Here is a 56738-nt window from a genome sequence, read left to right as displayed (position 1 = left end):
GCGTTTTGCTTACTTTTGCGCTGTTAAGAAGTGAGCCGCTGTAAGAGCGGAACCATAAGCAGCCGTTACCGCAGCAACGGATATGCACCCCAACCGCCCAAATCCCTCCCAAGATGGCAAGTTGAACTCCACTCAGGTTTACTACTCCCTGAGTAACCGTTCCACCGGCCCCAAACGCCGGTCATCAAGGCCACCGAATGGACAAATACACCCCCCACACCTGGCAGCCCCACGAGCGCCCGAGCCTGCCGGGCTCGCCGTCGACGCCGCTGCATTCCACCCGCAAGCGCTGGGCCTACGCCCTCGTCGGCGTACTCGTGGCAATCACCGGTGGCCTCGGCAACTCGCTGGTGATCGCCAACCTTGTGTACCTCCAGGGCGCCCTGGGCGCGACGACGGCCGAGATGGCCTGGCTCCCCGCCGCCTACGTCATGACCAACGTCTCCATGAACCTGCTGCTGGTAAAATTCCGCCAGCAATTCGGCCTGCGTGCGTTCACCGAAGTGTTCCTGGTGCTCTACGCCCTGGTCACCTTCGGCCACCTGTTCGTCAACGACCTCAGCTCGGCCATCGCCGTACGCGCGGCCCACGGCATGGTCGGCGCCGCCCTCAGTTCCCTGGGCCTTTACTACATGATCCAGGCCTTTCCCGCAAAGTGGCGGATGAAAGCCCTGGTGCTCGGCCTGGGCACCGCGCAATTGGCGTTGCCCCTGGCCCGACTGTTCTCCGAAGACCTGCTGCAAATCGCCGAATGGCGCGGCCTGTACCTGTTCGAACTGGGCATGGCGCTGACCTGCCTGGGCTGTGTGTTCCTGCTCAAGCTGCCACCGGGCGACCGCTTCAAGACCTTCGAAAAACTCGACTTCCTGACCTTCGCCATCCTCGCCACCGGCGTCGCCTTGCTCTGCGCGGTGCTGTCCCTGGGCCGTATCGACTGGTGGCTGGAGGCCCCGTGGATTGGTATCGCCTCGGCCTGTTCACTGGTGCTGATCATGGCCGGCCTGGCCATCGAGCATAACCGCTCCAACCCGTTGCTGATGACCCGCTGGCTGGGCAGCGGGGCGATGATTCGCCTGGCGCTGGCGGTGGTGCTGATCCGCATGGTGCTCTCGGAGCAGTCCACCGGTGCCGTGGGCTTCATGCAGATGCTGAACATGAGCAACGAGCAGATGCGCACGCTGTATTGGGTGATGCTGGCGGGGGCGATTGCCGGCCTGGCCGTGAGCGCGCTGACCATCAACCCCGCGCATTTGCTGATGCCGCTGATCATCTCCCTGGCCTTCATGGCAGTGGGCTCGGTGATGGACAGTTTCTCCAGCAACCTCACGCGTCCGCAAAACATGTACATCAGCCAGTTCCTGCTAGGCTTTGGCGGCACGTTCTTCCTCGGGCCGACCATGGTCCTGGGCACGAAGAACGTACTGACCAACCCCAGGAACCTGGTGAGTTTCTCGGTGCTGTTCGGGATCTGCCAGAACCTCGGCGGCCTGATCGGTGCGGCATTGCTCGGTACGTTCCAGATCGTGCGGGAGAAATTCCATTCCAGCATGATCGTCGAACACCTGACCCTGCTCGACCCGCGTGTGGCCGCACGGGTGGCCAGCGGCGGCTCGGCCTATGGCGGGGTGATCGCCGACCCCGAGCTGCGCAACCTCATGGGCATTCGCAGCCTGGCCACGGCCGCCACCCGCGAGGCGAATGTGATGGCCTACAACGATGTGTTCATGCTGATCGCGATCATCGCCATACTCACCATGATCTGGATCTTTATCCGCAGCCTCTGGCTGATGAGTACCACTAAAGCTGCCGCCAGTGCAGCGCCTCCCGTTCAACCCAGCGGCGCACTTTCTTCATGACCGAACCGACGACGACCACCACCAACGCCATCGCTTCCACGCCGGAAGGCACCGCGCCGCCGAGCATGCCGGCCACCGAACCGCGCTCCTTGCGGGTGCGCATCATCTCTTCCATGGGCTTTGCCGCGATTGCGATTATCGGCGTGCTGATCGTGCTCTACGCCTGGCAGTTGCCGCCCTTCAGCAGCGCCGTGGAAACCACCGAAAACGCCCTGGTGCGCGGCCAGGTGACGATCATCGGGCCGCAGCTCAGCGGCTACGTGTATGAAGTGCCGGTGACGGACTTCCAGTACGTCAAGGCCGGGGATTTGCTGGTGCGCCTCGATGACCGTATCTACAAGCAGCGCCTTGATCAGGCCCAGGCGCAACTGGCGGTGCAGCAGGCGTCCCTGGCCAATGTGGTGCAGCAACGCAACAGCGCCGAGGCGACCATCAAGCTGCGTCAGGCGGCCTTGATGGACAGCCAGGCCCAGGCCCGCAAAAGCACCGCGGATTTGCGCCGCAATGAGGAGTTGATCAGCGATGGGTCGGTGTCCAAACGCGAGCTGGACGTGACCCGCGCCGCCAATGCGCAAACCATCGCGGCCGTGGCCCAGGCCCAGGCCAACCTGGAAATCGCCCGGCAGGATTTGCAGACAGTGATCGTCAATCGCGGTTCGCTGGAGGCGGCGGTGGCCAGTGCCGATGCGGCAGTGGAGCTGGCGCGTATCGACCTGTCGAACACCCGGATCATCGCCCCGCGTGACGGGCAACTGGGCCAGATTGGCGTGCGCCTCGGGGCCTACGTCAACAGCGGCGCGCAGTTGATGGCGCTGGTGCCGAACCAGCTGTGGGTGATCGCCAACATGAAAGAAACCCAGATGGACAACGTGCAGGTTGGCCAGCCGGTGACCTTTACCGTGGATGCCCTGGACCACCGCAAGTTTCACGGCACGGTGCAGCGCATTTCCCCGGCGACCGGGTCGGAGTTCAGCCTGTTGCAGGCGGACAATGCTACCGGCAACTTCGTCAAGATCGCCCAGCGGGTGCCGGTGCGGATTACCGTGGATCCGGGGCAGGAGCAGAGTGAACGGCTGCGACCGGGGTTATCGGTGGTGGTGAGTATCGACACGGCGGGGCGCCTGAAAAACACCCCTCCCTAAGACACAATGGAGATCAAAAATGTGGGAGCGGGCTTGCTCGCGAATGCGGAGTGTCAGTCGCAGATGTGTTGACTGATCCACCGCATTCGCGAGCAAGCCCGCTCCCACATGGGTTTTGTGTTGTTAGAGGGTTTTGTATTGCAGGCTGAAACTGAGTTCTGCCGACTGGCCTTGTTCCAACAGCTTCAATCCCGGCCTACCCGGCAGGTGATGGGCATTCACCGGATGACTCACCGGCTCGAAGCAGAAAAAATCCAGCCCCGGCGGGCAATACAGCAGGTAATAGTCGCTGCCGGTGGCCTGGCATTCCAGGGTGTAACCCAGGTCTGGCTGCTGGATGACGCAGCGCCCGTCCCACTGGCAAAAACCGTTGTCCACCAGTGTCTCGGGCAACGATTCTGGGTGTTGAAAATCCCACTCGGCGGGTACGGCAGCCAGGCCTGTCGGCAATTTCGCCGCATCACTCATCCATACCTGCGAAGCCTTTGCCTGCAATTGCGTGCCCGGCCTGCGGGGCAGATACGGATGCAATCCCAGCCCGTGCCACGTCGCCGTTTCCGCCAGGTGCGTGACGCGCAAGGTGATGCTCAACTTGCCGCCCTTCAACTGAACCCGCTGCTCGGCGCGATACGCAAAGGGTGTGCTGCTGTCCAGTTGCAACACCACTTCGTCTGACGTCTGGCTGACCACCTGCCACACCTGTTGCCAGGCACTGCCATGAATTGGCAGCGGGTCCAGCGGGCTGTTGGGCTCAAGTCCCAACCACCCTGATGGGTTATCAAAGCCACCTTCGGCAACCCGGTTCGACCAGGGCGCCAGCGGGAAGCACGCAAGCTTCCCCGGCAGGCCGCTGGCCAGCGACTGTTGATCGGTGTGGCGTAGCAACGGCTGGCCGCTGCTGCGTACTGTCCAGTTGACGATACTCCCGCCCAACGCTGGCGCCAGCGTCAGGTGGGTCAGGTTGTCTTCGAGTTCAAGCATCATGAGTGTCAGCAGACCTATTGAATGATGAATGCTTGTGTGGCGAGGGAGCTTGCTCCCGATGGGCTGCGGAGCGGCCCCAAAAAAAGCGGGAGCGCTTCGCACTCCAGCGGGAGCAAGCTCCCTCGCCACAGAAAGCTCCCTTGCCACAGCAGCTCCCTCTCCACAATAGCTCCCTCGCTACACGCAGTGTGGGGCTTATAACACCAACCCCGGCAACCACAACGACAACGCCGGAATGTAGGTCACGGCCATCAGCACCAAAAACAGCACGCCATAAAACGGCAGCAACGCCTTCACGGTCTTCTCGATGCTGACTTTGCCCACCGCCGCCCCCACAAACAACACCGCACCCACCGGCGGGGTGATCAGGCCGATCCCCAGGTTCACCAGCATGATCATGCCGAAGTGCACCGGGTCGACGCCAATCCCCAGGATCACCGGCAGCAAAATCGGCGTGAGGATCAAAATCAGCGGCGCCATGTCCATCACCGTACCCAGCAACAGCAGCATGGCGTTGATGCACATCAGGATCACGTAGCGGTTGTCCGACAGGGTCAGGAACATCGTGGTGATCTTCGCCGGGATCTGCATCAGGGTCATGATGTAGCCGAAGCTGGCGGCGAACGCGATCAGGATCATCACGATGGAGATCGTGCGCACCGTGCGGTGCATCAGCTTGGGCAGCTCGCTCCATTTGTAGTCGCGGTAGATGAACATGGTCACGAAGAACGCCCACAACACCGCAATCGCCGCCGACTCGGTGGCGGTGAAGATGCCCGACAGAATCCCGCCAAGAATGATCACCATGGCCATCAGGCCCCACAATGCGTCGGCGCAGATTTTCAGTGCCTGTTTCAGGGGGATCACTTCGCCTTTGGGGTAGTTGCGCTTTTTCGCGAAGATCAGGCACAGCACCATCAGGCAGGCGCTCATCAGCAGGCCCGGGACCACGCCGGCCATGAACAGCGAGGCGATGGACACGGTGCCGCCCGCCGCCAGGGAGTAGAGCACCGAGTTGTGGCTGGGAGGCGTCAGCAAGGCTTGTACCGAGCCGCTCACGGTGACGGCGGTGGCGAATTCACGGGGATAGCCCTGGCGTTCCATTTCCGGAATCAGCACCGAACCGACAGACGCCGTATCGGCCACCGACGAGCCGGAGATCGCGCCAAAAAACGTCGAGGCCATGATGTTCACCAGGGACAGGCCGCCGCGCACAAAGCCCACCAGCACCCCGGCAAACGCCACCAGGCGCCGGGACATGCCGCCCTCGGCCATGATCGCCCCGGCCAGCACGAAGAACGGAATCGCCATCAGCGAAAACTTGTTCACCCCGCCGGCCACCTGAATCATCAGGGCCTGGAACGGAATGTCGATCCACCACGCGCCGATCAGCGCAGAAAGCCCCAGGGCGTAGGCCACCGGCATGCCAATCAGGATCAGGGCGATAAAGCTGCCCAACAGAATCAATGCGTCCATTCAGGCAGCCCCTTCACTTTCTTCAACCAGGTCGAAGCGCACGACCCGACGGTTGCTCTGGTCACCCAGCAGGAGTTTTTCCAGCACAAAAACCAGGGTCAGCAAGCCACCGATCGGGATCGGCATATAGGTGATGCCCACCCGCAAGGTCGGCATGGCGCTCATGAACTGGTTCCAGGTCGACAGGCACAATTTGCTGCCCCAGATCGTCATGAACAGGCAGATGGTTGCCATCAGTAATTGTGAGACGATGCCGACGATTCGGCGTTGGCCGGGCGGCAGGCGGTCGGTGACCATGGCCACCGACATGTGCGCCCCGGCGCGGTAACTGGCGGCGGCGCCGACAAAGGTGAACACCAGCATCAGCAGGATGGCGGTGGGTTCCGGCCAACTGGAGCCGGTGCCGAGTACGTAGCGGGCGAAGATGCCCCAGGGAATGATCAGCGCGACGCCGAGAACGGCGAGGCCGGCGATCCAGATGCAGCTCATGTAAATGCGGTCGTTGATGCGCAGCAGTAAATTCTTCATGGCGTTCACCGTAACCGGGCGCGTCGGTACCGACCGCGCCGGGCCTTATCTATGAGAGGAAAAAGGGTTACTCGACGGCTTCGATGCGCTTGATCAGGTCGGCGTAGGGCGCGCCGTACTTGTCGCGAATCGAAGCGGTGGCCTCATAGAACGGTTTTTTGTCGATGTCGATGAACTCGACGCCAGCAGCCTTGAGCTTGGCTTCACTGCTGGCAGACTTGGCGTCCCACAGCTCGCGCTCCTGGATCTGCGCGGCTTTGGCGGTGTTCTTCACCAGCACCTGTTGCTCGGGGGTGAGCTTGTTCCAGGTGATTTTCGACATCACGATGGGCTCGGGCAGAATCAGGTGGCCGGTCAGGCTGTAGAACTTGGCGTTCTGGTAGTGGTTGTGTTCCAGCAGGGTGGGCGGGTTGTTTTCCGCGCCGTCAATCACGCCGGTCTGCAGGGCGCTGAAGATCTCGCCGGTGTCCATGGCAATGCCGTTGCCGCCCATGGCGTTGATGGTTTCGATGAAGATCGGGTTGCCCTGCACGCGGATCTTCATGCCCTTGAGGTCTTCGATCTTGCGCACCGGTTTCTTGGTGTAGAGGTTGCGCGTGCCGCCGTCCATCCAGGCGAGCGCCACCAGGTTGAATTCGGAGTCGGTGATCTTGGCGAGGATTTCATCGCCGATCTCGCCGTCGATGACCTTGCGCATATGCACCTGGTCGCGGAACACGAACGGCATGTTGAACACGTTCACGTCCGGCACCACCGGGCCGACGATGCCGAGGCTGACCCGGGCCATCTGGATCGCGCCGACCTGGGCCTGTTCCACCACTTCCTTTTCCGAGCCCAGCACGCCGCCGGGGAACATCTTGAAGGTCAGGCCGCCGTTGCTTTCGGCCACCAGGGTTTTACCCAGCTGTTCTTCGGCGACGACGGTGGGGTAGCCGGCGGGGTGGATGTCGGCGAATTTGATTTCCAGCGCGTGGGCGGCACCGGCGAAGACGAAGGTGAAGGGGAGTGCGGCGAGGAGCAAAGTGCGTTTGAAGTCCATGGGGTGTCTCTCCAGTCTTGTTATTGTTTTATTCAAGGCACAGCGATGCAGCTAGAGGATGAAGGTGGGCTCCGGCAATCCGGTGACCCCGGGGTTGAGGGCAAACACGCCGCCGGCCAGCGACTGGGCACTGTGGTCGTCGCGGATCGAGGTGACGAACAGGGTGTCCAGGCGGCTGCCACCGAAGGCGCACATGGTGGGTTTTTTCACCGGCACGGCCAGTGAGCGGTCGAGACGGCCGTCGGGGGTAAAGCGGTGGACCAGCCCGGCATCGTTGGCGCAGATCCAGTAGCAACCTTCGGCATCCACGGCGGCTCCGTCGGGGCGGCCGAGGAACTGGTGCATATCCACAAACAGCCGCCGATTGGACGGCGTGCCGCTGTCGATGTCGTAGTCGAAGGCCCAGACCTGCTGGACCAACGGGTGCGAATCCGAGAGGTACATCGTGCGCCCGTCCGGGCTGAAGGCCAGGCCGTTGGGGGTGATGAAACCGTTGAGTGCGGTGTGAACCGCCCGGCCTGTTTCGTAGCGGTACAGTGCACCGTCGGCCGCATTCTCGGCCATGTTCAGCACCATGCTGCCGGCCCAGAACCGGCCCTGGCGATCACAGCGGCCATCGTTCAGGCGCATGTCCGGGCGGGCGTGCTCGACGCTGGCCAGGGGCGCAGTGTCGAGCCTGCCATCGTTGTGGGGCGTCAGCCGGAAAAACCCGGTTTGCATGCCCGCAACCCAATCGCCCGCCGAGGTGCGGGCGATGCAGGCGAGCATCTGCGGAGCTTTCCAGGCCTGCGCCTGGCCGCTGGTGGCGTTCCAGCGTTGCAGTTCGCCTGTGGGAATATCCACCCAGTACAGGGCGTTTTCCCCGGGTACCCACACCGGGCATTCACCCACGGCGTTGCGGGCGTCGACAATCAGTTCTGCTTGCATGGCCACTCATTCCCTTGGGTTGGTCTGTGGTCAGTCACCGAACGGGCCGGCGGCGCAAAACGCGCCACCCTGGTACACCCGCGCCGGGTCGTCGGCAGCGGGCATCGGCTGGGCTTCCACCTGTTTGCGGAATACTTCGGAAGAGTCCCGCGGGGTGAAGCCCAGGTGCGCGGCGAAGCGGTTGTCCCACCACACATCGAGGTTATCCGACATGCCGTAGACCACGGTATGCCCGACATTCGGTGTGTACAGCGAGCGTTCGAGCAGTTGGGTGAGGTCGTCGAAGCTCAGCCAGGTGTGCATCATCCGGCGGTTCTGGGGTTCCGGGAACGAGGAGCCGATGCGGATGCTCACGGTCTCGATGCCGTAGCGATCGAAGTAGAAACTGGCCATGTCCTCGCCGTAGGATTTGGACAGCCCGTAGTAACTGTCGGGGCGGCGCGGGGAGTGGGCGTCGAGGGCTTCGTCCTGCTTGTAGAAGCCGATCACGTGGTTGGAGCTGGCGAAGATGACGCGCTTGACCCCATGGCGACGCGCCGCTTCATAGATGTGGAAGATCCCGCAGATGTTCGCGCCCAGCACTTCCTCGAACGAGCGTTCCACCGATACGCCGCCGAAATGCAGGATCGCATCGACGCCTTCCACCAGTTGGTGCACGGCTTGTTTGTCGGAAAGATCGCAAGGCAATACTTCTTCGCTGTCGTCAGCGGCCGGGGCCATGTCGGCGATATCCGACAGGCGCAGTACCTTGGCGTAAGGACGCAGGCGTTCGCGCAAGACTTTGCCCAGGCCACCGGCGGCACCGGTGAGCAGCAAGCGGTTGAACGGGGTAGGGGCGGTTGTGGTGGTCATGGTGATCCCGTTATTGTTGTAGGTTGTCGTATGACTGATCCGAAGTATCCATAGGGTTTCCTACACTTGTCAACGCACTATTGGTCGAAGTTGATAGAGGCTCATCGCTGTCCTGTGGCGAGGGAGCTTGCTCCCGCTGGAGTGCGAAGCGCTCCCAAGATTTTGGGGCCGCTGCGCAGCCCAGCGGGAGCAAGCTCCCTCGCCACAGCAATCTACCTCCCCACAGCAATCTCTCCCCACAGCAAGCTCCCCCGCCACAAAAGCCTTTCCGGTTGTTTGTAAACCGCTATAACAACGACAGCGGGTAACTGATGAATATCCGGTTTTCATCAAACTCGTTGGTACTGAAATCCCGGCGCATCGTTGCGTTGCGCCAGCGCACATTCAGGTCCCGCAGTGGACCGCTTTGTACCGTGTAGGCCAGTTCCGACTCACGGCCCCACTCCTTGCCATTGGTGATCGCCCCGGTGTGCACGTTATCGCCACTGATGTAGCGGTTCATCATGGTCAACCCGGGAATGCCCAGTACCACGAAGTTGAAGTCGTGCCGCACCTGCCAGGATTTTTCCTTGGCGTTGTCGTAGCTGGCGTTGTAGCTGTCGTTGGCCAGGGTGCCGCCGCTGGTGCCGTTGACCCGCATCCAGGCGCTGTCGCCGGTGAGTTTCTGCAGGCCGATATAGAAGCTGTTGCCTTTGTATTTGGCCGAGAGCAGGGCGAACGCGGTTTTGTTGTCGAGGTCGCCGGCCAGGGCCTTGCCGTCTTCCTTGCCGGTGAAGAACCCGAGGTTGGCGCCCAGGGTCCAGTCGCCCACGGGCTGGCTGTGGGTCAGGTTGAAATACTGTTGCTGGTAGATGTCACTGAGTTCGGCGTACCACACGCCAACCTGGGTGCGCTTGTCGTTGAAGGTGTATTCGCCGCCGCCGAAGTTGAAGCGGTCCGAGGTGAATGCGGCTTTGCCGTTGAGGAACATGTCATCCATGCTCGCGTCGTTGCGCGGGCTGTTGCCGCGGAACTGGCCGCCATACAAAGTCAGGCCGGCGATTTCCCTGGACGTTACCTGGCCGCCGCGGAACGTTTGCGGCAGTGAGCGGCCGTCATCCGAGCGCAGGATCGGCAGTACCGGCATCCATTCGCCGACTTTCAATTCGGTGTTCGACAGCTTGGTTTTCAGCGCCACGCCCAGGCGCCCGAAGTTATCGGCAGGGCGGCCATCGCTGCGGGTCGGCAGCAGTTGGGTGCCGGCGGTACCTTTGCCGCCGTCGAGTTTCTGCGAGTACAGGCCCAGCACGTCCAGGCCGAAACCGACGGTGCCTTGGGTGAAGCCGGACCTGGCATCGAGAATGAAGTTTTGCGTCCACTCCTCGGCCTTGCCCTGGGGGTAGGCGGGGTTGGTGAAGTTGCGGTTGAAGTAGGCGTTGCGCAGGTTGAGCGTGGCGGTGGCGTCATCGATGAAGCCTTCTGCCGAGGCGGTGGCGGGGAGGGTAAAGGCCAGGCTGCTCAAACCGATGGCGGCAAAACGGGTGGTGCCGGAGAAATGGCGGACGTGTTGGCTCACAGTGACGCTCCCTTGTCTTCTTGTTGTTTTTATTTTTTGTTATACGTTGTCGTACAACATTGGGAGCGATATTTGCGAGGTTTCAGGGGGTTGTCAATCGAAAGTTATACGATGACTCCCTGCGTGAAGGGAGTCAGTGGGGGAGGAGTTATCCCGCTGCAACCATGGGCGGCAAGGTGCCAAGCAGCGAAACGGTGGCTACCGCTGAAACACCTAGTAACCATTCAATCATCACGCTGGCCTTCAAGGCAGGCAGCCGCTGTTCACAGTTGTGAATCCGCAGGCGGTTCAGCAGCGCCAGGGCGAGCATGCCGAACACCAGCAGCACCTTGATCAACAGGATCAGGGCGAACCCTGTGAACAAGGGCGTCGGCCAGAACTGCCCGGTGAGCACCCGCACGTTGATCAATCCGGTCACCAGCAGTCCTGTCACCAGGCCATAACCGATGCCACTGAAGCGCTTGAGGATCGGTTCCAACGGATAGCGGGGCGATTGCCTGAGGATCAACACCAGCAGGAGCAGGCCGCCCAGCCAGGCACCGACACACACCAGGTGCACCACCTGATTGAGGATCAGCAACTGTCCGGCCATGCCATTGAGCATGGCGCCATGGCCCACCGGTGCCAGTGTCGCCAGCAGCAATGCACAGAGCGGCAGGCGCAACGCTTTCCACGGCGTCATCAGGCCCAGAACCAGCAGCACGTTCAGTAGCAAGTGCCAGGTCCAGACCTGGCCGAAGAAGGTTTTGCCCAGCACCAACTGCACGGTCGACCATTCCAGCGCGCCCAGCCCGACACCGGCCATGCTCGCGCTGATCAACAGCAGCCACGCCACCCCCGACACCAATGCCAGCCACGCCAACCCTTGGGTGATGCGCGACAGTTGGCGGTCCAGCACCGGTTGCGGTCCCGCGCCCAGCAGCCAGGGCCTGAACACACAGGCCCCGAACATCAACAGCACGACGATGAAATGCAGGAAACGGCACAGCACCAGCAGGGTGGCCATGGATTATTGGCCGACCTTGAAGCTGTATTCACCGTTGCTCTTGTGGGTATCCACCGAGACCGCGTTCCACACCACTTTGTAGGTGCCGGCGGCCAAGGGTGCGGCCGGTGTCACCACCAATACTTTCTTGTCGGCGTCCGGGGTTTCCAGGCCCTTGATCGCGACTTCGGTGCCGTCCTTGCTCAGGGATACCTTGGTGAAGGTCGCTTCAACGCCTTCGCTGAACGTCAGGCGCAGGTCCTTGGGCGCGGCGACGCTGCTGTCGGCGGCAGGCTCCGAGCTTTTCAGGTGGGCGTGGGCAAACGCGGCCGAGGCGCCCAGCAGGGAAGCGAGCAGGGCAACGGTGGTGAGGGTCTTCTTGATCAACATTGTTCAATACCTTCAGGTGAGAGTCAGTCGTTCGGTAGTGCCATGTGCAACAAGGGGAAGGGCTTGCCTTCGCCATCGACGGGCGAGCGGCCGGTCTGGATAAAACCATAGTGCAGGTAGAAACCCACGGCCTGTGGATTCTGCTCGTTCACGTCGACCCGCAGGGTGTCGTGGCGGGCGCGGACGAAGTCCAGCAACTGGCGACCGATGCCCTGGCCGCGTCGGTTCGGGTCGATAAACAGCATCTCGACATTATTGCCGCCGGTGCCGACGAAGCCGCCAATGCCTTGGGTATCTTCGTACACCCACACTTCAAGTGCGGGCATCGGCAGGTAGCAGTCGCGTACCAGGGGCAGCAGGCGCTGGATGTCGTCTTCGCTGAGAAAGTCATGGGTGGCGCGCACCGAGCGTTCCCACAGTGCACCCAGCACCGGGTCGTCGCACGCGCTTCGCTGTCGAATAGTCATGGGGGATGATCCTTCGAGGGGATGGCGATGCTAACCAATCCGCTATCGGCGGGGAAGGTTCTTGTACGAAGTTTCACAGTGGCGTGTCGCCGCGATCTAGAGCGGATGGTAGTCTTGAAGCCATGTTGTTGTCAGGGAGCCCTTATGGGCAATCACAAGATCGGTATTCGTCGGGTCAACGTCGAAAAGATTCTGCTGGCGGCTGAAAAGGTCTTTGCCGAGAAGGGCTATGGCAGCACCGCCATGGCCGACATCGCTGAAGAAGTGCAACTGCCGCGCTCCAACCTGCATTACTACTTCAGTACCAAGAGCGAGCTGTACAGCGCGGTGTTGTTCGACCTGCTGGAGGTGTGGAAGCAGGACGCCTTGTGCTTCGAGATGTTCGACGACCCGCGGGTGGTGCTCAGTAGCTACATCCGCGCCAAGATGCAACATTCCCGCAGCCGGCCTTATGGTTCGAAAGTCTGGGCGAATGAAATCATCCACGGCGCGCCAACCCTGGGGGAGGCGCTGGATGTGAGCCTGTATGACTGGGCCAAGATGAAGGAAGCGAAGATTCGCCAGTGGGTGGAGGACAAGCGGATTTTGCCGGTGGAGCCGTCGAGCCTGCTGTATATGATCTGGGCGTCGACCCAGCACTATGCCGACTTTGATCATCAGGTGAAGATCCTGAATGACCATCAGCCGTTGTCGGACATGCAGTTTGAGCGGGCGGTGCAGACGGTGACGAGTGTGATCCTGCGGGGGATCGGGTTGGAGCCCTAGATCGTTCCCACGCTCCGCGTGGGAATGCCGCCTGGACGCTCTGCGTCCGTTCTTAAGGTCGTGACGCGGAGCGTCAACGGATGCATTCCCACGCGGAGCGTGGGAACGATCATTCAGGCTATACCGCCTCGCGGTAGGGGTTCCTCGGGTCCTGCGTCCAGTTCAAAAACGGCTTTCCGGTATCCACCGGCACCATCTCGATACAGTCCGCCACCGGGCAGGTGATCTGGCACAGGTTGCACCCCACGCACTCATCATCGATCACCTCGTATTTATGTGTCCCATCCGCCTGCTTCAAGCTGGCAATCGCCTGGTGCGACGTGTCTTCACAGGCAATATGGCAACGCCCACAGCCAATACACGCCGCCTGGTCAATTTTGGCGATCACCTGGTAATTGATATCCAGGTACTTCCAATCCGTCGTATTGCCCACCGCCCGCCCGGAAAATTCCTGCAGGCTGCTGTAACCCTGGCTGTCCATCCACCGCGACAGCCCGTCCTTCATTTCTTCGACAATCCGAAACCCATGCAGCATCGCCGCCGTGCACACCTGCACCGCGCCGCAGCCCAGCGCGACGAATTCCGCTGCATCGCGCCAGTTGCCAATCCCGCCAATCCCGCAGATCGGCAAGCCTTGTGTCTGTGGGTCCCGGGCAATCTCCGCCACCATGTTCAGTGCGATGGGTTTCACCGCCGAGCCGCAGTAACCCCCGTGGGTGCTTTGGGTGCCGACCATCGGCAGGGCGACCATGCGCTCCAGGTCGACACTGGTGATGGAGTTGATGGTGTTGATCAGCGACACCGCATCCGCGCCCCCGCGATACGCTGCCCGCGCCGCCACGCGTATGTCGGTGATGTTCGGCGTGAGCTTGACGATCACCGGCAGCGAGCAATAGGTCTTGCACCAGCGCGTCACCTGTTCCACATACTCCGGCACCTGGCCCACCGCCGCGCCCATGCCGCGTTCCGGCATGCCGTGGGGGCAGCCGAAGTTCAGCTCGATGCCGTCGCAGCCTGTGGCTTCCACCAGCGGCAGGATGTGTTTCCAGGATTCTTCAACACACGGCACCATCAGCGACACGATCAGCGCGCGGTCCGGCCAGTCCTTTTTCACCTGGGTGATTTCCCGCAGGTTGATCTCCAGGGAGCGGTCGGTAATCAGCTCGATGTTATTGATGCCGAGCACTTCACGGTTGGCACCAAAGTGCGCCGAGTAGCGCGATGAGACGTTGACCGCTGCCGGGTCTTCGCCGAGGGTTTTCCAGACCACGCCGCCCCAGCCTGCTTCAAAGGCGCGGACCACGTTGTAGGCCTTGTCGGTAGGCGGTGCAGAGGCCAGCCAGAACGGATTGGGGGCTTTGATACCGGCGAATACAATCGAGAGATCGGCCATTACGCAGCCTCCACATTCAGCATGAGTTGGGCGTGCATGGCTTCAGCGGCCAGCTTGCCGTGTTGCACGGCCTGGACGGTGAGGTCCTGGCCGAGGCTGACGCAATCGCCGCCGGCGTACACACCGGGGATGCTGGTGCGCAGCTGTTCGTTGACGAAGATCCGATCGCCCTGGCGTTGCAGTTGGTGGGCCAGCGGGTCGTGCAGCGCCTCGTCGTCGAAGCCTTGGCCGATGGCCTTGAAGATCGCGTCGGCGGCCAGTTCGAAGGTCTCGCCGGTGGCTTGCAGGCGGCCATCGACCATGCGGGTGCGGGCGAAACGCATGCCGCGCACATGGCCCTGGTCGTCGAGCAACACTTCTTCGGGCTGGGCCCAGGTCAGCAGGCGTACCTGGTTGGCCTTGGCGATGTCCTGCTCATGGCCGGTGGCGCCCATTTCAGCCAGGCCACGGCGATACACCAGGTTGACGTCACGAGCACCGAGGCGGGCCATTTGCACCGCCATGTCGATGGCCGTGTTGCCGGCGCCGAGCACGATGCAACGGTCGGCCAGGGGCAGTTGACTGAGGTCGTCGGCCTGGCGCAGTTCACGGATGTAGTCGGTGGCGGCGAGCAGGCCGGGGGCGTCTTCGTGTGGCAGGCCGAGCTGTTTGCTGGCAGCCAGGCCAAGGCCGAGGAACACTGCATCGAACTGCTGGTGCAGTTCGCTCAAGGTCAGGTTGTCGCCCAGGCGCTGGCCGTGGCGGATCTCGATGCCGCCAATTTGCAGGAGGAAATCCAGTTCCTTTTGCGCGAAGTCATCCACCAGCTTGTACTTGGCGATCCCGTATTCATTCAGGCCACCGGCTTTTTCCCGGGCTTCGAAAATCACCACGTCATGGCCGTGCAGGGCGCTGCGATGGGCGCAGGACAAACCCGCAGGCCCGGCGCCGACCACCGCGATGCGCTTGCCGGTGGGCGCGGCGCGCTGGAACGGGTGTTCGCTGAAGTGCGCGTTGTCCACCGCGTAACGCTGCAACAGGCCGATCAGCACCGGGGCGCATTCCTCGGCATTGTTGCGCACGCAGGCTTGCTGGCAGAGGATTTCCGTCGGGCAGACCCGGGCGCAACTGCCGCCGAGGATATTCGCCGAGAGAATCTTCTGCGCGGCGCCCTGGACGTTCTCCGTGTGGATATTGCGGATGAACGACGGGATATCGATCTCGCTGGGGCACGCGTTGACGCACGGCGCGTCGTAGCAGTAGAGGCAGCGCGACGCTTCCAGTTGGGCTTGCCGGGCATTGAGCGGCGGCGCCAGGTCGGTGAAATGCGCGGCGAGGGCCGCCGCATCTTCATGGGGGTGGGGAAGATGGTTCAGGGTCTGGATCACGGTATTGGCCTCACGGTTTTTGAGGTGCTGCCTCTGGTGGGCAGTGGTTTTTTTGTTGCCGGTACCGGCCTCTTCGCGAGCAAGCCCGCTCCCACATTCGACTGCATTTATCCTGTTGGAATGGGGGCGAATGTGGGAGCGGGCTTGCTCGCGAATGGCGGCCTCAGCGTTTCACAGCAACCGGCCTGGAACGCTCCGCCCGCTTGCTCAACTGCTCAAACACCGGCGGATACGTCGGCCGTTCGATATACCGACCCGCACCCCGTTCGGCGCGCAAATCCCCATCCGCCCAGACCAGCTTGCCCTGGCTGATGGTATGGCTCGGCACGCCGCGCACGGTCTTGCCTTCGAAGATGTTGAAGTCGACTTTCTGGTGGTGAGTCTTCGCGGAAATGGTCCGTGTGCCTTGCGGGTCCCACAGCACCAGGTCAGCGTCGGCCGCTACGCGGATCGCACCTTTACGCGGGTACAGGTTGAAGATCTTCGCCGTGTTGGTAGACGTCAGCGCAACGAATTCCTGCATCGACAAGCGCCCAGTGTTCACGCCCTCATCCCACAACAGCGCCATGCGGTCTTCGATACCGGCAGTGCCATTGGGAATCTTGCTGAAGTCATCCCGCCCGGCGGCTTTTTGCTCGGCGCAGAAGCAGCAATGGTCGGTGGCGGTGGTGTGCAGGTTGCCCGATTGCAAGCCATGCCACAGTGCCTCCTGATGCCCGCGCGGGCGGAAGGGCGGGCTCATCACATAGCCGGCGGCGGTCTGCCAGTCGGAGTGTTGATACACGCTGTCGTCCAGCAGCAGATGCCCGGCCAATACTTCGCCGTACACCGGCTGGCCCTTGCTGCGGGCGTAGGTGATTTCATCCAGCGCTTCCTTGGTGGACACGTGCACCAGGTACAGCGGCGTGCCGATGGTTTCGGCAATCCTGATCGCCCGGCTGGCGGCTTCACCTTCCACCTGCGAAGGCCGCGACAACGGATGCGCTTCAGGCCCGGTAATGCCCTGGGCCATCAGCTTGCGTTGCAGGTGATACACCAGCTCGCCGTTTTCGGCATGCACCGTCGGTACCGCACCCAGTTCCAGGCAGCGTTCGAAGCTCGCCACCAAGGTGTCGTCGGCGGCCATGATCGCGTTCTTGTACGCCATGAAATGCTTGAAGCTGTTGATGCCGTGTTGGCTCACCAACTCGGCCATTTCCTCGCGGACCTGCTCGCTCCACCAGGTAATGGCGACGTGAAAGCCGTAGTCGGACGCCGACTTCTCGGCCCAGCCGCGCCACTGATGGAAGGCTTCCAGCAGGGATTGCTGCGGGTTGGGAATCACAAAGTCGATGATCGACGTGGTGCCGCCCGCCAACCCGGCGGCCGTGCCACTGAAAAAATCTTCACTGGCCACGGTGCCCATGAAGGGCAACTGCATATGGGTATGGGGGTCGATGCCGCCGGGCATCAGGTATTGACCGCTGCCGTCGAGTATCTCGGTGCCGGCGGGAATATCCAGATCAGTGCCAATGGCGCGGATTAGACCGTCTGCGCATAAAACATCGGCTCGGTAACTTTCATCATGGGTAATAACGGTAGCGCCACGGATCAACAGCGACATGTCGAGTTCCTCACAGGCTTGACCGGCTTGTGCCAGTTCTAAGTGTTGTCATGCATCGCGCCGCTGGAAAGTTAATTCCTGTCAGCGGTGACAGGAATAGAAACTAGCCCGAGTTTTTCGAATGAGCAAGAATATTTTTTATAAGCTTATGTCTGTAATAACTGATTGAATTTTAACGATAAAAAATCAAAATCACCAAAATGTAGCGGCCTCTCACCATTTTGACGCACTTGACAGGTTCCCAATATGAGCAACATTTCCTATTGCAAATCAGACGCTTGAGACATGCCTCTTGACGGGGCCGGTAAATAAAAATAATGGTGTTGCACCAGATTGAGTCCTGATGGTTCGGACAACTTCTGCGTTATTTGGCCTGAGTAACGCTGAAAGTAACGAGGGGCTCTTCGGTCGAGACAATAAAGCTGATAAACATCAGCAAGTTATATAAGCGGTGCGGGCAGGTTGACGGTTTACGGCACGGTTATTGAGTGCGGTGGCGGTTGGCCGGGTCCCGGATGTCATGTTGTCAACGAGGTACTCCGGCCATCCCGTGCACGTCACGGGATGAGCAAAAATAATTCGAAAAAACCGTGGAGCGGCCATGCAACAGAACAGATCGCAAGTCATTGAGCGCAACGGCCTGTACGAACTCGACGCCGGCCCCGACGTCCTCGACAGCCCCCGCTACAACCACGACATGGCACCGACCAAGGTGCGCGAACGCACCTGGAACAAGTGGCATATCACCGCGCTGTGGATCGGCATGTCGGTGTGTGTGCCGACCTACACCCTGGGCGGCGTGCTCACCGCGTACTTCGGGTTGTCGGTGGGCGAGGCGCTGATGGCGATCCTGCTGGCCAATATCGTGGTGCTGATCCCGCTGACCCTCAACGCCTTCCCCGGTACCAAGTACGGCATCCCGTTTCCGGTGTTGCTGCGCTCGTCCTTCGGCGTGCTCGGCTCCAACGTGCCGTGCCTGATCCGCGCGTTGGTGGCGTGTGGCTGGTTCGGTATCCAGACGATGTTTGGCGGCCTGGCGATCCACCTGTTCCTGGGGTCGATTTTCGAGGGTTGGAAATCCCTTGGCGGCACCGGTGAAGTGATCGGCTTCATGATCTTCTGGACCCTGAACCTGTGGGTGGTATTGCGTGGCGCCGAGTCGATCAAATGGCTGGAAACCCTGTCGGCACCGCTGCTGGTGGCGGTGGGAATCGGGCTGCTGGTGTGGGCGCTGCCGAATGTCTCGCTGACCGAGTTGATGGCGATCCCGCCCAAGCGTCCCGAAGGCGCGAGCCTCACCGGCTACTTCATGGCAGGCCTGACGGCGATGGTGGGTTTCTGGGCCACCTTGTCATTGAACATCCCCGACTTCAGCCGCTACGCCAAGAGTCAGAAAGACCAGATCCTCGGGCAGATTTTCGGCCTGCCGCTGACCATGTTCCTGTTCGCCGCCCTCGGCGTAATCATGACCGCCGCCTCGGTAAAACTGGTGGGCGTCAGCGTCTCCGATCCGGTGACCCTGATCGGCCATATCCAGAGCCCGGTGTGGGTAGCCGTGGCCATGGCGCTGATCATCATCGCCACCTTGTCCACCAACACCGCAGCGAACATCGTCTCACCCACCAACGACTTCCAGAACATCGCGCCCAAGCTGATCAACCGCACCACGGCGGTGGTGCTCACCGGCCTGGTGGGCCTGGCGCTGATGGCCCACGAACTGCTGAAAAAGCTCGGGCTGATCATTTCCGACGTGAGCCTGGAAACCGTCTATTCCAACTGGTTGCTGGGTTACTCAAGCCTCTTGGGGCCGATCGCCGGGATCATGGTGGTGGACTATTTCATCATCAAGAAACAGCAACTGGACCTCGCCGGTTTGTATCGCGATGACGTGTACCCGGCGTGGAACTGGCATGGCTTCCTGGCGTTTGGCGTGCCGGTGGTGTTGACGTTGCTGTCCCTGGGCAGCGATGCGTTCAGCTGGTTCTACAGCTATGGCTGGTTCACCGGCTCGGCGCTCGGTGGCTTGTTGTATTACGCCCTCTGCATGAAGCGCGGGGCTCGTGTGGTCGCCGTGAAAACACCGCTTTAATCGATGTGGAATGCAATCAAATGTGGGAGCGGGCTTGCTCGCGAATACGGTGTGCCAGTCGCCAGATGTGTTAGCTGAATCACCGCCTTCGCGAGCAAGCCCGCTCCCACATTTTTGATCGCAGTCCTCCAGTGAGAGTCTGGTCAAATTTATAAGAACTACTGCCTGAGGAGATCCCCATGAACGCTGCCATAGACGTTCTGCAATCCACCCATCAGCACATCAACCGCGATCGTCTGTGGCTGTCCCTGATGGAACTCGCCAAGCTCGGCGCCACCCCCAAGGGCGGTGTGTGCCGCCTGGCCCTGACCGACCTCGATCGCCAGGCCCGCGACCTGTTTGTGAAGTGGTGCGAAGAAGCGGGCTGTACCGTGACCATCGATGGCGTCGGCAATATCTTTGCCCGCCGGCCGGGGCGCAATCCCCAGTTGCCGCCGGTGATGACCGGCAGCCATATCGACACCCAGCCCACCGGCGGCAAGTTTGATGGCTGTTTTGGCGTGCTGGCGGGCGTTGAGGTATTGCGCACCCTCAATGACCTGAAGGTGGAAACCGAAGCGCCGCTGGAAGTGGTGGTGTGGACCAACGAAGAAGGCTCGCGCTTTCCTCCCTGCATGATGGGCTCCGGGGTGTTTGCCGAGAAATTCACCCTGGTCGACACGCTGGCCAAGACGGATGCCGATGGCGTGACCGTGGGCGATGCGCTGAATGCCATTGGGTATGCCGGATCACGCCCGGTGAGCGGGCACAAGGTGGGCGCATATTTCGAAGCACATATCGAGCAAGGTCCGATTCTTGAGGATGAAAAGAAAACCATCGGTGTGGTGCTGGGCGCCCTTGGCCAGAAATGGTTCGACCTGAAACTGCGGGGTGTCGAGGCGCATGCCGGGCCGACCCCGATGCACCTGCGCAAGGATGCCCTGGTCGGTGCCGCGGCCGTGGTGGCTGCAGTTAACGCGGCGGCGTTGGGTCATCAGCCTCACGCCTGCGGCACCGTCGGTTGCCTGCAGGCGTATCCGGGCTCACGCAACGTCATTCCTGGCGAAGTGCGCATGACCCTGGACTTCCGCCATCTGGAACCGGCGCGGCTGGATTCGATGATTGCCCAGGTGCGCAAGGTGATCGACGAGACCTGCGCCAAGCACGGCCTCACATTCGAGATGACACCCACCGCTGACTTCCCGCCGCTGTACTTCGACAAAGGCTGCGTGGATGCCGTGCGTGATGCGGCCAATGGGTTGGGGTTGTCCAACATGGATATCGTGAGCGGGGCAGGGCATGACGCGATTTTCGTCGCGGAACTGGGGCCCGCGGGGATGATCTTTGTGCCGTGTGAAGGTGGCATCAGCCATAACGAAATCGAGAACGCGGCGCCGGATGATTTGGCGGCGGGGTGTGCGGTGTTGCTGAGGGCGATGGTGGCAGCTTCGGTGGCAATCGCCAGCGGCAAACTGGCTGCCTGAGTCGACAGGCTTCACTCCTCTCAAATGTGGGAGCCGGGCTTGCCCGCAATAGCGGTGTTTCAGACACAGTTGCAGTGCCTGACACTCCGCTATCGCAGGCAAGCCAGCTCCCACATTTATGGGTCAGCTCACGGCTACCCTCGCATCCACCACCCGATCTACAAGCAACTGCACGCCCTCCAGCATCCGACACATCCCCAGCACCACACTGCGCTGTGAACCATCAACCTCAAAGGCCAAGTGCGCGGCGATGGCATTGATGGATTCCAGATCCTGAGAGGCATTAAGCAGCAGGGTTTCGGTATCGAGACCAGGGCGGAGGGTGAAGAGCAGGTTTGAATCGGAAGGAGGATTTGGACTGTCTTTGATCATGATGCAGTTCCTGGAGAGTTAGAGACTACCACCAGGTTTTTCTCACGAACGAAGGTGGCAGCTGTACGCGGAGTGAGAAAACCAAGACCCCAGGAGCTTGGCCACGCCGAAGCGTGCCCGCGCACAGCCGCCATAACAGCGAGCATAGAAAAAGCGCCTGCACTGTATACGGCGGGCGCTTTTGCGCCAATGGAGTCGTTCGGATTTCTCACGTCCGGTCGCTGAATTGGCAGCGACTGGCGAAGACTAGTGGTGCCCGTTCCGACCAGCAACCCGAAAGAAACGTAGGAAATATGTCGCTTCGAGGATGGTTGTAAGGCATGTCCTGCTCCTTTGTACGAGGTCTCTTTTGTTCTTCGTGCCGCTCATTATTTCGGGCTTCCAGTGTTAGGTTCCGACACGCAAAAACCTAATGCAGAGGAAGCATTTGATGGCGAACCCTATGCCACCACCCGGCGTATCGCTCGACGAAAATATGGCCACCGCGTTCCACAAAAAGAATGTGCTGAAGGCTGGTTCCGCGTTTATGTACTCTTGGTTTTATACTCAGGTCCGCAATCGCGGTCCTTGGGACTACAAGAAGATTTCCAAAGAATATGAAGCCTTTGGAAACTTTCATTATGGCGCCGTGGGGACAGCTGCTGGTTTCAGCGAAGAAGTGCTTTTGCGCGCAGCGGGGCTTGCTCAAAGCAGAGCGGGCACGGATAAATCCGAGTTCGGTCGTTGGTGGGGAGAGGCACCTTTCGGTGATGATCCGGTCGATCAATACTGGATCAAGGAAGGAATCAGGTATGCCAGGTTCAGGAACTACTAGAAAGCCGATTTACTCAGTTGTCACTACGATCCTATTGGCGTTTTGCTTGGTGTATATCGGTGGTAATTGGCTGCTATCGCCGGGGCACCCGCAATTGACAGAAGTTGTAATGAGAGTGCCACTTGGCACTGACGGGGCCGTCTATGGCGTCAAGGATGACCGTGGAGGGGCAACTGTTCCGTTCAGCTATCGATATTACGTTTACCGCGCCTTGGAGGACGACAGTGAAGTATTGGCTGCGTTGAGGGATGCCAGTCCATTTCTAATTACGCGTGACGCATCGGCAAAAGTTGATGTTCAGGGCCGTACGATCAATGTGTCGGTGGCGGGGGATGTATCCGACTATCACAGCAGTACGCTGTATCGACATGCCAATGGCAGCGATTACACAGCAGTGAGTGTTTTTCTGAATAGTCGGCCGGAAGATTGAAATTGGCGGTGGGTCAGTCTAGAGATGTTTGACGTGACCCACGTCGGTGGCGATTGCCAGCGGCAAACCGGCCGCCTGAGTCGACGACAGGCTTCACTCCTCTCAAATGTGGGAGCCGGGCTTGCCCGCGATAGCGGTGTTTCAGACACAGTTGCAGTGCCTGACACTCCGCTATCGCAGGCAAGCCAGCTCCCACATTTGATCCAGGGTGGGCTCGAGATTTGTATCAGGCGTCGGGCTTCCAACCGCCGCCCAGCGCCGTCACCAACCCCACACTCGCCTGCAACTGCTGCGTCTGCACCGCTTGCAATGTGCGCTGCGCCTGCAACGCCGCCGTCTGCGCCGTCACCACATCCAGATAACTCAGAGCCCCGCCAGATAACTGTTCATCCAGCGCTTTCTGCTGCAAATCCGGCAGTTGCCCCTAGTTATCTTTAACCTTGCGCACGGCGCGTAAAACCTGGCTGAGGTAGTGGGCCGAGGCCTCTTCAAACTCGGCCTTGGCTTGGCACTCAGGCGCCCGCCGTTGAAGATCGGCAGGTTTACCAAGGGCCCCAGAGCCCAGTGGATACTAGTAACTGCAGATAATGGGTTAAATAGTATGAAGGTCACATCCGAGCAGCTTGTGTGAAAGTTCCCTTTTTCATTTTTCCGTTATCGGTGCTACCTGAAGGTGTTAGTTTTTTTTGCAAGCACCTAACCGTTTTGCTAGCTATTTACTTTTGCAATGTTTTGATAGGGTTAAATGCATCGGAATAAATTTTTGGATTGAAGGAGGAGTAATGAAGCTAGGTGATATAGAAGATACGTTACTTCTTAAAGCATGGCATCGATACGATGAAACAATTCGAAGCCCGTCAAGGTTGCACACCATCTGGTGATTTAAATGAGTAGCTTGATGCGGCGCGGAATGGTGCTTGGGCTGATTTTTTGCTTTATCAGTGCTGCATTTGACGTGTATGTGGCTTTTGTTACCCAAATGATAAATCCCTTGGTAGTCATTTTTTACTGCTTCAGTTTTTCAGGAGCGTTTTTTCTAAGTTTTACGCTCTTGCGAAGTAACAAAAAACTTATCTTAAAACTGTGCGAAAACATATTGTTAGTTTTTTTAGTCAATGTTGCAGTTCTATTGAACTGGGGCGGCCTATTCTACGCACTCCGTTATCTGGAACCTGCCGTTGTCGGCGTGGCCTCAGTGGCATGCGGGCCGGCGCTAACGCTCATCCTCTCTGCTCTTGATAAAAACAGAGTTAAAACCGCGTTGGCGGATACATTGATTTCCTGGCTGGTACTGATTTCCGTGGGAATCATGTTGTTCAAGTCATTCATGGGTGACAGTGGTGTGTCTTCCACCACTACCGGGCAGCGAATGCTTGGCATCGTCAGCGTTCTGGTGTGCGCGTTGGGCACCGTGATGTATACGATCGTCTCGAAAAAGCTATTCGCTCGACAGTGGGTTGTTTATGAAATTCTGGCGGTCCGAAATGTGGTGATGATCATTGCCTGTGTCGTCTTGATTCCCGCGACGGGTGTCGGTTTTGCCTTGGGCCCTGAGCTGTTCTGGCCGATGCTGACGTTAGTGGTGATTGGCCATTTGCTGCCGATTTATCTGATTCAAAAAACCATTCATTATCTCAGTGCTATCCATGTCTCGCTGTTACTGCTGACACTGCCGGTGTTTGTCCTGCTGCTTCAATATCTCGACACACGAGTGGAGTTTTCGGCAGCCAGTGTCACGGCGGTTGGCGTCATTATTTTTTTACTCTCTGGACGAGCAATCGCAAGTCTGTATCTCGAAAGGCGGGGATTGAGATGAGCAGAGTCGTGATAGTCGATGGTTTTTCATCCGGTAAGTTTGTCGCGAAAGCGTTGCGTGAGCGAGGCTGTACGTTGATCCATGTGGCGTCGTCCGCGACGCTCGATGATTATTACTACATGGGTTTCGATGCCTCGATTTATGAATGTCTGATCGTCAATAAGCAGTTGGAAGCGACGGTCGAACGCGTTGCGACGTTCGATCCCCAGTACATCATCGCTGGGGCTGAAACCGGTGTGTTGTTGTCTGATTGGCTCAACGAGCAGCTCAATCTTCCTTATCGCAACCAATTCAACCGAACTCAGGCGCGCAGGAACAAGTTTGAAATGATCCGTTGTGTCGCCGACGCTGGGCTGCCAGCCGCGCAACAGGCTATCGTTGAGTCATGGAATGCGGCCAAGGCCTGGATCCTGGGGCATGGCAGGTTTCCCGTGGTGCTGAAACCTCTGGATAGTGCAGGCGCGGATGGGGTTTATATTTGCGATGATTTGCAAGATTGTGAGGTCGCCTTCGGAAAGGTTTTGGGAACGACCAATCGACTCAATATTAGGAACGCTCAGGTCCTGATCCAGGAATATTTGGTTGGTGTGGAATATGTTGTGAATATGGTCTCCCTGGGCGCGAGGCAGATGGTCACTGAAGTGGTGAGATACCGAAAGGAGCGGCTGGACAGCGGTAGCGTCATTTACGACATTGATGAACTGGTCAGCCCTGCCGAGCCTGAGTGTGAGCTGCTGGTCGACTACACCCGCAAGGTCGTCAGAAGCCTGGGCATTGAAAATGGCCCTAGCCACGCGGAGGTTATGCTGACCGAAAAAGGTCCCAGACTTGTGGAGATCGCAGCGCGCACCGACGGAATTCTTCGTCCTGAAGTATCCGAACAGACGACAGGACTGGGGCAGATTCGCGCCACGGTTATGTCCATCGTTGAGCCGGAACAATTTGAGCGCTTGCTTGACGCCCAGGTAGGTTATGAATTGTTGCTGCACAGCTATAACGTCTGCCTAATCAATCGTTCGCCGGGTTGTTTCACCAAAGAGCTGTTTTTAAGCGAGCTTCTGAAGCTCGAGTCCTATTTTTATTCGGTGTTCTACGTTGGCAGCGGGCAGCCGATTGGCATGACCAAAGACGTATTCAGCCAACCGGGTACCATTTATTTGGTGCATGCCGACAACGCGGTCATCAAGGCGGATTATTTGAAGCTTCGAGCACTCGAGGCTGTGGGAGCCTACTTGGCGCCCTGACGTCCGGATCAACAAAACTCCCGTATGTGATCCCGGTTGTAAGAAGCAACCTCACGCCCCAGGCAACCAGCCTCCGCCCAGCGCCGTCACCAAACCCACACTCGCCTGCAACTGCCGCGTCTGCACCGCCTGCAACGTGCGCTGCGCCTGCAACGCCGCCGTCTGCGCCGTCACCACATCCAGGTAACTCACAGCCCCCGCCTGGTAACTGTTCATCGCCAGTGCCTGTGTGTGCTCGGCGGCATTCGCGGCGGCTTGTTCGTCCATCGCCTCCTGCTGCAAGTCGCGCAGTTGCCCAAGGTTGTCTTCCACCTCACGCACGGCTCTTAACACCTGGCTGCGATAGTGCGCCGAAGCCTCTTCAAACTCCGCCTTGGCCTGGCGCTCATTGGCGCTTAACCGGCCGCCATCAAAGATCGGCAGATTCACCAGCGGCCCCAGCGCCCAATACCGATTGGCGGCGGAGAACAAGTTGCCCACACCTTGGGTCTGCCCGCCAATCAAGCCGGTCAAACTGAAATCCGGGTACCACGCCGCCTTGGCCACGCCGATATTCGCGTTGGCCGCAAACACCCGTCGCTCGGCTGCCGCGATATCCGGCCGGCGTTGCAGCAGGTGGCTCGGCAGTTGTTGCGGAATCCCCGGCAGCGCGATCAATTGCTTGCTCGGCGGCAGCTGGAATTCACTGGCGGATACGCCCACCAATTCACCAATCGCATGCTCGGTGAGATTGCGTTGACCGCGCACATCGTCAAGCTGCGCCTGTGCTTCAGCCAGCTGATTCTGCGCCCGGGTCAGGTCGAGCTCCGAGGCGATCTGCCCCTCGTACCGGCTGCGGGTCAGTTTCAGCGCCTGGCCAAAATCATCCAGCGAACTGCTGAGAATCCGGCTCTGGGCATCCAGCCCGTTGAGCTGCACGTACAGCGTCGCCAACTGATGCTGCAGGCTCAGGCGCGCCACCGCCAAGTCATCCCCGGAGGCTTGGGCCTGTGCATCGCCAGCCGCCACCTGGTTGCGGATTTTGCCCCACAGATCCAGATCGAAGCTCAGCGCAAACCCCGCCGTGTTGCTGTTGTACACCGAAGGCTGGGTATCACCCCGCAGTGGCCGATTGTCCGATTGCCGCTGGCGCAACGGTTGCGCGCTGGCGGTTATTTGCGGGAACAGCCCGGCATGCAACTGGCTGGCATACGCCTGGGACGCATCGAAATGCGCCAGCGCCGCCGCCAGGTCCGGGTTGGCCTTGAGCAGTTGTTCCTGCAGGTCGTTCAGGCGCGGGTCCTGATACAGCTGCCACCACTTCGGCGCCAGTTGGTCGGACGGTTGCGCGCTGTGCCACGGGCCGTCGCTGGTCTGTTCGCGGTACTTGGCCGGCAGGTCGATGGTCGGCGCCTTGTAGGTGGGCGCCAGCGAGCAACCGTGCAGTGCCACCAATACCAGGGCCGCGAGGGGTTTAAGCCTTGGGCGCATGGGCACCTCCGGCATCGGCCATTTGCACGGCGTCGCCTTCGCGCAGTGCGTCGGGTGGGTTGTCGACTACGCGGTCAGTGGGTTTCAGGCCCTGGTCAATCACCAGGCGCTCGCCGAGGTCGAGGCCGATGTGGATGTCTTGCAGGTGCACGTGGTTCTTGGCGTCCAGTACCGCGACCTGGGTACCTTCGGCGCGGAAGATCAGGGCGCTGGCCGGGATGCTCACGCCATGGGTATCCGCCGGAATCGCCAGGGTGGCTTCGGCGTAGTCGCCGGGCAGCAACTTGCCGTCCGGGTTGTCGGCCACGAACTGTGCGAGCAGGGTGCCGGAGCGGCGGTCGATGGCGGTGGAGTCGCCCATCAGCTTCGCGCTGAAGTGTTCGCCGGGGTGCTCGGGTACCGTCAGTTGGGCGGCCAGCCCGGGATGAATCACCGCAGCGTAGTTCTGCGGCACCGGCACGTAGAGGCGCAGTTGGTGGGTGTCGGCGATGTCGAACAGTTCCGGATCGCTGTCGCTGTCAGCCTTGATCAACTGGCCGATGTCGGTGTTGCGCGCGGTGATCACACCGGCGAATGGCGCGCGAATGGTCTTGTAGTCTTCCAGGGCCGAGAGCCGCGCATAGTCAGCCTCGGCGGCCTGGGCGTTGGCCTTGGCCGCCAGCGCGTTGGAGGTTTTTTCATCGGCCTCCTGGCGCGATACCGAATGGCTGTCCAGCAGGTTTTTCCAACGGGTGGCGGTGGTTTGCGCCAGGCGTGCATTGGCCTGCTCCTGCACCATGCGCGCGTGGGTTTGCGCCACTTGCTGGTCGAGGTCGGGGCTGTCGATCTCGGCGAGAATCTGCCCGGCCTTGACCTGGCTGCCGATGTCGACTTTCCAGTCTTTCAGGTAACCGCTGACCCGTGCATGAATCGGTGCCTTGCTCCAGGCTTCCAGATGCGCGGGCAGGCGCAGGGTGTCGCCGGCCGCGTTCTGTTTGGGCTGGAACACCAGCACCTGCGGCACGGCGGCGGTTTCGGTCCAGGCGGTGACGGATTTTTCATGCATCGTACGGGCGTGCAGGCCGTTGGCGACCAACAGGGCGGCCAGTGTCAGGCCGCCGACACCCATGAGCATCAGACGCTTGCGCGAGGGTTTGTGATCAGACGACATGTGAAGTTTCTCCAGCAGCAGCGCGAGTAGGGTGACGACCGTGGACCAGGCTGAAGACCACGGGTACAAACAGCAAAGTGGCAGTGGTGGCGAGGATCAGGCCGCCGATCACGGCACGTCCCAGCGGCGCGTTTTGTTCTTCGGACAAGGCCAGCGGCAACATGCCGATGATCATCGCCAGGGCGGTCATGCATACCGGGCGGAAACGGGTGTAGCCGGCTTCCAGTGCAGCCTTGAGTGCATCGCCATGTTCGGCCAGGCGCTCTCGGCAGAAGCTCACCACCAGGATCGAGTTGGCGGTGGCCACGCCCATACAGAGGATGGCCCCCGTGAGTGCGGGCACCGACAATGACGTGCCGCTGAGGAACAGCATCCAGACGATTCCCGCGAGCGCTGCCGGCAGTGCGGTGATGATCACGAACGGGTCAGTCCAGGACTGGAAGTTGACCACGATCAGCAGGTAGATCAGCACCACCGCACCGAGCAGGCCGAAGCTCAAGCCGTTGAACGCTTCATGCAGCGCATCGATCTGCCCGTGCAGGCTGATGGTCGCGCCTTTGGGGCGCATCGGGGCCATGTCGTTCAGCACTTTTTGCACATCGCTGGCGACGCCGCCGAGGTCGCGGCCTTGCACGTTGGCGTACAGGTCCAGGGTCGGCTCGATGTTGTAGTGGGTCACCACCGCCGGGCTTTGTACCCGCGAGATGGTCGCCACGCCGCCGAGGATCTGTGACTGACCGTCGGCACCGGTTACCGGCAACGCTTCCAGGGACGGCAGGCTGTCGAGGCGGTATTGCGGGGTGGCTGCCACGATCGAATACGACACGCCGTTGGCCGGGTTGAGCCAGAACGTTGGTGCGGTTTGCGAGCTGCCGGCCAGGGACGCAACCATGCTGTTGGTTACGTCACGCTCGGTGATGCCCAGGCCGTTGGCACGCATGCGGTCCACGTTGACTTGCAGTGACGGGTAGCCGGTGGACTGCTGGATGCGCAGGTCGGCAATGCCCGGTATGTGTTTCAGGCGACGTTCCAGTTCGATGGCGTAGGCGCGGTTTTCTTCATCGCTGCGCCCGGAGATTTTCACGTCCAGCGGGGCCGGCGAACCGAAGTTGAGGATCTGGCTGCTGATGTCTGCCGGGAGGAATGCGAACTGGCTGCCGGGGAAGCTTTCGGGCAACGCTTCACGCAGTTTTTTCACGTAGTCGGCGGTGGGCGCATGGTCCTTTTTCAGGGTGACCTGAATATCGCCGTCCTGTGGGCCGATGGTGCCACTGCTGCTGTAGGCCATGTCGATGCCGCTCAGCGGGATGCCTATGTTGTCGACGATGGTGTCCAGTTCGTCGGCCGGAACGATCTCGCGAATCCGCGCTTCGATCCGGTCAAAGGCCGCCGCGCTCTCTTCGATGCGTGTGCCCAGCGGCAAGCGCACGTGCAGGGCCATGGCCCCGGCGTCGGTGGCCGGGAAGAAGTCCTGGCCCAGACTTGGCAGCAGCAGGAACGAGGCAAGGATGCACGCCAGAAAACCCACGATGAATCGCTTGCGTGCGCCCAGGGCCAGGGTCAGCAGGCCGTGATAAACGTCCCGCACGTTGGAGAAGTGACGCTCAAAACCCTGCTGGAAATTCAGCACCGATTGCAGCACCGCGTTGCGCTGCGGTTTGTGCTGGTCGCCCTCGTGATGGTTGATGAATTCATCTTCCGGGTGATGACCTTCACCTTGCTCCGGCACGTGCGGCTTGAGCAGGAACATCGCCAGGGTCGGCACCAGGGTCCGCGATAGAATGAACGAGCTGGCCATGGCGAAAATCACCGCCAATGCCATCGGGCGGAACAGGTAGCCGGCGATGCCTTGCAGCATGAACATCGGCACAAACACGATGCAGATACACAGCAGGGACACGAACGCCGGGCCGACGATCTGCTTGGCGCCGTCGAGGATCGCGTCCTTCACCGCCTTGCCTTGTTCCAGGTGCCAGTTGATGTTCTCGATGGTCACTGTGGCGTCGTCCACCAGGATCCCCACCGCCAACGCCAGCCCGCCGAGGGTCATGACGTTGAGAGTTTGCCCGGTGGCCGCCAGCAGGGCGATGGCCGACAGTACCGCGAGGGGAATCGACGCGGCGATGATGATGGTCGAGCGCCAGCTGCCGAGGAACAGCAGGATCATCGCACTGGTCAGCAAGGCGGCGATGATGCCTTCCTGGGCCACGCTGCCCACCGACTGTTTGACAAACACCGAGGCGTCGCCGAGCAGCGAGGTCTTCAGCGACGGCGGCAGGGTTTCATTGATGCGCGGCAGCATCTGGCGGATGCCGTCGATGATCGACAGGGTGGAGATGCTGCCGTTTTTCAGGGCCGGCATCAGCACCGCACGGTGGCCGTCGACGCGCACGATGTTGGTCTGCGGCGGCGAGCCGTCACGCACGTGGGCCACCTGGCCGATGGTGATGATCGCACCGTCGACTGTCTTGATCGGCAAGTCGTTGAGCTCATCAATCGCCTTCGGGCTGTTGTTGAGCAAAATCGTGTATTCGTTGGGGCCGAGTTTGGCGGTACCCACCGGGATAATCTGGTTCTGCAGGGCCAGGGCGTTGCCTACGTCCTGCGCCGAGAGGCCTTTGGCGGCCAGCGCCTGTGGGTCGAGGTCGAGGGTGATCTGGCGTTGCTTGCCGCCCATTGGCGTGGGCATGGCCAGGCCGGGTAGGGCGCTCAGGGGCAAGCGGATGTTGTTCTGCACCAGGTCGCGGATCTTCGCTTCCGACAAGCTGGGGCTTGAGAACGCCATCTGCAGAATCGGCACCGTAGAGGCGCTGTAGTTGAGGATCAGCGGCGGCGTAATGCCCGGTGGCATCTGCTTGAGCACGGTTTGTGACACCGCTGTTACCTGGGCGTTGGCGGTGCGGATATCCACGCCGGGCTGGAAGAAAATCTTCACGATGCCCATGCCGGGTAACGACTGCGATTCAATGTGCTCGATGTCGTTGACGGTGGTACTCAGGGAGCGTTCGTAGGTGTAGATCACGCGACCGGCCATGGCGTCCGGAGACAGGCCGTTGTACTGCCAAACCACCGCAACGACGGGGATGCCAATATCGGGAAATACGTCAGTGGGGGTACGCAAGGCCGCCATGGGCCCAATGATGCAGATGAAAATTGCCAGCACGATAAACGTGTAGGGCTTGAGCAGTGCGGTCTTTACCAGCCCGAGCATGCCGTAACCTCCAAAGGAGTTGGATTGCAAACGCTCGCAGTCTTGACGGACCCACCTAACACGCACCTTTCAGCCAGGTGAAGGAAGATTTAGTTAACGGCTGAAGATCCTTTCATATGTATTCATTTGTTCAACAATGGTGACAGTAACAAGCTGGATACCGATCGAACGGGAGCTGTTTCGCCTGTTCACTCTTTATCCATTTGGAGTTCTGCCATGTCGCTTAAACCCTTGTTGTTGATCCCGGCCTTGAGTGCGGTCCTGTTGTTGTCGGCGTGTGCCGGCCCGATGCCGAAGGCGGACCCGAGCGAAGCCTGGATCGGCTTGCAAGAGGAGGCACCCAACGACCTGATGGCCGAGCGGGTAGACGGTAAAAACATTAATGATGGCCGCTACTTCGAAGTGAAACCCGGCGCGCATCGCCTGGACGTCACCTTGTTTGAAGAAGAGGCGGGGGATGATAACCAGCAGGATTGTCGCGGGCATGTGACCTACGGCAACTTCAAGGCCGGCGAGCATTACACCCTGGTGGAATCCAGCCTGGGTACGACGGTGCGTGCCGAGTTGAAGGATAGCCACGGCAAGGAATTGGCGCAGACCGAAGACTTCAGTTGCATGCCTGGCTAAGGCGTCAGGCGTGGTGCCCGGCGGGTTTGTGCAGCTTGCCGGGTGCTGCGGGTTTTACGTGTGGGTGATGGTGCCGGCGGGTCACGCGCATCACGCCCCACAGCATGGCGGCGGCGACGGCCAGCCAGCCACAGATCAAAAGCAGAATCGTTGTTGTCAGGCTCATAAGTGCCTCCTTTCGCCCGGTGCCGGGCACACACTGTCTTCTCAATGGACAGTCTAGCTATCCGCAGGTTGCCTGCTATTGACCAATGGTCGTGTGCGTCCAACTTGTTTGCTCTATCGCCGGCCTTTTACTGCGCTGCAAGGCTATACCCGCGCCCCGGAGCGTCCTATGATCAGGGCCCACGTCGACCGTTGATCAAGTGAGTGAAGAAGTTGCGGTTTCCCTCGAACATTAAAACCTCCTGGTGGGTCGCCGCCTGTTTCATGGGGCTGGCGGCCTGTTCCTCGCATCCAAAACCTACGAGCATCCCGGGCCTGCCGGAGAGTGTCGAGCTCAAGGGCGTGCCGGCGTTTCGCGGTGAGACTTACCTCGGTGGCCCAGCCGCTCTGGCCAGCATGCTGTCTCAACAAGGCATTGTGATTACACCGGGGCTATTGGATAAGCCACTGCATTTGCCGGGCGCTGAAGCGGACCTTGAGCGCAACATGCAGGTGCTGGCCCGTGAATACGGGATGTTGGTGTACCCGCTGGAAGATCAGCTGCCGGCGCTGCTGGCACAGGTCGCGGCCGGGTACCCGGTGATGGCGCGTATCACCCAGGGCTCGACCTTCTGGGCCGGGCCGCGGTATGTCGTGGTGGTGGGTTACAACAAGCAGAAGAGCATGGTGTTGCTGCGTTCAGGCTTGGCGCGGCGCATGCCGATGGATTTCAGTGCGTTTGAGTCAGCGTGGAAAGACGGCGGCAAGTGGGCGGTACTTATTCAGCGGCCCACCCAGTTGCCGGTCAAGGTCGACGCCCAGCGCTGGCAGCAGGCTGCCAGCGCCACGGCCCAGGCGGGCCAGGAACAGGCGGCGGCCCAAGCAGTCAAGACACTGGCCAGTCAGGCCAAATAAAAAAACGGCGCTCAAGGGCGCCGTTTTTTATGTCGCTATTTACGGATCAGCGGGACTCGGTGACCTGAACATTCGCCCGTGGGCGGTTCTTCAGGTTTTTGTCAGCCTTGTAGCGCAATGCGACGTCTGGCACCGAGCCGCTCTTGCCGGTTTCGACCCAGCTGCGGATGCGCCCGGCATCGGCAAAGTGGGTGAATTTGCCGAAGGCATCGAGGATCACCAGCGACACCGGGCGATTACCCATGCTGGTCACCAGCACCAGGCAATGGCCGGCCTGGTTGGTAAAGCCGGTCTTGGTCAGCTTGATGTCCCAGTTGGCGCGGTTGATCAGGTGGTCAGTGTTGGAGAAACCCAGGGTGTAGTTGGGTTTGCGGAACGAGACGGTCTTTTCCTTGGTGGTGCTCAACTGGCTGAGCATCGGGTACTTGCGTGCGGCGGCCAGCAGCTTGCTCAGGTCGCGGGCGGTGGACACGTTATGGATCGACAGGCCGGTAGGTTCCACATAATGGGTACTGGTCATGCCCAGTGCCTTGGCCTTGGCGTTCATCGCTGCGATGAAGGCCGGGTAGCCGCCCGGGTAGTGGTGGGCCAGGCTGGCGGCGGCGCGGTTTTCCGAGGACATCAGGGCAATCAGCAACATCTCCTTGCGCGGCATCTCGCTGCCGATCTTGACCCGGGAGAACACGCCTTTCATCTCTGGCGTGTCCTTGATGTTGATGTCGATGTATTCATCCATGTTCTGCTTGGCTTCCAGCACGATCAGGCCGGTCATCAGTTTGCTCACCGAGGCGATCGGCACGATGACATCCGGGTTGCTGGCATAGATGACTTTGTTGGTCTGCAGGTCTACCACCATCGCACTGCCGGAGGCGATGTGCAGGGTGGACATGTCGCGGGGAGCGGTGGTGGTTTCGCTTGCGCTCGCGAAGGTGCCTGTCAATGCAAAAAATAGGCTGACAATGGAAAGATGAATTTTCACGCGGATGAACTCGCTAAAAAAAGTAGGGATATACCGTTCTGCACGGACTTTCTGATAAATGCCGTTACATTTTAGGAGTATGGATCAGAAACTGTCGAATGTTCTTCTAGAAACAGATGAAACCCCTTAAAAACAAAGAAAAAACTACTTTTTATCCGGCCATAAAAAGCCCTGCGATAAGGCAGGGCTCTTTCAGAACGGCTGGTTATTAGACGTGCAGGGTTTCGGCGGCGTACAGGGTGTTTTCCAGCAGGCAGGCACGGGTCATCGGGCCGACACCACCGGGTACCGGGGTGATCCAGCCGGCACGGGGCAGGGCGGTTTCGTACACCACGTCGCCCACGAGCTTGCCATCGTCCTGGCGGTTGATGCCCACGTCGATGACGATGGCGCCTTCCTTGATCCACTCACCCTTGACCAGGCCCGGCTTGCCGGCGGCGACGACCACCAGGTCGGCGCGGCCAACGTGGCCGGCCAGGTCCTTGGTGAAGCGGTGGGTCACGGTCACGGTGCAGCCGGCCAGCAGCAGTTCCATGGCCATCGGGCGACCGACGATGTTCGAGGCGCCGACGACGACGGCATCCAGGCCATACAGATCGACGCCGGTGCTTTCCAGCAGGGTCATGATGCCCTTCGGGGTGCACGGGCGCAGCAGCGGGATACGCTGGGCCAGGCGGCCGACGTTATAAGGGTGGAAACCGTCGACGTCCTTGTCCGGGCGGATGCGTTCGAGCAATTTCGACGCGTCCAGATGCTCGGGCAATGGCAGTTGCAGCAGGATGCCGTCGATGGCCGGATCGTCGTTGAGGCTGTCGATCAGGTCGGTGAGGGCCTGTTGGGTGGTGTCTTCAGCCAAGTCGTAGGCTTTGGAAATAAAGCCGACCTCTTCACAGTCTTTACGCTTGTGCGAGACATAAACCTGAGAGGCAGGATCGCTGCCGACCAGGATCACCGCGAGGCCCGGCGTGCGCAGGCCTTGTTGGCTGCGCTCGGCGACTCGTTTGGCGATCTGCTGGCGCAGGCTGGCGGCGATTGATTTGCCGTCGATAAGTTGTGCAGTCATTACGCGTGATTAACCATCGAGAGGGGGAAGAAAAGTGCGCGCATTCTCGCATGCCATGGCGTGAGGGCAAAGGCGCTTGGTCTGCAAATTCCCCTAACCCCTTAAATAAAATGAATTTTTTATAAAAAGGATTTGACGGGTTTCGGGTCCATCTATACTATTCGTCGCACTTGTCGGGCACAGCCTAGCACTGGTTAGTTTGTAATCCTCCAAGAGTACAGATTAATAAGGCGCCCGTAGCTCAGCTGGATAGAGCATCCGCCTTCTAAGCGGATGGTCGCAGGTTCGAGTCCTGCCGGGTGCGCCATTAGGCAGCTTTGGCACAAGTAGCGCAATATGGTGGGCGTAGCTCAGTTGGTAGAGCACGGGATTGTGACTCCCGTTGTCGAGGGTTCGATCCCCTTCGTCCACCCCATATTTAAAAAGGCGCCAGATTAATAGTCTGGCGCCTTTGCTTTAAAAGCTTCAAGCGCGGATGTGGTGGAATTGGTAGACACACTGGATTTAGGTTCCAGCGCCGCAAGGTGTAAGAGTTCGAGTCTCTTCATCCGCACCAAATAAAGTTTCGTGAAGGCCTGCGGGTCGGCGCGAAGCTCAACAAATAGCCTTTTTGACGGGCTTTTTGGTCACGCAATATGGTGGGCGTAGCTCAGTTGGTAGAGCACGGGATTGTGACTCCCGTTGTCGAGGGTTCGATCCCCTTCGTCCACCCCATATTTCGAAAGGCGCCAGATTAATAGTCTGGCGCCTTTTTTGTTTCAGCGGTTTGAGTTTCAACGCAGTCGCAGGTGTTGGGCTGCAGGGCAGGGCGTTTCGTCGTATTTATGTTTCGCGATGATGCCGCACTGCCTGCCGGCCTTGTCCGCAGGGTCGGTTGTCAGGGAGATGATTGGCAACCGCTTCTATATATAGAAGGGTTGGCGCAGAGCCCTGGCATGATGGGATGTATTTGCCACCGGGGCGAGCTGCACTCGTGCATTCGCACCTATAAATTGCCTGCTGTTTTTTTACCCGTTTTCAGTAGGGTGACTTCTTGAGTTTGACCCACTAGAATGCATGCCCTTGATTCTGGGGTCGGAAACGGCCAGCTAACGTCTGTGCAACGAGGAATATCCATGCAAGTTTCTGTTGAAAATACTTCTGCTCTTGAGCGCCGCATGAGCATCACCGTGCCGGCCGAGCGCATCGAGACCCAGGTCAACAAGCGTCTGCAGCAGACTGCCCAAAAGGCCAAGATCGCTGGTTTCCGTCCAGGCAAAGTGCCAATGAGCGAAATCAAGCGCCGCTTCGGTGCTGATGCACGTCAGGAAGCGGTAGGTGACGTGATCCAGGCTTCCTTCTACGAAGCCGTTGTCGAGCAAAAGCTGAACCCGGCTGGCTCGCCTTCCATCGAGCCCAAGTCCCTGGAGGCAGGCAAGGATCTGGAATACGTTGCAATCTTCGAAGTGTTCCCTGAATTCGAAGTTGCCGGTTTCGATTCGATCGCCATCGAGCGCCTGAGCGCTGATGTTGCTGACTCCGACCTGGACAACATGCTGGAAATCCTGCGCAAGCAGAACACCCGTTTTGAAGTGGCCGATCGCGCTGCCCAGAACGAAGACCAGCTGAACATCGATTTCGTTGGCAAGGTTGACGGCGAAGCATTCCCTGGCGGCTCCGCCAAGGGTACTCAACTGGTGCTGGGTTCCAACCGCATGATTCCTGGTTTCGAAGACGGCCTGGTTGGCGCCAAAGCCGGCGAAGAGCGCGTTCTGAACCTGACTTTCCCGGCTGACTATCAGAACCTGGACCTGGCTGGCAAAACCGCCGAGTTCACCGTGACCGTCAACACCGTTTCCGAGCCCAAGCTGCCGGAACTGAACGAAGAGTTCTTCAACCAGTTCGGCATCAAGGAAACCGGCATCGAAGGTTTCCGCACCGAAGTTCGCAAGAACATGGAGCGTGAACTGCGCCAGGCCATCAAATCCAAGGTCAAGAACCAGGTGATGGACGGTCTGCTGGCTGCCAACCCGATCGAAGTGCCGAAGGCCCTGCTGTCCAACGAAGTTGATCGTCTGCGCGTGCAGGCTGTTCAGCAGTTCGGCGGCAACATCAAGCCTGACCAACTGCCGGCCGAACTGTTCGAAGAACAGGCCAAGCGCCGCGTTGTACTGGGTCTGATCGTGGCTGAAGTGGTCAAGCAATTCGACCTCAAGCCTGACGAAACCCGCGTTCGCGAAATGATCCAGGAAATGGCTTCGGCCTACCAGGAGCCTGAGGCTGTTGTGTCTTGGTACTACAAGAACGACCAGCAGCTGAACGAAGTGCGTTCGGTTGTGCTGGAAGAGCAAGTTGTGGATACTGTTCTGCAGAAGGCTAAGGTGACCGATAAAGCGGTCTCTTACGAAGAAGCAGTCAAGCCGGCTGAAGCAGCACAAGCCGACTGATCGCTCAACTCGTTTGAAAATACACCCATAAGCCAGCCTCGCGCTGGCTTATGCGTATTCAAGACATGACTATTTGGGAGTAACTGCAGAGCATGTTCCGTAATTCGTATATTCAGCAGAACTCTGATATCCAGGCCGCTGGCGGCCTGGTCCCGATGGTTGTCGAGCAATCTGCTCGTGGCGAACGCGCCTATGACATCTACTCGCGCCTGCTCAAGGAGCGAGTGATCTTTCTGGTTGGTCCGGTAGAGGACTACATGGCCAACCTGATTTGTGCGCAGCTGCTGTTCCTTGAAGCGGAAAATCCGGACAAGGACATCCATCTCTACATCAACTCCCCGGGCGGTTCGGTGACAGCGGGCATGTCGATCTACGACACCATGCAGTTCATCAAGCCGAACGTATCGACCACCTGTATCGGTCAGGCGTGCAGCATGGGTGCTTTCCTGCTGACCGCTGGTGCTGAGGGCAAGCGTTACTGCCTGCCGAACTCACGCGTGATGATTCACCAGCCACTGGGCGGTTTCCAGGGCCAGGCATCGGACATCGAAATCCATGCCAAGGAAATCCTCTTCATTCGTGAGCGTCTCAACACGCTGATGGCCAAACATAGCGGGCATACCCTGGAAGAGATCGAGCGCGACACCAACCGTGACAATTTCATGAGCGCCGAAGCGGCTCGTGAATACGGGTTGATCGACGCAGTGATCGAAAAGCGCCCCGCTTAATATAAGCAGCTCAAAATAGGGCTGGTCGGCAGGTCCGACCACCAGTGGACTTGAAAAAGCCCTCAATAGCCTTCATCTTGTGTTGCAAGCCTATCGGATTTGGATCGAACGAATGACTGACACCCGCAACGGCGAGGACAACGGCAAGCTGCTCTATTGCTCCTTCTGTGGCAAAAGCCAGCATGAAGTACGCAAGTTGATTGCCGGCCCCTCGGTCTTTATCTGCGACGAGTGCGTCGACCTGTGCAATGACATCATCCGTGAGGAGGTGCAGGAAGCCCAGGCCGAAAGCAGCGCGCATAAATTGCCTTCGCCTAAAGAAATCAGCGGCATCCTTGATCAGTATGTGATTGGTCAAGAGCGTGCAAAGAAGGTTCTGGCCGTAGCGGTGTACAACCACTACAAGCGTCTGAACCAGCGTGACAAGAAAAGTGACGACGTCGAGCTCGGCAAAAGCAACATCTTGCTGATCGGCCCTACAGGCTCGGGTAAAACCCTGCTTGCAGAGACCCTGGCTCGCCTGCTGAACGTTCCCTTCACCATCGCTGACGCAACCACTCTTACCGAGGCCGGTTACGTAGGTGAAGACGTCGAGAACATCATTCAGAAGCTGCTGCAGAAATGCGACTACGACGTGGAGAAGGCCCAGATGGGCATTGTCTACATCGATGAAATCGACAAGATTTCGCGCAAATCCGACAACCCGTCGATCACCCGGGACGTTTCCGGTGAAGGCGTGCAGCAAGCGCTGTTGAAACTGATCGAAGGCACGGTTGCTTCCGTACCGCCACAAGGCGGCCGCAAGCACCCGCAGCAGGAATTCCTTCAGGTTGATACGCGCAACATCCTGTTCATCTGTGGCGGTGCGTTCTCCGGCCTGGAAAAGGTTATTCAAAACCGTTCCACCCGTGGCGGCATTGGCTTCAGTGCAGAAGTACGCAGCAAGGAAGAAGGCAAGAAAGTCGGTGAATCCCTGCGTGAAGTCGAGCCTGACGATTTGGTCAAGTTCGGTCTGATCCCGGAATTCGTTGGCCGTCTGCCGGTCCTGGCGACGCTGGACGAGCTGGATGAGGCTGCGTTGATGCAGATCCTCACCGAGCCGAAAAACGCCCTGACCAAGCAATACGCCAAGCTGTTCGAGATGGAAGGTGTGGACCTCGAGTTCCGTGCTGACGCGCTCAAATCGGTGGCCAAGCGGGCACTGGAGCGCAAGACCGGCGCCCGTGGTTTGCGCTCGATCCTCGAAGGCGTACTGCTCGACACCATGTACGAAATCCCCTCGCAGTCCGAGGTGAGTAAAGTGGTGATCGACGAAAGCGTTATAGAAGGCAAGTCCAAGCCACTGTATATCTACGAAAACAGTGAGCCGGCTGCCAAGGCTGCGCCAGACGCGTAAGCGTTGCACCGCCGAGCTGTACAAAATAAAGGGGCCTTAAGGGGCCCCTTTGTTTTTACTGCGTTTAACTGATGCCATTACGCTTGTTTTTTTTGCAGGCAGCCCCCATCTTGGTTTCAAGCTTACTTTCATCTGTCATAGAGGCGAAATCATGAAGACAACCATCGAATTGCCTCTCCTGCCGTTGCGTGATGTCGTCGTCTATCCGCACATGGTTATCCCGCTGTTCGTGGGGCGCGAGAAGTCTATCGAAGCCCTCGAGGCCGCGATGACGGGCGACAAGCAGATCCTGCTGCTGGCCCAGAGAAATCCTGCTGACGATGATCCGGGCGAAGATGCCCTGTATCGCGTTGGTACCGTTGCAACTGTCCTGCAACTGCTCAAGCTGCCTGATGGCACCGTCAAGGTGCTGGTGGAAGGCGAGCAGCGCGGTGCGGTCGAGCGCTTCATGGAAGTGGACGGCCACCTGCGTGCCGAAGTGGCGCTGATCGACGAAGTCGACGCCCCTGAGCGCGAATCCGAAGTGTTCGTTCGCAGCCTGCTGTCCCAGTTCGAGCAATACGTGCAACTGGGCAAGAAAGTCCCCGCAGAAGTCCTCTCTTCCCTCAACAGCATTGATGAGCCAAGCCGCCTGGTCGACACCATGGCCGCGCACATGGCGCTGAAAATCGAGCAGAAGCAGGACATTCTCGAGATCATCGATTTGTCGGCCCGGGTCGAACACGTCCTGGCGCTGCTGGATGCCGAAATCGACCTGCTGCAGGTTGAGAAGCGCATTCGCGGCCGTGTCAAAAAGCAAATGGAGCGCAGCCAGCGCGAGTACTACCTGAATGAGCAGATGAAGGCCATTCAGAAAGAGCTGGGCGACAGCGAGGAAGGCCACAACGAAATCGAGGAGCTGAAAAAGCGCATCGATGCCGCCGGCCTGCCGAAAGACGCGTTGACCAAGGCCACTGCCGAGCTGAACAAGCTCAAGCAAATGTCGCCGATGTCGGCCGAAGCCACCGTGGTTCGTTCGTATATCGACTGGCTGGTGCAGGTGCCGTGGAAGGCCCAGACCAAAGTGCGCCTGGACCTGGCCCGCGCCGAAGATATTCTCGATGCCGATCACTACGGCCTCGAAGAAGTCAAGGAACGCATCCTCGAATACCTCGCCGTGCAAAAGCGCGTGAAGAAGATTCGTGGTCCGGTGTTGTGCCTGGTCGGTCCTCCTGGTGTGGGTAAAACCTCGCTGGCGGAGTCGATTGCCCACGCCACCAACCGCAAATTTGTGCGCATGGCCCTGGGCGGTGTGCGTGATGAAGCGGAAATCCGTGGTCATCGCCGGACTTACATCGGTTCGATGCCAGGAAGATTGATTCAAAAGATGACAAAGGTGGGTGTGCGCAACCCGCTGTTCCTGCTCGATGAAATCGACAAGATGGGCAGCGACATGCGTGGCGACCCGGCGTCTGCTTTGCTGGAAGTGCTCGACCCCGAGCAGAACCACAATTTCAACGACCATTACCTGGAAGTCGACTACGACCTGTCCGACGTAATGTTCCTGTGCACCTCCAACTCGATGAATATTCCGCCAGCCTTGCTGGACCGGATGGAGGTGATTCGTCTGCCGGGTTACACCGAGGACGAGAAGATCAACATCGCCGTCAAATACCTCTCGCCCAAGCAGATTGCGGCCAACGGCCTGAAAAAAGGCGAGATCGAATTTGATGCCGACGCGATCCGCGACATCATTCGTTTCTACACCCGCGAGGCCGGTGTACGGGGCCTTGAGCGTCAACTGGCGAAGATCTGCCGCAAGGCCGTGAAGGAACATGCGCTGGAAAAACGCTTCTCGGTGAAGGTCACCGCGGACCTGCTGGAACACTTCCTGGGCGTGCGCAAATTCCGCTACGGCCTGGCTGAGCAGCAGGATCAGGTAGGCCAGGTCACTGGCCTGGCGTGGACCCAGGTGGGCGGCGAATTGCTGACCATTGAGGCCGCCGTGATCCCGGGCAAAGGGCAACTGATCAAGACCGGTTCCCTGGGTGACGTGATGGTTGAATCCATCACCGCCGCGCAGACCGTGGTGCGCAGCCGCGCCAAGAGCCTGGGGATCCCCCTGGACTTCCACGAGAAGCACGACACCCACATCCACATGCCGGAAGGGGCAACGCCGAAAGACGGTCCTAGCGCAGGCGTAGGCATGTGCACGGCACTGGTATCAGCCCTGACCGGCATTCCGGTGCGCGCCGATGTCGCCATGACCGGGGAAATCACCCTGCGTGGCCAGGTACTGGCCATTGGTGGCCTCAAAGAGAAATTGCTGGCTGCACACCGCGGTGGTATCAAGACTGTGATCATTCCTGAAGAGAATGTTCGCGACTTGAAGGAGATTCCTGACAACATCAAGCAGGATCTGCAGATTAAACCGGTTAAATGGATTGACGAGGTCCTGCAAATTGCGCTGCAATACGCGCCGGAGCCCTTGCCGGATGTGGCTCCGGAGATAGTTGCAAAGGATGAAAAACGCGAGACTGACTCTAAGGAAAGAATTAGCACGCATTAATACGTTTAAGCCTGGGGGCTTCCTTGACAGCTTTTTAGAGCCCTTGTTATAAAGCGGCTCTTAAGTGTCTGTAGGCCATTCAGCACTGGTTTTTGCTTTCACCAAAAAACTTAGAATCATACTCAATAGATATAAGGGGACTTAGAGTGAACAAGTCGGAACTGATTGATGCTATCGCTGCATCTGCTGATATCCCGAAAGCCGCTGCTGGCCGTGCGCTGGACGCAGTAATCGAATCCGTCACTGGCGCTCTCAAGGCCGGCGACTCTGTGGTACTGGTTGGTTTCGGTACTTTCTCTGTGACCGATCGTCCAGCTCGCACTGGCCGTAACCCACAGACTGGCAAGGCTCTGCAAATCGCCGCTGCCAAAAAACCAGGTTTCAAAGCCGGTAAAGCCCTGAAAGAAGCCGTTAACTAAGCTTCGCTCAAGCCTTACCCATCCGGGTCGGACGCAGGTCTGACCTGGCAGCGGAGCGGCAGCTGACCCGAGTATCCATCGGGTCGCCACGCCGGGGGTGTGGGTTCAAACCCCCGTCCGCTCCGCCAGTTACGAGAAGGCGCATCCTCGGATGCGCCTTTCTTCTATCCGGACTCTACCCACGCTCCACGGTTGCCTAATTTTGAAGTTCAACCGTTTCTGGGGGACGCATGCTGCAGAATATCAGGGACAATTCACAAGGCTGGATTGCCAAGACCATTATCGGGATCATCGTCGCATTGATGGCGTTCACCGGTATCGAGGCTATTTTTCAGGCTTCGACCAACAACAAGCAGGACGTGGCCAAGGTCAACGGTGAAGAAATCACCCAAAGCGAACTGGGCCAGGCCGTCGACATGCAACGTCGCCAGCTGATGCAACAGCTGGGCAAGGACTTCGATGCTTCCTTGCTGGACGAAAAGCTGCTGCGCGACGCCGCCCTCAAGGGCCTGATCGATCGCAAGCTGCTGCTGCAAGGCGCGGCCGATTCGAAATTCGCTTTCTCCGAAGCTGCGCTGGATCAAGTGATCCTGCAGACGCCGGAATTCCAGGTGGATGGCCAGTTCAACGCTGAGCGTTTCGACCAGGTGATCCGTCAGCTGGGCTACAGCCGTATGCAATTCCGTCAGATGCTGAGCCAGGAAATGCTGATCGGCCAGGTTCGTGCTGGTATTGCCGGCAGCGGTTTTGTGACTGATGCCGAAGTGCTCGCGTTCGCCCGTCTGGAAAAACAGACCCGCGATTTCGCCACCGTCAGCGTCAAGGCCGACCCTGCAGCAGTGAAGATCACTGACGACGAGGTCAAGGCTTACTACGACCAGCACGCCAAGGAGTTCATGACCCCGGACCAGGTGGTCATCGACTATCTGGAGCTGAAGAAGGCTTCCTTCTTCGACCAGGTCGCGGTCAAGGACGATGAGCTGCAAGCCCTCTATCAGAAAGAAACCGCCAACCTCGCTGAACAGCGTCGCGCGGCGCACATCCTGATTGAAGTCAACGACAAGACCACCGACGAGCAGGCCAAGGCCAAGATCGAAGAAATCCAGGCGCGCCTGGCCAAGGGCGAGAAGTTCGAAGCCCTGGCCAAGGAGTTCTCCCAGGATCCGGGTTCTGCGAACAACGGCGGTGACCTCGGTTTCGCTGGCCCTGGCGTCTACGACCCTGCCTTCGAAACAGCGCTGTATGCGCTGAACAAGGACCAGGTCTCGGCACCGGTGCGTTCCAGCTTCGGCTGGCACCTGATCAAGCTGTTGGGTGTTGAAGCACCAGAAGTGCCATCGTTCGCCAGCCTGAAAGACAAGCTGACCCGCGAGCTCAAGACCCAGCAGGTTGAACAGCGTTTCGTCGATGCGACCAAGCAACTGGAAGACGCTGCATTCGAAGCTTCCGACCTGGCCCAGCCGGCGTCGGACCTGAAGCTGACCGTGCACACTTCCGCGCCGTTTGGCCGTGAAGGTGGCGAAGGCATCGCTGCCAACCGTGCCGTAGTGACCGCTGCATTCAGCCCTGAAGTACTGGATGAAGGTGCCAACAGCACCGCCATCGAGCTGGATCCGGAAACCATCGTGGTGCTGCGTGCCAAAGAGCACCTGAAGCCTACCCAGCTGCCGCTGGAAAGCGTTGCCACTGCCATCCGTGCCCAGTTGACCAAGGAGCGCGCGAGCGCTGCGGCGAAGACTCACGCGGACGAGCTGATTGCCAACCTGCGTGATGGCAAGACACCGCTGAACCAGCCGGTGGATGGCCAGGCCTGGAAAGTCACCGAAGCGGCCACCCGTGGCCAGGAAGGCGTCGAGCCAGCCGTGCTGCAAGCCCTGTTCCGCATGCCAAAGCCTGCGGCCAAGGACAAGCCGACCTTCACCAGCGTGACCCTGCCAGACGGTAGCCTGGTGATCGTGCGCTTGAACGCGGTCAATGAAGCCGCTGCACCGACCGATGACGAGAAGGCTCAGTACCGCCGCTTCCTCGCGTCCCGTGTCGGCCAGCAAGACTTCGCCGCCTATCGCAAACAGTTGGAAACCAAGGCTGAGATCAAGAAGTTCTGATCTCGTAACAGCCTGAATAAAAAGACCCCGGCCTGAAGAGGCCGGGGTCTTTTTTTATCCACTAATCAGCTGACTCAACCAGTCTTGATTCAACGCGCAAACTTGAGCTTGCCCCAACTCAGGCCAATCACAGCCGCCAGGGTCGAAGCGCTCAGCACACTCAGCTTGGCAGCCGACAGCAGCGTCGGATCGGAGAAGGCCAGCGACGAGATGAAAATCGACATGGTGAAACCAATTCCCGCCAGCAGGCCCACCAGGGCGACGCCGTTCCAGGTCACGCCCTCCGGCAGTTTGCAGATATTCAGTTTGACCAGCACGACACTCGCCAGCATCACCCCCAGCGGCTTGCCGAGCACCAACGCCAGGATGACCCCCATGAACACACCGTGGGGCAGCGGGTCGTTCAGGTTGAACCCTTGCAGGCTCACCCCCGCGTTGGCTAGGGCAAACAGTGGCATGACGCCGAAGGCCACCCATGGGTGTAACCCGGCTTGAATCCGCTGCACCGGCGGCAACATTTCCCGTTGGGCCTGTCTCAATTGCTTCAATGGTTTGGCGACCTGATGGGCACTTTCTGACGGATGCGAAAGCCGGTCCATCAGCTCGTTAAATGTGCGCCCGATGGTGTCCAGAGGGCGTTCCCGAGTCGGTCTGGAAGTCACGGGCGTTATCAGGCCAAGCATTACGCCCGCGAGCGTCGGATGCACGCCGGTCTTGAGCAGCCCAAACCAGACAATCGCCCCCGGCAACAGGTACACCACCGCCTTGCCAATTCCCATCCGCTGAAAAACCAGCACCAGCGCCAGCCCGCAGGCCGCGATCACCAGGCCCATGTAGTCCAGGCTGGCGGTATAGAAAATCGCGATGATCAGGATGGCGACGATGTCATCAATGATCGCCAAAGCCAGCAACAGGATGCGCACGCCAGCCGGAATCGATTTGCCCAGCAGCGCCAGCACACCCACGGCAAATGCGATGTCGGTGGCTGTGGGCACCGCCCAGCCACTGGCCGCTACGGTGCCATGGTTGAGCAGGGTGTAAATCAGCGCCGGCATCAGCACGCCACCCAGTGCCGCGCCGAGGGGCAGGGTGGCCAGTTTCAGGTTGGCGAGTGCGCCGTCCCTGATCTCCTGGCGAATCTCGGCGCCCACCACCAGGAAGAAGATGGTCATCAGCCCATCGTTCACCAGGAAGTGCAACGAGCGCGAGACCGTGAAGTCTCCCAGTCCGATAGTGAGTGGGGTGTTCCAGAAGTGTTCGTAGGAATCTGCGACGGGGCTGTTGGCCCAGACCAGCGCGACGATCGCTGCCAGCAGCAACACGATACCGCTGACTGCTTCGATCCTTGAAAACCGCTCCAATGCGGACAGGGCGCCTTCGACCAGAACCTGGGGGCGCGGAATAGCAGGGTGTTTATCAGGCACGACAAGTCTCCATTGGCGGCCCGACCAATGCTTATCCTTTAACCTGCGCTGTGCCGTATGCAGCAGCGCACCCGGTGCGATCATAAGAGTTAAGAAACATCACGTCACGTTTCGTTTAAACATCGGTTAAACGCAGCGTCGCGATCAGTGCCAGTACGACCAACGCGGCGACCGCCCATGGAAACGATGTCACTCCCCACCCTTGCAACAACATGCCGCCGAGTAGTCCGCCACCGGCGATGCCCAGGTTCCACACCGTCACCAGCATCGACTGTGCGGCATCGGCTGAATCCCCGGCCGACTTGGCCAGCGCCGTTTGCAGCAATGCCGGCAAACCGCCAAACGCCAGCCCCCATAAGGCCACCGTGGTGTAGATCACCGTCGCCGAGGTGATCCAGAACGCCAGCGCCAGGGCCGACAGCGCGAACATTGCGCAGCTGATCACCAATAACGCGCGCAGCCGCTGATCAATCAGCGCGCCGACGATCCAGATACCCAGCAGCGCCGCCAGGCCAAACACCAGCAGCACCTGGTCGATGTCCGCTGCAATCCCGGCAGGTACCAGGAACGGCGCGATATAGGTGTAGAGAATGTTATGAGCCAGCACGTAGGTGAAAGTCACAAACAGCACCGGACGAATCCCTGGCAGTGCCAGCACCTGGCGCAGCCCCAGGCGTTTTTCCGCCTGTTGCCCGGCAAAGTCCGGGACCTGCCAGCGCACCCAGGCCAGCAGCACAACCGTCAGGCCGGACATGATCGCGAAGCTCAGGCGCCAGCCAACCGTGGTGCCCAGGAATGTCCCGGCCGGTACACCCAGTGACAGCGCCAATGGCGCGCCGAGCATGGCCACGGCAATGGCCCTGCCTTGCAGGTGCGGCGCAACCATGCGGCTGGCATAACCGGCCAGCAGCGCCCAGAGCAATCCCGCGAACACCCCGGCGAAGAACCTGGCCACCAGGGTCAGCAGGTAATCGCTGGAAAACGCCGTCACACTGTTGACCAAGGCAAACCCGCCGATGGCAATCATCAGCAATGGCCGCCGGCGCCAGCCCCGGGTGGCGATGGTCAGGGGAATCGCGGCCAACAGCGAGCCCAGGGCGTACAGGGTCACCAACTGGCCCACCAACGCTTCGGACACCCCGAGGCCGGTGCCCATTTGCGGGAGCAAGCCCGCCGGCATGGCTTCGGTGAGGATGGTGATGAAGCCGGCGGTAGCCAATGCCAACAGACCGCCCAGAGGCAGTCGTTCACGGCTCACCGCGCGGGTCGTGGAAGATAGGGCGCTGTCGCTCATGTTTTCTTGGCTCCGGTTTTCAGACGAAAGGGCAGGGAGCCAGAGTAGGGTGCTGCACGGTGGAGAAAAACAGGCTAAGGTTCCGAACTTATCGGACGCCAATATCCGCAATCCTCGGGAGCGAGACGATGGACAGCCTGGGCAGTATTTCAGTGTTTGTGCAGGTGGCCGAAACCCGCAGCTTTACCGAGGCCGGGCGCATGCTGGGGGTGTCGTCCTCGGCGATTGGCAAAAGCATCGCGCGCATCGAAGAGCGCCTGGGGGTGCGGCTGTTCCATCGCAGCACCCGCAGTATCACGTTGACCAGCGAGGGCGCGCTGTTTCTCGAACGCTCCCGGCGCATCCTGGCGGAAGTCGAAGCCGCAGAACAGGAACTGAGCCAGGCATCCGCCACCCCCAGAGGCAAGTTGCGCGTCAGCCTGCCGCAAGTGCGCGGCTTGTTGATGCCGGTACTGACGGATTTCATGCGCGCTTATCCCGAGATCGAGCTGGACGTGGACTTCTCCGACCGCATGGTGGATGTGATCGAGGAGGGTTTCGACGCGGTGATCCGCACCGGCAAGCCCGAGGACTCACGCTTGATGGCGCGCCACCTCGGGTATTACCGCCTGGTGCTGGTGGCGTCCCCGGAGTACCTGCGCCTGCACGGTACGCCGCGCCAGCCCCGGGATTTGAGCGACCACGCCTGCCTGCGCCACAAATTCTGCGCCACCGGCAAGCTGGAAACCTGGCCACTGCGCCCGGAGCCGGGCCTGCCGGAGCCGACCCTGCGTGCGCCGCTGGTCTCCACCACCATCGAATCACTGATGCACGTGGCCCATGAAGGCCTGGGGATTGCCTGCCTGCCAGACTTCATGGTCCGCGAATCGGTGGAGCAGGGCCGGCTGCAACGGGTGCTGGACTATTACCTGGAGCACAGCGGCAGCTTCTGGATGCTCTGGCCATCAAGTCGCCATGCCTCGGCGAAATTGCGCGTGTTTATCGACCATATGGGCGAGCGGCTTTTTCCTGCGGACACCGTCCCGTAAGGCTGTGACGTTTTACCGACAGGAATTCGCGCGCCGAGGCCACGTTCTGTTGCACAATACCGCCCTGACTGTTTTCCTCAGGATTTTCGATGTCGACATCATTTCACTTGCGTAGCCTCGGGTTGGCGCTGGTGCTGGCGGGCGCTGCGGGCTGCTCGTCACCCAAGACCGCTATTTATGAACATGAGAACTTCGACGACTCCGGCACGTTTTCCCGTGATTACCCGGTCAGTGACACGGCGGCCTGCGAAGCGGCGCGGCGTGCGCTGTTGAGCCAGGGTTACATCATCACCAGCAGCGATCCAAAGCTGGTGGCGGGTAACAAGAGCTTCCAGCAGACCGGCGAAACTCACCTGCAGATCAGCTTCAACGTGGTGTGTGCCGACGATGGCAGCGGCAATCATCACTCGACGATGTTCGCCAACGCCTTGCAGGATCGCTACGCCTTGAAGAAGGTCAACAACTCCGCCAGCCTCGGTGTGGGTGTGTTGGGTTCGGTGTCGATGCCGATTGGCTCCACCGACGACTCCATGGTCAAGGTGGCCAGCGAGACGGTGTCTGCGCCGAAATTTTATGAGCGTTATTTCGCCCTGGTGGACGTTTTCCTGCCCCAGGAAGTGAAAAAGGCAGCGCATATTCCAGAGAAGCCCAAGGCTGACCTGGGCATCCCGGAACCTAAGGCAGCTCCGGCGGCCGATAAGGCCGATAAGGCCGATAAGGTTGAAGCGCCGAAAGAAGTGCCAAAAGAAGCGCCGGCCACACCGGCAGCCCCAGTGACGCCGGCGGTAGTGCCAGCGGCATCGGAGCCGGTGGTACCACCGGCGGAACCTGCGCCGATTGCACCAAAGGAAGCCCCGGCACCTGCGCCAGAGGCCACCACTCCTGCGCTGCCGGCGCCGACCGAAGCGATTCCGCCTCTGCCGACGCCTGCGCAGTAACTACACCGCTACGGGGTTGGCCTTGTCGACGTTGATCCCGTAGCGGCTGATCGCCTCCGCCACCCTGGCGCGGCTGATCAGGCCGTCATCCGCCAGCGCCTTCAAGGCCGCCAGGGCAATGAAATACCGGTCCACCTCGAAGAACTGGCGCAAGGTTTCGCGGGTATCCGATTGCCCGAAGCCATCGGTGCCCAGCGCCACAAAGCGCCGGCCCGGTACAAACGGGCGAATCTGATCGGCAAAGATTTTCATGTAGTCGGTGGCGACCACCACGGGCCCAGGCTGGCCCTCAAGGCACTGCTCGACATAGCTGGTACGCGGTTCGCTTTCAGGATGCAGCAGGTTCCAGCGCTCCACGGCATGACCTTCCCGGCGCAGCTCGGTCAGGCTGGTGACACTCCACACATCGCTGGCCACGGCAAAATCATCGCGCAGCAGGTCCGCGGCGGCGATGACTTCCCGCAGGATCGAACCGCTGCCCATCAGCTGTACCCGTGGTTGCGTGGTGTCTTCAGCCGCCTTCAACCGATACATGCCCTTGAGAATCCCGTCCTCGACGCCTTCGGGCATCGCCGGGTGCGGGTAGTTTTCGTTGAGCAGGGTGATGTAGTAGTAGATGTCCTCTTGCTCGACGTACATCCGGCGCATGCCTTCGCGAATGATCACCGCCAGCTCGAAGGCAAACGTCGGATCGTAGGAAATGCAGCACGGGATCACCGACGACAGCACATGGCTGTGGCCATCGTCATGCTGCAGGCCTTCGCCCATCAGCGTGGTGCGCCCGGCCGTCGCCCCCAGCAGAAAGCCCCGCGCCCGTGCATCACCTGCGGCCCAGGCCAGGTCGCCGACCCGCTGGAAGCCGAACATCGAATAGAAAATGTAGAACGGCACGGTCATCAAGCCGTGGTTGGCGTAGGACGTACTCGCGGCGATCCACGAAGAAATGGCGCCGGATTCATTCAGGCCTTCCTGCATGATCTGTCCGTCCTTGCTCTCTTTGTAGTAGGACAGCTGGCCCGCATCCTGTGGGGTGTAGAGCTGGCCGACAGCGGAGTGAATGCCGATCTGGCGGAACAGGCTTTCCATGCCAAAGGTGCGGGACTCGTCCGGCACGATGGGCACGATCAGTTTGCCCAGGTTCGGATCCTTGAGCAGGGTGCCGAGGATGCGCACAAAGGCCATGGTGGTGGAGATCGCGCGCTCGCCGGTGTCCTTGAGCTGGGTGGCGAAGGCATCCAGTTCCGGGATCTTCAGCGACTCGACCGCGCTATGGCGAGCCGGCACGTAGCCACCCAGTGACTGGCGGCGGGCGGCGAAATAGCGGGCCTCTTCGCTGTCGGCGGCCGGTTTGAGATACGGGATTTCAGCCAGTTGGTCGTCGGCCACTTCCAGCCCGAAGCGATCGCGGAAGGCTTTGACGGCTTCAGCGCCCATCTTTTTCAGCTGGTGGTTGATGTTCTGGCCTTCGCCGGCCTCGCCCATGCCGAAGCCCTTGACGGTTTTCGCCAGGATCACCGTCGGCTGGCCGCTGTGACGCACGGCGGCGGCATAGGCGTTGTAGACCTTGTCCGGGTCATGGCCGCCCCGTGAGAGTTTCCAGATATCGTCATCGGACATATCTGCCACCAGCGCCAGCAACTCCGGGTATTTGCCGAAGAAGTGTTCCCGCACGTAGGCGCCGTTTTGCGATTTGTAGTTCTGATAGTCGCCGTCCACGCATTCCATCATGCGCTGGCGCAGCAAGCCGCTTTTATCCTTTTCCAGCAGCGCATCCCAGCCGCCGCCCCAGATTACCTTGATCACGTTCCAGCCGGCGGCGCGGTACAGGCTTTCGAATTCCTGGATCACCTTGGCATTGCCGCGCACCGGCCCATCCAGGCGTTGCAGGTTGCAGTTGACCACGAAGATCAGGTTGTCGAGCTTCTCGCGCCCGGCCAGGGAAATGGCTGCCAGGGATTCCGGCTGATCCATCTCGCCATCACCGAGGAACGCCCACACCTTGCGGCCCTGGTGCTGCTTGAGGTCGCGGAACTCCAGGTAGCGCATGAAGCGCGCCTGATACGCGGCGGTAATCGGTCCGAGGCCCATGGAAACCGTAGGAAACTGCCAGAAGTCCGGCATCAGGCGAGGGTGCGGATAGGATGACAAACCGTCGCCACCGGCTTCGCGGCGGAAGTTGTCCAGCTGCGCTTCGCTGATCCGGCCTTCGAGGTACGCCCGCCCGTAAATGCCCGGCGCGGAGTGGCCCTGGATGTACACCAGGTCGCCATCGAAGCTTTCAGTTCGGCCACGGAAGAAATGGTCGAAGCCTACGTCATACAGCACCGCAGCCGACGCATAGGTTGCGATATGCCCGCCCACGCCGGAATGTTTCCCCGCGCGCAGCACCATGGCCATGGCGTTCCAGCGAATAAACGCATTCAGCCGGCGCTCGGTGGCCAGGTTGCCGGGGTAGGGCAACTGGCGGTCTACCGGGATGGTGTTGACGTACGGGGTGGTCACCCGCCCGTAGAAGTCGCCATGCCGCGCCACGTCGAAATCCAGCAACTGATCAATCAGGTAATGCGCGCGCGGGCGGCCTTCGGTGGACAGCACCGATTCGATGGACTCCAGCCATTCGCGGGTTTCCTGTGGATCGTCGTCGAGGCGTACTGCAGTGTTCGGGGTCATGTCAGGCTCCAGGGTGGACGGGTTTCAGCGTGTGGGCTCCTTGTGGGAGCTTTACGAATGTAGTTGCAATTGCAACTACATGGCTGAATCTAGCGCGGGATGAGCTACTATTGCAACCTTCTTGAAATTCCCCGGATGGTGTTGCATGTCGTCGAAAGAGCCTGATGTCTGGTTCCGTTTTGTTCGGGCCCACAGGACGGTCATCCGTGAAATCGAACGGCGCCTGGCCGATGCCGGTCTGCCGCCGTATGCCTGGTACGACGCTTTGTGGGGCCTGGAAAGTGGCCCCGATGGCACCCGGCGCATGCACGAATTGGCCGATGTGCTGGCCATCGAACGCTACAACCTGACGCGCCTGGTCGACCGCCTGGAAAAGGACGGCCTGGTGGTGCGTTCGCGCTCCGACGGTGACGGGCGTGCTGCCTTTGTCTCAATTACCGACGCGGGCCGGGTATTGCGTAAAAAGATGTGGAAAATCTACGAAAGCAGCGTGGATGAATTGTTTTTGTCGCAGCTCGACAGCGAGCAACGCCGGGTTTTTGCCGAGGCATTGGAACGTACCGCGGGGCTGGCGATGGAGGCGGGTGTGCAGACCCGCGGGCGGCGTAAGACCTGAAGCAAATATTCCAGGCGACGCGGATTCCGTGTGGGAGCGGGCTTGCTCGCGAAAGCGGTGTGTCAGCAACAGTAATATCAACAGGCACACCGTCTTCGCGAGCAAGCCCGCTCCCACATTTGATCTGCGATGGATTGCAGATCGTCATTTCAGTTGATATCGATTCAGGGCGGTCTCCACCTGTTCTGCTTCGATCCAGCCGTCATCCGCCAACGCCTTCAATGCCAGCACCGCTACCCAATATCGACTGGGTGCTGACGTTTCCACGGAGCCCGCACCCAACGCTACAAAACGCGCATCCACATGCCCTGCCAACTGGTCAACGATAGGCTGCGGATACCCGGTGACCGCGACCACCGGCGCGCCATCCCCAGCCAGGCAATCCCTTAGATGACAACTGCGCTTCGGTGCCAACGGGTGCAGGCGATTCCAGCGTTGCGCTGCATCCGCTTCGCGGGCCAGCCGTGTATAGCTGGGGCAACTCCACAGTTGCGCCTCGACGTTCCAATCCGTCTCGAGCAACTGCGCGGCGTGCACGACTTCTTCAAACGCTCGACCCGCACCCAGCAACCGCACCCTCAATTCACTGGTGTATGAGCGCCGGACCCGGTACATGCCCCTGAGCGCATGCTCACTATCCTGCGGGCTCAGCCCTGGCCCTTCGTGTTGATCGTGCAGTGCCAGGTAGTAGAACCCCGGCTCGCCGTCGACATACAGCGCCTGCAAACCCGCCAGCACAATCGCCCGGGCTTCCTCGCCGGAGGCCGGGTCATAAGGTGTGCAGTGAGGATTGCTGGCCAGCCATAAGGGCAGTGAAGGGGAGGGCTGGGTTGCATTGTCGTTGCACAGGATGCCCCGCTGACGGGTCTCGCCGGACAGCGCGCGCAACTGCGCCGATGACGCGGCCGTGTGCAGGTACAGCATGGGTTTTTCCCCGGTATTGCGCGCGAACCAGGTGGGCCAGTTCACCACTCGGCGTGAGCGCGACTGGCCGCGAATCACCCACGCCTGCCGGCTGGACTCCAGGGTGTTGGCCATGGTCATCACGCTATACAGGGGCGAGCAGCGGGGCTGCTGCGTTGCATTCAGGGCGTCGATGCAGATCAGGGCAGAGCGTTCGGTGCTGGCAGTCATGAGCAGGGTCGCTTGGCAACGGGTGCCCATACCCTAAAGGAATTCGGCTTACGATTGCAATTGCAATGATTGCAGTTGCATCTAAAATTCATCCGGCTAAATCAAGGCAATCCTGCTACGTTTAATCCTGAAGTGCAGGAACGTCATGCCACGGACATTTTTTCGTCATGACGGCACTTTAGGCTGGTTGTGCAGGTCACTAAGCAACCCCTTTTCATAAAACAAGGAGTAAACCATGGACGATTACCAGGAAGAATTGCTCGAGTACCACGCCTTTGAACTGGATCCGCTGGATCCGGCCGATGATGCCACCGAGCTGTAAGACAGACGTCAGGCGGAATGCCGCTGACTGCGGCGAAATTCCCCTGGGGTCTGGCTGTTCCAGCGCTTGAACGCCCGTTGAAAGGCTTCCGCTGAAGCAAAACCGAGCAGATAGGCAATTTCACCGAACGCCAGTTCGGTATCGCGAATGTAGGTCATGGCCAGGTCGCGGCGAGTGTCATTGAGAATCGCCCGGAACTGAGTCCCTTCTTCCGCCAGCTTGCGCCGCAAGGTCCAGGTCGGCAGTTTCAAGCGTGACGCCACTTCTTCCAGGTCGGGTTCCCGGCCACCATTGAGCATCGGCCCGAGCAAGCGGGTAATGCGCTCGCGCAGGCTGCGGGTGCGCGTCAACTGCTCCAGTTCCCGTTCACACAATTGCACCAGTAATTGCCAGGTACTCGGGCAATGTTCCGGGTTGCGCATGGCCAGGGTTTTCTGGCTCAGGCGCAGTTGGTTGTGCTCGGCGCCAAACTGGATCGGGCAGTCCCCCAGCACGCTGTAGCGCTCGCTGTAGTCCGGTGCTTCGAATTCGATTTCGATGCGTTGCGCCTGCACCGGTTGCAGGCTCAGGCTCGACAACTGATGCAGCCACCCGGCGATGATCGAATCCACCACAAAGCGGTTGTAGGCGTTGTATGGGCTGATGGAATAGAAGCGCAACCAGGCGCCATCCGTGTCCTCGTGAAAGCTCGACTGGCCGCGATAGTTGGAGCCGTACAAGGCTTCGAAGCGCGTCAGGGTACGGGCGGCTTCGCGCACGGTGGGCGCCTGGGCGGCGGTGACCCCGGCGAGCCCGGCCTGGCTCAGGCGGCTGAGCTGGCCCATGCGCAGGCCCAGGCTGGCGTCGCCGGTCAACTGGATGGCCGCAAAGCCCAGGCGCATATAGCGCGGGATCGACAAGCGTGCACCCGCCTCGGCCAGGCGCGCCGGGTCGAGGCCGTATTGCAGCAGCAACGGTTGCGGGTCCAGGCCATGGCTGTGGATCGCATCGGCCAAGGTGTGGACGAAGCCCACCGACAAATCCCCAAGCCGCACCGGCTTCATTGAGTTACAGCCACACGTTCAGCAGGCGCGCGCCACGGGCATTGCCGTCGGCGAACACCTGGCCGTTGCTGCTGAGGAAGCTTTGCCCGGCGCTGCCCATGTCAAAGAACTGCCCGCGCAGGAACACGCTCATGCCGGCGGTGGCCTGGCTGATGGGTTGCTGGCTGATCAGGGTCAGGCGGTGCCAGGCTTCGCCTTCGCTGAGCTCTTCGGGCTTGAGGCTGATCTCGGCTGGCGTCGACACGCTTTTGAAGCCGCGCCACGGCTTGTCCCAGGTCTCGCGGCCAATCACGAAGGCCGGCACCGCCACCAACTGGGCGCCTTGCTCGTTGAGCTTGCGGTAGTTGTCCGGGTACCAGCTGTCGCTGCCGATCAGGATGCCCAGGCGCCCGGCCGGGGTGTCGACCACGCTGACGCTGTTTTCATCGCCCGGCTCAATAAAGCCGCGCTCGTCAAAAATCGGATACAGCTGGCGTTGCGGCTGGCCCAGCGGCAAGCCATCGCGGTCGAAGACCACACTGGTGTTGTACAGCGCGCCATGGCCGATCTGCAGCTGGCCCTGGTTGACGCTCGGGTTGGGCAGTGCAATGGAGCCGGCCACCAGGGTCACGCCGAATTCCTTGGCCAGGCCACCGAACAGCACTTGATAGTCGCGGGCCATGGCCGGGGCCTTCATACGCAGGTAGGCGTCGTCGATACGGTCGTCACCCTTGGCGCTGATCAAGGCCCGCAGGAACAGCAGCGGGTTGCTCGCCGACAACCAGTTCATCGCTTCCTTGAGGTTGGTGGCCTGGTACAGCTCGTTCTTTTCGCCGCTGACCATCAGCCAGGTGCCGATATGTTCCGGCAGTACCACGATGGTCTTGTCGTTGATCAGGCCCTGGTCACGGGCGTTTTGCAGGTAGGCCGCCAGCTTGAGGTGCAGGCGTTCCAGGCTCTGGTAGTCGGCGGGGAACAGTTCCGGCTGGATGCCCAGCAGGTTGCCGCGGTCGGCGGGCACGCCTTGGTCGACTGCCAGGTTGATCCGCAGGTCGGACAGGTAATGGCCCACGGGGCGCTCCTGGGTCCAGACCAGATAGGCGGAAACGGCGGCGACCAGGGCCATGATGAGGGTGAAGCCAAGAAGTTTACGCATGGGGCAAATGACAACGGACCGTGTGCTGGGTTTGCATTTTCTCTCAAATTTCTGGGCTGGGTACGAAAAACCGTGGTTTGGCACGAAAATCTCAAAAGCCTTGAGCGCGTGTTTTCACCGCGGGCCGGATCTTTCCAGGGTCGACAGTAACGGGTTGTGACCACAGGTGCACGCGCGCGGGTCAATGCCGTGGGATGTTACTCGTGCGCGCACCAGCTTCTGGCAGATTGTTACTTTGTGCCTCAATACCGTGCGCAAGTTCCTCGCCAAGGTTGATTCGCGCGATGGGTTCGCGGAGGGCTGGCCGCGCAACTCAAGAGTTTCAGCGCCTTACAGGCCTCTCTGTTCAACGACGCGTCGAGTTGGCAACAACCTTGCATATGCTTGTATGTACAA

Annotated in this window: 46 protein-coding genes, 4 tRNA genes and 1 pseudogene; 24 read left to right on the top strand and 27 right to left on the bottom strand. The window is 60.0% G+C overall.

The genetic code is table 11. The features are described from left to right. Window positions 1–197 precede the first annotated feature (197 nt). On the top strand, window positions 198–1856 hold the full coding sequence (locus HX824_RS04585; protein WP_003207803.1) for an MFS transporter: 1659 nt from the start codon (window positions 198–200) through the stop codon (window positions 1854–1856). Next, on the top strand, window positions 1853–2998 hold the full coding sequence (locus HX824_RS04580) for an HlyD family secretion protein (RefSeq protein WP_003207807.1): 1146 nt from the start codon (window positions 1853–1855) through the stop codon (window positions 2996–2998). The genes HX824_RS04585 and HX824_RS04580 overlap by 4 nt, the downstream gene beginning before the upstream one ends. Before the next feature lie 123 nt (window positions 2999–3121). Here HX824_RS04580 and HX824_RS04575 read toward each other — a convergent pair whose 3' ends face one another. The 10 genes from HX824_RS04575 to HX824_RS04530 all read right to left on the bottom strand — a co-directional run bounded on the left by HX824_RS04575 (window position 3122) and on the right by HX824_RS04530 (window position 12201). Next, window positions 3122–3982, bottom strand: coding sequence for an aldose 1-epimerase (locus HX824_RS04575; protein ID WP_134327686.1), 861 nt, complete (start codon window positions 3980–3982; stop codon window positions 3122–3124). Window positions 3983–4177: 195 nt separating this feature from the next. Further along, window positions 4178–5458, bottom strand: a complete 1281-nt coding sequence (locus tag HX824_RS04570; RefSeq protein WP_003207810.1) for a TRAP transporter large permease — start codon at window positions 5456–5458, stop codon at window positions 4178–4180. Then, window positions 5459–5986: a TRAP transporter small permease gene (locus tag HX824_RS04565; protein WP_003207813.1), complete on the bottom strand. Its 528-nt coding sequence runs from the start codon at window positions 5984–5986 to the stop codon at window positions 5459–5461. A gap of 67 nt (window positions 5987–6053) precedes the next feature. After that, a complete protein-coding gene (locus tag HX824_RS04560) occupies window positions 6054–7025 on the bottom strand; it encodes a TRAP transporter substrate-binding protein (protein ID WP_003207815.1) in 972 nt (323 codons plus the stop codon). Between the two features lie 51 nt (window positions 7026–7076). Continuing rightward, window positions 7077–7952: an SMP-30/gluconolactonase/LRE family protein gene (locus HX824_RS04555; protein WP_003207816.1), complete on the bottom strand. Its 876-nt coding sequence runs from the start codon at window positions 7950–7952 to the stop codon at window positions 7077–7079. A 30-nt stretch (window positions 7953–7982) separates the two neighbouring features. Further along, window positions 7983–8804: an NAD(P)-dependent oxidoreductase gene (locus HX824_RS04550; protein ID WP_003207819.1), complete on the bottom strand. Its 822-nt coding sequence runs from the start codon at window positions 8802–8804 to the stop codon at window positions 7983–7985. Window positions 8805–9090: 286 nt separating this feature from the next. Beyond that, window positions 9091–10359: an OprD family porin gene (locus HX824_RS04545; RefSeq protein WP_102369547.1), complete on the bottom strand. Its 1269-nt coding sequence runs from the start codon at window positions 10357–10359 to the stop codon at window positions 9091–9093. Window positions 10360–10507: 148 nt separating this feature from the next. Then, entirely contained in the window at window positions 10508–11365 is an 858-nt protein-coding gene (copD, locus tag HX824_RS04540) for a copper homeostasis membrane protein CopD (RefSeq protein ID WP_177028346.1), read from the bottom strand. Between the two features lie 3 nt (window positions 11366–11368). Next, window positions 11369–11734, bottom strand: coding sequence for a copper homeostasis periplasmic binding protein CopC (gene copC, locus HX824_RS04535; protein ID WP_003207825.1), 366 nt, complete (start codon window positions 11732–11734; stop codon window positions 11369–11371). Window positions 11735–11757: 23 nt separating this feature from the next. After that, the gene (locus tag HX824_RS04530; RefSeq protein WP_003207827.1) at window positions 11758–12201 is read right to left on the bottom strand and encodes a GNAT family N-acetyltransferase; all 444 of its coding nucleotides are present in this window, start codon (window positions 12199–12201) and stop codon (window positions 11758–11760) included. 144 nt (window positions 12202–12345) lie between these two features. On the opposite strand from HX824_RS04530, the gene HX824_RS04525 reads away from it, so the two are divergent. After that, window positions 12346–12966 carry a TetR/AcrR family transcriptional regulator gene (locus tag HX824_RS04525; RefSeq protein ID WP_003207828.1) on the top strand — a complete coding sequence of 207 codons (621 nt, stop codon included), beginning with the start codon at window positions 12346–12348 and terminating at the stop codon, window positions 12964–12966. A gap of 118 nt (window positions 12967–13084) precedes the next feature. On the opposite strand, the gene preA is transcribed toward HX824_RS04525, so the two are convergent. The 3 genes from preA to hydA all read right to left on the bottom strand — a co-directional run bounded on the left by preA (window position 13085) and on the right by hydA (window position 17329). Beyond that, window positions 13085–14359: an NAD-dependent dihydropyrimidine dehydrogenase subunit PreA gene (gene preA, locus HX824_RS04520; protein WP_003207829.1), complete on the bottom strand. Its 1275-nt coding sequence runs from the start codon at window positions 14357–14359 to the stop codon at window positions 13085–13087. Next, complete coding sequence (locus HX824_RS04515) at window positions 14359–15726, bottom strand: NAD(P)-dependent oxidoreductase (RefSeq protein ID WP_003207831.1); 1368 nt, start codon at window positions 15724–15726, stop codon at window positions 14359–14361. The genes preA and HX824_RS04515 overlap by 1 nt, the downstream gene beginning before the upstream one ends. Before the next feature lie 163 nt (window positions 15727–15889). Next, complete coding sequence (gene hydA, locus HX824_RS04510; protein ID WP_177054187.1) at window positions 15890–17329, bottom strand: dihydropyrimidinase; 1440 nt, start codon at window positions 17327–17329, stop codon at window positions 15890–15892. 601 nt (window positions 17330–17930) lie between these two features. Here hydA and HX824_RS04505 point away from each other — a divergent pair. Further along, on the top strand, window positions 17931–19418 hold the full coding sequence (locus HX824_RS04505; protein WP_003207834.1) for an NCS1 family nucleobase:cation symporter-1: 1488 nt from the start codon (window positions 17931–17933) through the stop codon (window positions 19416–19418). 179 nt (window positions 19419–19597) lie between these two features. Continuing rightward, the gene (locus HX824_RS04500; RefSeq protein WP_003207837.1) at window positions 19598–20881 is read left to right on the top strand and encodes a Zn-dependent hydrolase; all 1284 of its coding nucleotides are present in this window, start codon (window positions 19598–19600) and stop codon (window positions 20879–20881) included. Window positions 20882–21004: 123 nt separating this feature from the next. On the opposite strand, the gene HX824_RS04495 is transcribed toward HX824_RS04500, so the two are convergent. Next, window positions 21005–21253 carry a DUF6124 family protein gene (locus HX824_RS04495; RefSeq protein ID WP_177054186.1) on the bottom strand — a complete coding sequence of 83 codons (249 nt, stop codon included), beginning with the start codon at window positions 21251–21253 and terminating at the stop codon, window positions 21005–21007. Between the two features lie 430 nt (window positions 21254–21683). Here HX824_RS04495 and HX824_RS04490 point away from each other — a divergent pair, with 430 nt between their 5' ends. Both HX824_RS04490 and HX824_RS04485 read left to right on the top strand, forming a co-directional pair. Then, complete coding sequence (locus HX824_RS04490; RefSeq protein WP_371318923.1) at window positions 21684–22067, top strand: polymorphic toxin type 44 domain-containing protein; 384 nt, start codon at window positions 21684–21686, stop codon at window positions 22065–22067. Then, a complete protein-coding gene (locus HX824_RS04485) occupies window positions 22045–22497 on the top strand; it encodes a hypothetical protein (protein ID WP_087693200.1) in 453 nt (150 codons plus the stop codon). The genes HX824_RS04490 and HX824_RS04485 overlap by 23 nt, the downstream gene beginning before the upstream one ends. A gap of 226 nt (window positions 22498–22723) precedes the next feature. Here the strand turns inward: HX824_RS04485 and HX824_RS04480 are convergent. After that, a pseudogene (locus HX824_RS04480) lies at window positions 22724–23085 on the bottom strand (RND transporter); the annotation flags it as partial. Window positions 23086–23383: 298 nt separating this feature from the next. Between HX824_RS04480 and HX824_RS04475 the strand changes: the two are divergent. Both HX824_RS04475 and HX824_RS04470 read left to right on the top strand, forming a co-directional pair. Further along, on the top strand, window positions 23384–24313 hold the full coding sequence (locus tag HX824_RS04475) for a DMT family transporter (protein WP_087693201.1): 930 nt from the start codon (window positions 23384–23386) through the stop codon (window positions 24311–24313). After that, window positions 24310–25557: an ATP-grasp domain-containing protein gene (locus HX824_RS04470; protein WP_087693202.1), complete on the top strand. Its 1248-nt coding sequence runs from the start codon at window positions 24310–24312 to the stop codon at window positions 25555–25557. The genes HX824_RS04475 and HX824_RS04470 overlap by 4 nt, the downstream gene beginning before the upstream one ends. Window positions 25558–25608: 51 nt before the next feature. Here the strand turns inward: HX824_RS04470 and HX824_RS04465 are convergent, their stop codons facing one another. From HX824_RS04465 to HX824_RS04455, 3 genes are read right to left on the bottom strand one after another with little or no spacing between them, the layout of a single operon-like run. Beyond that, entirely contained in the window at window positions 25609–27027 is a 1419-nt protein-coding gene (locus HX824_RS04465; protein ID WP_177054185.1) for an efflux transporter outer membrane subunit, read from the bottom strand. Continuing rightward, window positions 27011–28177, bottom strand: coding sequence for an efflux RND transporter periplasmic adaptor subunit (locus HX824_RS04460; RefSeq protein ID WP_177021057.1), 1167 nt, complete (start codon window positions 28175–28177; stop codon window positions 27011–27013). The genes HX824_RS04465 and HX824_RS04460 overlap by 17 nt, the downstream gene beginning before the upstream one ends. Continuing rightward, complete coding sequence (locus HX824_RS04455) at window positions 28167–31388, bottom strand: efflux RND transporter permease subunit (RefSeq protein WP_003207843.1); 3222 nt, start codon at window positions 31386–31388, stop codon at window positions 28167–28169. Before HX824_RS04455 ends, HX824_RS04460 begins: the two co-directional genes overlap by 11 nt. Before the next feature lie 216 nt (window positions 31389–31604). Between HX824_RS04455 and HX824_RS04450 the strand changes: the two genes are divergently transcribed. Then, window positions 31605–32015, top strand: a complete 411-nt coding sequence (locus HX824_RS04450) for a hypothetical protein (RefSeq protein ID WP_003207845.1) — start codon at window positions 31605–31607, stop codon at window positions 32013–32015. Between the two features lie 4 nt (window positions 32016–32019). Here HX824_RS04450 and HX824_RS04445 read toward each other — a convergent pair whose 3' ends face one another. Continuing rightward, window positions 32020–32181 (bottom strand): hypothetical protein, encoded by a 162-nt coding sequence (locus tag HX824_RS04445; protein ID WP_003207847.1) that lies wholly within the window; start codon window positions 32179–32181, stop codon window positions 32020–32022. A gap of 263 nt (window positions 32182–32444) precedes the next feature. Between HX824_RS04445 and HX824_RS04440 the strand changes: the two genes are divergently transcribed. Beyond that, on the top strand, window positions 32445–33074 hold the full coding sequence (locus HX824_RS04440; protein WP_023658984.1) for a peptidase C39 family protein: 630 nt from the start codon (window positions 32445–32447) through the stop codon (window positions 33072–33074). Window positions 33075–33120: 46 nt separating this feature from the next. Here the strand turns inward: HX824_RS04440 and pbpG are convergent, their stop codons facing one another. Further along, window positions 33121–34053 carry a D-alanyl-D-alanine endopeptidase gene (gene pbpG, locus HX824_RS04435; protein WP_003207851.1) on the bottom strand — a complete coding sequence of 311 codons (933 nt, stop codon included), beginning with the start codon at window positions 34051–34053 and terminating at the stop codon, window positions 33121–33123. Between the two features lie 208 nt (window positions 34054–34261). After that, entirely contained in the window at window positions 34262–35116 is an 855-nt protein-coding gene (gene folD, locus HX824_RS04430) for a bifunctional methylenetetrahydrofolate dehydrogenase/methenyltetrahydrofolate cyclohydrolase FolD (protein WP_003207853.1), read from the bottom strand. Between the two features lie 230 nt (window positions 35117–35346). On the opposite strand from folD, the gene HX824_RS04425 reads away from it, so the two are divergent. From HX824_RS04425 to HX824_RS04380, 10 genes are all read left to right on the top strand, one after another. Continuing rightward, window positions 35347–35423 (top strand) — tRNA-Arg (locus tag HX824_RS04425). Window positions 35424–35455: 32 nt separating this feature from the next. Next, a tRNA-His gene (locus tag HX824_RS04420) sits at window positions 35456–35531 on the top strand. Window positions 35532–35587: 56 nt separating this feature from the next. Continuing rightward, window positions 35588–35672, top strand: a tRNA-Leu gene (locus HX824_RS04415). Window positions 35673–35754: 82 nt separating this feature from the next. Then, window positions 35755–35830, top strand: a tRNA-His gene (locus HX824_RS04410). Between the two features lie 401 nt (window positions 35831–36231). After that, the gene (gene tig / locus HX824_RS04405) at window positions 36232–37542 is read left to right on the top strand and encodes a trigger factor (protein ID WP_177054184.1); all 1311 of its coding nucleotides are present in this window, start codon (window positions 36232–36234) and stop codon (window positions 37540–37542) included. Between the two features lie 92 nt (window positions 37543–37634). Then, window positions 37635–38270: an ATP-dependent Clp endopeptidase proteolytic subunit ClpP gene (gene clpP, locus HX824_RS04400; protein WP_003174822.1), complete on the top strand. Its 636-nt coding sequence runs from the start codon at window positions 37635–37637 to the stop codon at window positions 38268–38270. Window positions 38271–38382: 112 nt separating this feature from the next. Beyond that, window positions 38383–39666: an ATP-dependent Clp protease ATP-binding subunit ClpX gene (gene clpX, locus HX824_RS04395; protein ID WP_003207856.1), complete on the top strand. Its 1284-nt coding sequence runs from the start codon at window positions 38383–38385 to the stop codon at window positions 39664–39666. A 151-nt stretch (window positions 39667–39817) separates the two neighbouring features. Continuing rightward, window positions 39818–42214 carry an endopeptidase La gene (gene lon / locus HX824_RS04390; protein ID WP_003207858.1) on the top strand — a complete coding sequence of 799 codons (2397 nt, stop codon included), beginning with the start codon at window positions 39818–39820 and terminating at the stop codon, window positions 42212–42214. 146 nt (window positions 42215–42360) lie between these two features. Continuing rightward, window positions 42361–42633, top strand: a complete 273-nt coding sequence (locus tag HX824_RS04385) for an HU family DNA-binding protein (RefSeq protein WP_003174819.1) — start codon at window positions 42361–42363, stop codon at window positions 42631–42633. Between the two features lie 230 nt (window positions 42634–42863). Further along, window positions 42864–44738, top strand: a complete 1875-nt coding sequence (locus tag HX824_RS04380; protein ID WP_003207860.1) for a SurA N-terminal domain-containing protein — start codon at window positions 42864–42866, stop codon at window positions 44736–44738. Between the two features lie 89 nt (window positions 44739–44827). On the opposite strand, the gene nhaA is transcribed toward HX824_RS04380, so the two are convergent. Next, complete coding sequence (gene nhaA, locus HX824_RS04375) at window positions 44828–46162, bottom strand: Na+/H+ antiporter NhaA (protein ID WP_177054183.1); 1335 nt, start codon at window positions 46160–46162, stop codon at window positions 44828–44830. A 115-nt stretch (window positions 46163–46277) separates the two neighbouring features. Next, entirely contained in the window at window positions 46278–47456 is a 1179-nt protein-coding gene (locus HX824_RS04370; protein WP_177054182.1) for an MFS transporter, read from the bottom strand. A 128-nt stretch (window positions 47457–47584) separates the two neighbouring features. Between HX824_RS04370 and HX824_RS04365 the strand changes: the two genes are divergently transcribed. Together HX824_RS04365 and HX824_RS04360 are read left to right on the top strand one after the other, a co-directional pair. Continuing rightward, window positions 47585–48484: a LysR family transcriptional regulator gene (locus HX824_RS04365; RefSeq protein WP_003207864.1), complete on the top strand. Its 900-nt coding sequence runs from the start codon at window positions 47585–47587 to the stop codon at window positions 48482–48484. A gap of 89 nt (window positions 48485–48573) precedes the next feature. Beyond that, window positions 48574–49422, top strand: a complete 849-nt coding sequence (locus HX824_RS04360; RefSeq protein ID WP_177054181.1) for a DUF2242 domain-containing protein — start codon at window positions 48574–48576, stop codon at window positions 49420–49422. Here the strand turns inward: HX824_RS04360 and aceE are convergent, their stop codons facing one another. After that, on the bottom strand, window positions 49423–52092 hold the full coding sequence (gene aceE / locus HX824_RS04355; RefSeq protein ID WP_102605976.1) for a pyruvate dehydrogenase (acetyl-transferring), homodimeric type: 2670 nt from the start codon (window positions 52090–52092) through the stop codon (window positions 49423–49425). 145 nt (window positions 52093–52237) lie between these two features. Here aceE and HX824_RS04350 point away from each other — a divergent pair, with 145 nt between their 5' ends. Continuing rightward, complete coding sequence (locus HX824_RS04350) at window positions 52238–52708, top strand: MarR family winged helix-turn-helix transcriptional regulator (protein WP_003207868.1); 471 nt, start codon at window positions 52238–52240, stop codon at window positions 52706–52708. 144 nt (window positions 52709–52852) lie between these two features. Here HX824_RS04350 and HX824_RS04345 read toward each other — a convergent pair whose 3' ends face one another. The 3 genes from HX824_RS04345 to HX824_RS04335 form a co-directional block, all read right to left on the bottom strand. Next, window positions 52853–53872 carry a pyruvate dehydrogenase gene (locus HX824_RS04345; RefSeq protein WP_177054180.1) on the bottom strand — a complete coding sequence of 340 codons (1020 nt, stop codon included), beginning with the start codon at window positions 53870–53872 and terminating at the stop codon, window positions 52853–52855. Between the two features lie 300 nt (window positions 53873–54172). Beyond that, window positions 54173–55207, bottom strand: coding sequence for an AraC family transcriptional regulator (locus tag HX824_RS04340; RefSeq protein ID WP_177022251.1), 1035 nt, complete (start codon window positions 55205–55207; stop codon window positions 54173–54175). Between the two features lie 4 nt (window positions 55208–55211). Then, complete coding sequence (locus HX824_RS04335) at window positions 55212–56342, bottom strand: carbon-nitrogen hydrolase family protein (RefSeq protein WP_008431963.1); 1131 nt, start codon at window positions 56340–56342, stop codon at window positions 55212–55214. Between the last annotated feature and the right edge of the window lie 396 nt (window positions 56343–56738).

The organism is Pseudomonas sp. D4002, assembly GCF_013385665.1.
Classification (GTDB): domain Bacteria; phylum Pseudomonadota; class Gammaproteobacteria; order Pseudomonadales; family Pseudomonadaceae; genus Aquipseudomonas.
This window is presented reverse-complemented; position numbering and strand designations above follow the sequence as displayed.

What these genes read in the sequence shown, in the direction of transcription:
- HX824_RS04585 (WP_003207803.1), top strand. Translation starts at nt 198, where the DNA reads ATGGACAAATACACCCCCCACACCTGGCAGCCCCACGAGCGCCCGAGC.
- HX824_RS04580 (WP_003207807.1), top strand. Translation starts at nt 1,853, where the DNA reads ATGACCGAACCGACGACGACCACCACCAACGCCATCGCTTCCACGCCG.
- HX824_RS04575 (WP_134327686.1), bottom strand. Translation starts at nt 3,982, where the DNA reads ATGATGCTTGAACTCGAAGACAACCTGACCCACCTGACGCTGGCGCCA.
- HX824_RS04570 (WP_003207810.1), bottom strand. Translation starts at nt 5,458, where the DNA reads ATGGACGCATTGATTCTGTTGGGCAGCTTTATCGCCCTGATCCTGATT.
- HX824_RS04565 (WP_003207813.1), bottom strand. Translation starts at nt 5,986, where the DNA reads ATGAAGAATTTACTGCTGCGCATCAACGACCGCATTTACATGAGCTGC.
- HX824_RS04560 (WP_003207815.1), bottom strand. Translation starts at nt 7,025, where the DNA reads ATGGACTTCAAACGCACTTTGCTCCTCGCCGCACTCCCCTTCACCTTC.
- HX824_RS04555 (WP_003207816.1), bottom strand. Translation starts at nt 7,952, where the DNA reads ATGCAAGCAGAACTGATTGTCGACGCCCGCAACGCCGTGGGTGAATGC.
- HX824_RS04550 (WP_003207819.1), bottom strand. Translation starts at nt 8,804, where the DNA reads ATGACCACCACAACCGCCCCTACCCCGTTCAACCGCTTGCTGCTCACC.
- copD (WP_177028346.1), bottom strand. Translation starts at nt 11,365, where the DNA reads ATGGCCACCCTGCTGGTGCTGTGCCGTTTCCTGCATTTCATCGTCGTG.
- copC (WP_003207825.1), bottom strand. Translation starts at nt 11,734, where the DNA reads ATGTTGATCAAGAAGACCCTCACCACCGTTGCCCTGCTCGCTTCCCTG.
- HX824_RS04530 (WP_003207827.1), bottom strand. Translation starts at nt 12,201, where the DNA reads ATGACTATTCGACAGCGAAGCGCGTGCGACGACCCGGTGCTGGGTGCA.
- HX824_RS04525 (WP_003207828.1), top strand. Translation starts at nt 12,346, where the DNA reads ATGGGCAATCACAAGATCGGTATTCGTCGGGTCAACGTCGAAAAGATT.
- preA (WP_003207829.1), bottom strand. Translation starts at nt 14,359, where the DNA reads ATGGCCGATCTCTCGATTGTATTCGCCGGTATCAAAGCCCCCAATCCG.
- hydA (WP_177054187.1), bottom strand. Translation starts at nt 17,329, where the DNA reads ATGTCGCTGTTGATCCGTGGCGCTACCGTTATTACCCATGATGAAAGT.
- HX824_RS04505 (WP_003207834.1), top strand. Translation starts at nt 17,931, where the DNA reads ATGCAACAGAACAGATCGCAAGTCATTGAGCGCAACGGCCTGTACGAA.
- HX824_RS04500 (WP_003207837.1), top strand. Translation starts at nt 19,598, where the DNA reads ATGAACGCTGCCATAGACGTTCTGCAATCCACCCATCAGCACATCAAC.
- HX824_RS04495 (WP_177054186.1), bottom strand. Translation starts at nt 21,253, where the DNA reads ATGATCAAAGACAGTCCAAATCCTCCTTCCGATTCAAACCTGCTCTTC.
- HX824_RS04490 (WP_371318923.1), top strand. Translation starts at nt 21,684, where the DNA reads ATGGCGAACCCTATGCCACCACCCGGCGTATCGCTCGACGAAAATATG.
- HX824_RS04485 (WP_087693200.1), top strand. Translation starts at nt 22,045, where the DNA reads ATGCCAGGTTCAGGAACTACTAGAAAGCCGATTTACTCAGTTGTCACT.
- HX824_RS04475 (WP_087693201.1), top strand. Translation starts at nt 23,384, where the DNA reads ATGAGTAGCTTGATGCGGCGCGGAATGGTGCTTGGGCTGATTTTTTGC.
- HX824_RS04470 (WP_087693202.1), top strand. Translation starts at nt 24,310, where the DNA reads ATGAGCAGAGTCGTGATAGTCGATGGTTTTTCATCCGGTAAGTTTGTC.
- HX824_RS04465 (WP_177054185.1), bottom strand. Translation starts at nt 27,027, where the DNA reads ATGCGCCCAAGGCTTAAACCCCTCGCGGCCCTGGTATTGGTGGCACTG.
- HX824_RS04460 (WP_177021057.1), bottom strand. Translation starts at nt 28,177, where the DNA reads ATGTCGTCTGATCACAAACCCTCGCGCAAGCGTCTGATGCTCATGGGT.
- HX824_RS04455 (WP_003207843.1), bottom strand. Translation starts at nt 31,388, where the DNA reads ATGCTCGGGCTGGTAAAGACCGCACTGCTCAAGCCCTACACGTTTATC.
- HX824_RS04450 (WP_003207845.1), top strand. Translation starts at nt 31,605, where the DNA reads ATGTCGCTTAAACCCTTGTTGTTGATCCCGGCCTTGAGTGCGGTCCTG.
- HX824_RS04445 (WP_003207847.1), bottom strand. Translation starts at nt 32,181, where the DNA reads ATGAGCCTGACAACAACGATTCTGCTTTTGATCTGTGGCTGGCTGGCC.
- HX824_RS04440 (WP_023658984.1), top strand. Translation starts at nt 32,445, where the DNA reads ATGGGGCTGGCGGCCTGTTCCTCGCATCCAAAACCTACGAGCATCCCG.
- folD (WP_003207853.1), bottom strand. Translation starts at nt 35,116, where the DNA reads ATGACTGCACAACTTATCGACGGCAAATCAATCGCCGCCAGCCTGCGC.
- tig (WP_177054184.1), top strand. Translation starts at nt 36,232, where the DNA reads ATGCAAGTTTCTGTTGAAAATACTTCTGCTCTTGAGCGCCGCATGAGC.
- clpP (WP_003174822.1), top strand. Translation starts at nt 37,635, where the DNA reads ATGTTCCGTAATTCGTATATTCAGCAGAACTCTGATATCCAGGCCGCT.
- clpX (WP_003207856.1), top strand. Translation starts at nt 38,383, where the DNA reads ATGACTGACACCCGCAACGGCGAGGACAACGGCAAGCTGCTCTATTGC.
- lon (WP_003207858.1), top strand. Translation starts at nt 39,818, where the DNA reads ATGAAGACAACCATCGAATTGCCTCTCCTGCCGTTGCGTGATGTCGTC.
- HX824_RS04380 (WP_003207860.1), top strand. Translation starts at nt 42,864, where the DNA reads ATGCTGCAGAATATCAGGGACAATTCACAAGGCTGGATTGCCAAGACC.
- HX824_RS04370 (WP_177054182.1), bottom strand. Translation starts at nt 47,456, where the DNA reads ATGAGCGACAGCGCCCTATCTTCCACGACCCGCGCGGTGAGCCGTGAA.
- HX824_RS04365 (WP_003207864.1), top strand. Translation starts at nt 47,585, where the DNA reads ATGGACAGCCTGGGCAGTATTTCAGTGTTTGTGCAGGTGGCCGAAACC.
- HX824_RS04360 (WP_177054181.1), top strand. Translation starts at nt 48,574, where the DNA reads ATGTCGACATCATTTCACTTGCGTAGCCTCGGGTTGGCGCTGGTGCTG.
- aceE (WP_102605976.1), bottom strand. Translation starts at nt 52,092, where the DNA reads ATGACCCCGAACACTGCAGTACGCCTCGACGACGATCCACAGGAAACC.
- HX824_RS04350 (WP_003207868.1), top strand. Translation starts at nt 52,238, where the DNA reads ATGTCGTCGAAAGAGCCTGATGTCTGGTTCCGTTTTGTTCGGGCCCAC.
- HX824_RS04345 (WP_177054180.1), bottom strand. Translation starts at nt 53,872, where the DNA reads ATGGGCACCCGTTGCCAAGCGACCCTGCTCATGACTGCCAGCACCGAA.
- HX824_RS04340 (WP_177022251.1), bottom strand. Translation starts at nt 55,207, where the DNA reads ATGAAGCCGGTGCGGCTTGGGGATTTGTCGGTGGGCTTCGTCCACACC.
- HX824_RS04335 (WP_008431963.1), bottom strand. Translation starts at nt 56,342, where the DNA reads ATGCGTAAACTTCTTGGCTTCACCCTCATCATGGCCCTGGTCGCCGCC.